This is a genomic window from Amycolatopsis sp. NPDC051102 (assembly GCF_040682815.1).
Lineage (GTDB): Bacteria > Actinomycetota > Actinomycetes > Mycobacteriales > Pseudonocardiaceae > Amycolatopsis.
The window spans coordinates 456,418-512,811 of record NZ_JBFBBT010000003.1 but is presented as its reverse complement, the minus strand read 5'-3'; the positions used below and the strand labels follow the sequence as shown (position 1 = coordinate 512,811).

The following is a 56,394-nucleotide window of genomic DNA, read 5'->3' as shown; positions in this document are numbered from 1 at the left end:
AGATCGCGAAGCCCTTGCCGTTGGGCACGAACGCCGAGATGAAGTCGACGACGTGGCCCTGCAGCCCGCCGGGCGCGCGGAAGATCCGGTCGGTGAGGTTGCCGGTGGCGCCGGCGAGCACCAGGCCGAGGCCGATCGCCCAGCCGATCGAGCGCAGCCGGCGCGACAGCCAGACGATCGCGATGACCACGGCCAGCGCGACCAGGGCGAGCACCCACGTCATGCCGGTGGCCATCGAGAACGCGGCACCGGGGTTGCGGATCACCTGCAGGTAGATCAGCCCGCCGAGGACCTTGACCGGCTCCTTGCCCTCCAGGTTGGCCACGACCAGGTTCTTCGTCACCAGGTCGATCGCCCAGAAGACGACGGCGACCGCGAACACCCAGCCGACCCGCCGCTTCGGCAGCGGCTTCGCCGGGGTTTCCGGCGTCTCCTGCACGGTCTCGGGCGTCGCCTCGGCGGCGGCTTCGGTGTCGGGTTCGGAGTGGCTGGGCTCGGTGCTCACCGGTCCATTGTCCACGGCGCTGGTCAGGCCGTGTCGGCGGCGGTGACCGGCCCGCGCGGGAGCACGGCGAACGCGCCGCGCACCGGGGGCAGGAAAACGGGCACGACCAGCACGAACACCCCGGCCACGGCGGCCAGGGACCAGCTGCGCTCGTAACCGGCCGGCAGCAGGAAGCCCAGCGCCGCGAGCAGCGCACCGCGCCCGTCGCCGCCGAGCCGGAGCTGCAGGAAGCCGGCCAGGTCGAGCAGCGGGACGGCGGCGAGCGCCCCGAGCAGGAACCGGCCGGGACGCGGCGGCCGCAGCTGCCGCCGGTACCGGCCCGCCACGGCGAGCACCACGAAGGCGAGACCGGCGAGCTTCGCCGAGGACACCGCGTCGACCGAGACCGCGGTCGCGTACGCCGTGCCGTTCAGCACGTTGGTGCTGAACGGCGTTCAGGCGCTGGTAGCCCGCGGGGCCGTGGGCCGGGACCGCCGTGAACTCCCCATCGCATCAGGGTAGCGAGCGCGGGTTCGCCCGCAGCAGGGCGACGAAGGCGGCGGCGAGCAGGATGGCCGCCGACACCAGCACGCCCGCCGTGTCCGCCGAGAGCACTACGGCGACCAGGGCGAACGCGGCCGTCGTGAGCAGGACGAACCGGCTGCGCTCGTACGCGGCGAGGATCAGCAGGCCGAGCGTGGCCAGCAGCGGGCCGCGCAGCCCGTCGCCGAGCCGGAACTGCCACCACCCGACCAGGTCGAGCAGCGGCACGGCGAGCAGCGCGCCGGCGGTGCCGAGGACGTACCGCCCGGCGCGGGCGGGCCGCCGGGCGAGCCCGTACCAGACGGCCGTGCCGACGAGCACCACGCCGAGCGCGGCCAGCCACAGAGGTCCCGGCGGCAGGCCGCTGCCCGCCGTGTGGAAGTCGTCGAGGGGCAGCAGGTACGCCCGGCTGTACTCCGTCGCACCGGCCGGGACCGCCGGCCGCAGCAGCAGGTTCGCGGATTCGCTTTCGGCCCGGCTGCGGCCCGAAAACAGCTGCGCCGCGGCCAAGGCGATCTCGGCGAACCCCAGCAGTGCCAGCGGAAACCAGTAACGCGGCCCTCTCCCCATCGGCCCAGGTTAACGCTCAGCAGAACGGCGGCAGCTCCCGCGGGTCGCCCACCGGCGCCCAGCGGCCGTCCACCTTCGCGTACTCCCAGCGGGCGCCCCGCGCGACGATCTGCCGCAGCGCCAGCACCACCCGGTCGACGTGTTCCTCGGTGCTGCCGAGGCCGAGGCTGACGCGGACCGCCTGCTGCCCGTCGCCCCCGGTGACGCCGATCAGCCGCTTGGCCGCGATGTGGGCGCAGAAGGCGCCGTCGCGGACGCCGATGCCGTACTCGGCGGACAGCACCGCCGCGAGCCAGCCCGGGTCGAAGCCGTCGACGACGAAGCTGACCGTGCCGACGCGGTCGACCGGCGCGTCGAACAGCCGCAGCTCGGCGCAACCCGGGATGCCTTCGAGGCCCTTGCGCAGCCGGACGAGCAACGCCTGCTCGTGGTTTTCGATCGCGGCCCAGTTCGCCCCGAGGGTCTCGCACGCGACGCCGAGCGCGTAGACGCCGACAGTGTTGGGAGAGCCGGCTTCGTGCCGCTCCGGGCCGGTGTTCCAGACGACGGCGCCCTCGGTGACGAGCTTGGTCGCGCCGCCGCCGGCGAGGTAGGGCCGGGCGGCGCGCAGCCAGTCGGCGCGGCCGATCAGCGCGCCCGCGCCGAAGGGGGCGTAGAGCTTGTGGCCGGACACGGCGACGTAGTCGACGTCCAGCTCCCTGATCGAGATCCGGCGGTGCGGAGCCAGCTGGGCGGCGTCGAGTGCGACGCGGGCGCCGTGTTTCCGCGCCACCGCGGCGATTTCGGCCACCGGGAGCAGCTCACCGGTCACATTGGACGCGCCGGTGACGACGACCAGCCGCGGGCCCTGCGGGGCGCCCGCGAGCGCTTCGTCGACCGCCGACACCGCGGCGAGGCGGGTGCGCGGGGTCGGCAGCCGGCGGACGTTCGGCCCCTGCCACGGCAGCAGCGCGGCGTGGTGCTCGGTGTCGAACACGATCACCGTGGTGTGCCGCGGCAGGCTGCGGGCGAGCAGGTTGAAGGCGTCGGTGGTGTTGCGGGTGAACACGACGGTGTCGGTCCGCCGCGCGTCGACGAAGCGGCGAAGGACGTCGCGGGTGCGCTCGTAGAGCTTCGTGGAGACCTGCGAGGCGAAGCCGGCGCCGCGGTGGACGCTGGCGTACCAGGGCAGGAATTCGTCGACCTTCGCGCGGACGGCGTCGAGGCAGGGCGCGCTCGCCGCGTGGTCGAGGTTGGCGTAGCCGATGTCGCCGCCGGTCACCAGCGGGACGCGCAGCGCCGCCCCGGCGACGGCCGGGATGTCCTGCGGCGCAACGGTTTCGAGCTGGGTGCGGTCGATGGCGAGAGTCATCGGGTGCCTCCTCGGCGATCCGGGGGACCCCGGCGAGGGGCCCGCGCTTGCCCGTCGCACGGCGCGACCGGCCCGGTCTTCACCCGGGGCACCCCACCGCGGTAGGAGGGTTGCCGGCCAGCAAGCCGGGGCTTCGCGCTGGCACTCATGACCTGGTTCGAAAGGTAACCGAGAGCACGCCCGGCCGCCAACCCCCGTCGCACATTCTGAGACGCCGGTCACAGAGCGTGCTCAGCGCCCGGACTCGCCCTTCCAGCGGGCCAGGCGCCCGGCCCGGTCGACCGCGCGGAGCCGGCGTTCGACGGCGTCGCGGACGACGCTCGTCGTCACCACCAGCAACTGGTCGTTCTCCTGCAGCCGGCTGGTCTTCTGCGGCGTGAAGCCCGCGCCGGCGCGCACGACCAGGCTGATCGTCGCCCCGACCGGCAGCCGCAGCTCGGACAGGTACACGCCGTGCAGCTTCGACCCCGGCTGGATCCGGACCTGCAGCAGCTCGGCCCCGAGCTCGTCCAGCGGCGCGGAGTCGACCTCGATCTCGTGCGGCTCGGACTTCTTGGCCAGCCCGAGCCGGCGCGCGAGCGGCCCGAGCGTCGACCCCTGCACCAACGTCAGCACGATGACCAGCACGAACACCGCGTCGACCAGCCGCTGCGCGCCCGGCAGGCCGTGCGACAGCGGGATCATCGCGAGCACGATCGGCACGGCCCCGCGCAGGCCGGCCCACGACAGGAACGCCTGGTCCCGCCAGGGCAGCCGGAACGGCAGCACGGACAGCACGACGGAGATCGGCCGCGCCAGCAGCAGCACGACGGCGCCCGCCACCAGGCCCGGCACGATCGCGTCGAGCAGCCGGCCCGGCGAGGCGAACAGGCCGAGCAGCACGAACAGCCCGATCTGCGCCAGCCAGCCCAGCCCCTCGGCGAACGACAGCGTGTCCGACCGGTGCGGCAGCCGCGAGTTGCCGAGCACCAGCGCGGCGACGTACGTGGCGAGCAGCCCGGACGCGTGCAGCAGCTGCCCGGACGAGTAGGCGACGACGCACACCGCGACCGTGGCGAGCGGGTAGAGGCCGGTCGCCGGCAGCGCGGCCCGGCGCAACGCGAACCCGCCGAGCCAGCCGAAGGCGAGGCCGATGGCCAGGCCCGCGGTCAGTTCGTAGACCGCCAGCAGCGGCAGCGTCCAGTCCACAGTGGTGCCTTCGGCCAGCACCACGACGGCGATGTAGGCCGGCGCGTCGTTGATCCCCGACTCGAGTTCGAGCGCGCCGGTGAGCCGTTTGCCGATCCCGGCCGTGCGCAGGACGGAAAACACCGCGGCCGCGTCGGTGGACGCGAGCACCGCGCCCCACAGCAGCGCCAGCCGCCAGTCGAGGCCCAGCAGCCAGTGCAACGCGGCGCCGGTGACCGCGACGCTCACCACCACGGCCACTGTGGACAGTGCGATTCCGATGCCCAGCGCGGGTTTCACCGCCGACCACCGGGTGGTCAGGCCGCCCTCGGCGAGGATCATGACGAGCGCCGCGAGGCCGAGCGACTGGGTCAGCTCGGGGTTGTCGAACCGGATGCCGAAGCCGGCTTCGCCGAGCAGCACGCCGATCCCCAGGTACAGCAGGAGCGAAGGCAGGCCCAGCCGGATCGACACGCGCACGGCCAGCACGGACGCGAGCAGCACGACGCCGCCGACGCCGAGCAGCACGGGAAGCTGGTCCATGCCGCCTCCCTCCCGAGTGCTGTGGGGCCCTCAGGATAGTGAAGCGGCTGGGTTAACTCGTTCGTGTACCGCTGCCCTGCGACGGACACCCGGTGTGTTAAGGCCGGGCCAACGCGTCGAGATCGACCCCCAGCGCGGCGAACGGCGCTCCCGCCGCCGCCAGCACCTTGACCGCGCGGTGGCCGTCGCGGCTCACCCAGCCGGCGTCGACGGCCCGCTCGAGCAACGCCGCGGGCAGCGCCCCGGCCAGGTGGTCGCGGCGCTCCGTCCAATCCAGACAGTCACGCAGCAGCGGCCGCCGCCCGGCGGCGACCGGCACGCCGAGGGTGCCGAGCACCTCCCGGCCGCGCGGGGTCAGCGTCAGGCCGTCGGCGGTGCCGACCAGGCCGGTGGCCAGCATGCCGTCGCGGAGGGCGACGCCGAGCTCGCCGGCGAGGTGGTCGTAGCAGGTCCGCGCGAACCCGAGCCGTCGCGCCCGCAGTGACGACTTCAGCCCGTTCACCGGCCGATGCTCGGCGTGCTGGGCCAAGTGCTCGATCAGCTCGGCCACGCGCGGGTCGGCGATCCGGACGTAGCTGGCCCGCCCCTGCTTGACGCGGACGACGAACCCGGCTCCGGCCAGCCGCGTGACGTGCTCGCTCGCCGTCGACAACGCGATCCCGGCCGCCTTCGCGAGCTCGCCGACCGTCCAGGCCCGCCCGTCCAGCAGCACGAGGCACATGGTGGCCCGGCTCGGGTCGGCGAGCACCGCGGCCACCTCGGCCAGCGCGATCGTCTCCATGCCCCCACGCTACGACCCCCACCCTTCGCCCGCGGCCGAACCGTCGCCTCACCAGCCACGTCGCGGCACTTTCACGTGAAAGTGCCGGTCAGAGGGCTTTCAGGAACTTGGCGGCCAGCTGGACGGCCGGGCCCGAGTCGTTCGAGTTCTCCAGGACCACCGCGAAGGCGACGTCGCCGCGGTAGCCCACGAACCAGCCGGTGGCCTGCTTGCCGTCGCCGAACTGGGCCGTGCCGGTCTTGCCGAAGACGGTGCCCGCGGCCGCCGCGGCGTGGCCGGTGCCGCTGGTGACCACCGCGCGCATCAGCTTCCGGACCTCGCCCAGCACCGGCGCCGGCGGTGGCGAATAGCCCTTGACCACGGTGGTCTCCAGGTCGTGCCACAGCCGGGGCGTGATCGCCTTGCCGGTGGCGACCGTGGCGGCCATCAGCGCGCCGCCGAGAGCACTGGCCTGGATGCGGCCCTGGCCGAACCCGTCCTCGACCTGCTCGTCCTTGCTCGCCGCGGGCTCGACCTTCCCCAGCTCGGTCTTCAGCCCCGGGATGTCGTAGTCGGCGTTGAGGCCCAGCTCGTCGGCGGCCTTCTTCAGCCCGTCCGCCGGCAGGGCGAGGGCGAGCTGCCCGAACGTCGTGTTGCAGGACCGCGCGAACGCCGTCTGCAGGGTGGTCGCGCCCAGCTCGAAGCCCTCGTTCTTGACCGTCCGGGTGCCGATCGTCGCGACGCCCGGGCAGTCGACCGGCGAAGCCGCGGAGAGGCCGCTCTGCTGGATCGCCGCCACCGCGGTCGCGATCTTGAACGACGAACCCGGCTCGTACAGGCCGTTGAGCGCCTTCGGGGCGTTTCCCGCCGCGGCGTTCTGCGCGACGGCGAGGATGTCACCCGACCCGGTGTCGAGGGCGACGAGCATCGCCGACCCCTGGTAGCCGTCCACCGCGGCCTGGGCCGCGCCCTGCGCCGCCAGGCTCAGGCTCGACACGAGCGGCTTCGCCCCCTCGGCCGCCACCTTCCCGAACAGCGTCTCGACGCTCTTCCCGCCGGCGTCGACGCGCGTGACGGCGAACCCGCCGGCGGCCGCCGCGGTGATCTGGCCGGTGATCGCCGTGCGCAGCAGCGGCGCCGGGTTGCCCTCCACCGGCTTCACGCCGCCGGCACCGCTGATCACCAGCGGCTTGCCGTCGCGGTCGACGACCGCGGTGGTGTCCTGCGCGGCCGTGCTGATCACCAGCCGCTGGCCCGCCTCCAGCTTCGGGTGCAGCAGGGACGGCGCCCAGTGGACCAGCCACCTGCCGCCGCCCTGCGCGAGCTCGAACGGGACGTCGTAGGTCCAGACCTGGCCCGGTTTCAGCGTCCAGGACAGGCTGAACGTGCCGCTCGTCTTCTTCGCCCCGGCCGGCGTCGGCTGCAGGACGGTCAGCTTGCCGGTCACCGACACCGGGTTCAGCGTGTTCCGCGTGCTGCGCAGCGCCACCACCGCGGCCGCGTTGTCGTCGGTCAGCCGGCCGGCCGCGTCGGGGTTGTTCTCGGAAAGGTCCTGCAGGTACTCGGTGATCGCCGAAGTCGGGTCGAGCGCACCGGGGCTCTCCACGGCGGTCGCCCCGGTGGCGGCCTCCGGCGCCGATCCCCCGCTGTTCAGCAGGAACAACGCCGCCGCCACGATCACCACGACCAGCAGCGCGCCGCCGATCAGGATGCCGCGTCTCTTGCCCGGGCTCATTCCGGTTCCCCTCCCCCAAGGAGCCGCCCACGATCGCGGGTGGCCAGTCGAGTCTGCACCCTACTGGCCACCCCCGACAATCATGCCTTCGCGACCGCCGCGGTCACCTTCGTGCCGTCCCCGACCGTGCCGGCGAAGCCGTCGGCGGCCGGGCCGTAAGTCACCGATGTCGCCAGCGTCTCCGAGGCCAGGAACTCCTGGTGCGTCCGAGCCGCTTCGACGACCTCGGGCACTGAATCAATGGTCAGCGCGATCCGGTCGGCGACGTCGAGCCCGGCGTCGCGGCGGGCCTGCTGCACGACCCGGACCAGGTCGCGGACCAGGCCCTCGGCCGCCAGCTCCGGCGTCACCTCGGTGTCGATCAGCACCAGCCCGGACCCACCCGGCAGCTCCGCCGCCGCGCCGCCGCCCTTGGCGACGAGCCGCCGTTCGAACTCGCCCTCGCGCAGCGCGATGCCGGCCGCGACGACGGTGCCGCCCTGGAACGACCAGTCACCCGCCTTGACGGCCTTGATCACCGTCTGGACGTCCTTGCCCAGCCGCGGGCCGGCCGCGCGGGCGTTCACCGCGACCTCGAACCCGCCGTGCGCGGCGACGTCGGTGGTCAGCCGGACCTCCTTGACGTTCACCTCGTCCCGCAGGATGTCGGCGAAGGCGGCCAGCGGCTCGGCGTCTTCGGCCGCCACGACCAGCGACGGCAGCGGCAGCCGCACCCGCAGCTTGTTGGCCTTCCGCAGCGACAGCGCCGACGACGCCACCTGCCGCACCCGGTCCATCGCGGTGACCAGCGCCGCGTCCGCGGGCAGGTCGTTGGCGTTCGGCCAGTCGGTCAGGTGCACCGAGCGGCCGCCGGTCAGGCCGCGCCAGACGACCTCGGTCGTCAGCGGCAGCAGCGGCGCCGCCACCCGCGACGTCACCTCGAGCACGGTGTGCAGCGTGTCGATCGCGTCCTGGTCGCCGGCCCAGAAGCGGTCCCGCGAGCGCCGCACGTACCAGTTCGTCAGGACTTCCAGGAAGTCCCGCACGGTCTGGCACGCGCCGGCGACGTCGTAGCTGTCCATCGCGTACTCGACGTCGGTGACCAGCTCGTGCGTCTTCGCCAGGACGTACCGGTCGAGCACGTTCGGCGAATCCGTGCGCCACTTGCCTTCCACGCCTTCGGCGTTCGCGTACAGCGCGAGGAAGTAGTACGAGTTCCACAGCGGCAGCACGGCCTGGCGGACGGCGTCGCGGATGCCCTTGTCGGTGACGATCAGGTTGCCGCCGCGCAGGATCGGGCTCGCCATCAGGTACCAGCGCATGGCGTCGGAGCCGTCGCGCTCGAACACCTCGTTGACGTCCGGGTAGTTGCGCAGCGACTTGGACATCTTCGCGCCGTCCGAGCCGAGCACGATGCCGTGCGACACGCAGGCGCGGAACGCCGGCCGGTCGAACAACGCCGTCGCGAGCACGTGCAGCAGGTAGAACCAGCCGCGGGTCTGCCCGATGTACTCGACGATGAAGTCGCTCGGGTAGTGGTGCTCGAACCAGTCGGCGTTCTCGAACGGGTAGTGCACCTGGGCGTACGGCATCGACCCGGAGTCGAACCAGACGTCCAGGACGTCCTCGACGCGGCGCATGGTGGACTTACCGGTCGGGTCGTCCGGGTTCGGCCGGGTCAGCTCGTCGATGTAGGGCCGGTGCAGGTTGTCCAGCCGGACGCCGAAGTCGCGCTCCAGCTCGTCGAGCGAGCCGTAGACGTCGGTGCGCGGGTACTCGGGGTTGTCGGACTGCCACACCGGGATCGGCGTGCCCCAGTAGCGGTTGCGCGAGACCGACCAGTCGCGCGCGTTCTCCAGCCACTTGCCGAACTGGCCGTCCTTGACGTTCTCCGGGTACCAGGTGATCTGCTGGTTCAGCTCGACCATCCGGTCCTTGAACTGCGTCACGGCGACGAACCACGACGACACCGCGCGGTAGATCAGCGGGTTGCGGCAGCGCCAGCAGTGCGGGTACGGGTGGTCGTAGGTCTCGTGCCGCAGCAGCAGCGCGCCCTGCTGCGCCGCGGATCCCGTGCCGTTCTTCAGGTCGCGGATGATGTTCGGGTTGGCGTCGAACACCTGCTGCCCGGCGTAGTCCGGCACGGTCGCGTCGAACTTGCCCTGCGCGTCGACCGGCGTCACCGGGGCGATCCCGGCGGCGTCGGTGACGACCTTGTCCTCTTCACCGTAGGCGGGCGCGATGTGCACGACGCCGGTGCCGTCTTCGGTGGTGACGTAGTCGGCGGCCAGCACCTGGTGCGCGTGGTCGGCGCCGAGGAAGTACGGGAACGGTGGCGCGTAACGGGTTCCGAGCAGCTCGGCGCCCGTGTGGTGCGCGACGACCGTCGGCTCTTCGCCGAGTTCACGCGCGTACGCGCCGACGCGCGCTTCGGCGAGCAGGAACCGCTTGCCGGGGAAGTTTTCGCTCTCCACGACGACGTAGGACACCTCGGGGTGCACCGCGGTGGCCATGTTGGACGGCAGCGTCCACGGCGTCGTCGTCCAGATCAGCAGGTACGTGCCGTCGAGGTCGTTTCCGTTGCCCTCCAGGCGGAATCCGACGGTGACGGCCGGGTCCTGCCGCGTCTGGTAGACGTCGTCGTCCATCCGCAGTTCGTGGTTGGACAGCGGCGTCTCGTCGCGCCAGCAGTACGGCAGGACGCGGTAGCCCTCGTAGACGAGTCCCTTGTCCCACAGGCGTTTGAACGCCCAGAGCACCGACTCCATGTAGCTGACGTCGAGGGTCTTGTAGTCGTTGTCGAAGTCGACCCAGCGGGCCTGGCGGGTGACGTACTCACGCCACTCGTTCGTGTAGCGCAGGACGGACTCGCGCGAAGCCTCGTTGAACTTCGCGATGCCCATCTCTTCGATCTCGGACTTCTCCGTGATCCCGAGCTGGCGCATGGCTTCGAGCTCGGCGGGCAGGCCGTGGGTGTCCCAGCCGAACCGGCGCTCGACCTTGCGGCCCTTCATCGTCTGGTAACGCGGCACCAGGTCCTTGACGTACCCGGTGAGCAGGTGGCCGTAGTGCGGCAGGCCGTTGGCGAACGGCGGGCCGTCGTAGAAGACGTACTCGTTGTCGCCGTGCTCGCCGGCGGGCCGCGCGTCGATGGTCGCCTGGAACGTCCGGTCCGTCTCCCAGTAGGCGAGGACCTGCTTCTCCAGCGCGGGGAAGGACGGCTGCGACGGGACGCCGGCACCGTCGTCGAGCTGGGCCTGGGGATACATCCGGGTGCTCCTCGGTTCGTCGCTCTCGTACGGACGACCGGCTCCCGCACCGGTCACCCACACGGGGACGAGACGCCTTCCGGCGTTCCGCGGTACCACCCCGCTTGCCCGGCACGTGCTCCCGGACCGCTCGTTCGACGGCTGTCACGGGCCGCACCCGTCCGGTTCTACTGAGAGCGTGCGCTCGGTTCTTCCGGAGGCTCCCCGGTGATGGCCGGATCGACGCCGTGTTGCTCTCCAGGTTAACCGGCCCGCGCAATCGGGTTGTCACGAGGGGCACGTACGCCGGCGAGCGTCACGCCGATGGCCACCAGCCACAACGACCCGGCGATCAGGCCCACCGCGTGGAGGCCGTCGGCGAAGCCGTCCCCCACCACGGCGCCGAACACCGCCACCCCGAGCGCGCCGCCGGCTTGGCGGGCGGTGTTGTTGATGCCACTGGCGACCCCGGCACGCTCGGGCGGGGCACCGCCGACCGCGGCCGTCACCACCGCCGTCGTCAGCAGGCCCATCCCGGCCCCGAGCCCGAGCAAGGTCGGCAGCAGGGCCGCGTACCCGCTGTTCCCGTTGAGCAGCACCAGGTTCAGCATCCCGAGCGCGCCCAGCGCCAGTCCCGCGACCATCAGCGGCCGGGGCCCGAAGCGTCCGGTCAGCCGGCCCGCCACCGGCGCCAGTGCCGAGAGCGGGAGGAACAGCGGCAGCACCTCGAGCCCGGCTCGCAGCGGTCCCGCGTGCCGCACGTCCTGCAGGTACAGCGTGAGCACGAGGATCGTGCCGATGCCGACGAAGTTCATCGCCGCCGCGACGAAGGTGGCGGCCGCCGTCCGCCGGGCAACGCCCAGGGGCAGCATCGCGTGCGCCGACCGGTGTTCGACGAGCAGGAACGCCCCCAGCAGGACCACCGCGAGCCCTCCGGCGACGACACTCCCGCCGATGATCGCGTAGACGCCGGCCCCCAGCGCAGGCGCGGCCGTCGCGATGCCGGCGACATCGATCCGCCCGGGCCCGCGTTCACCGCGCGGCACGAGCCGCCGCGTCGCGAAGACGGCCGCGAGCACCACCGGGACGTTGAGCCAGAACACCGGCCGCCACCCGGCCGCGGCGACGACCGCGCCACCCAGCACCGGGCCCGCCGAGAGCGCCAGGGCCGACACCCCGGCCCAGATGCCGAGGGCCCGCGCGCGCTCGGCGTGTCCCGGGTAGGCGTTCGTGATCACGGCGAGGGTGCCGGGCAGCAGCAATGCCGCGCCCAGGCCCTGTCCGGCCCGGGCGGCGACCAGCCAGGCCGCCGACCCGGCCAGCCCGCACGCGGCCGACGCCGTCCCGAACACCGCGAAGCCCGCGAGGACGACCCGGCGGTGGCCGAAGACGTCGCCGAGCGCGCCGCCGGTGAGCAAGAACGCTGCCAAGACGACGGTGTAGCCGTCCACCACCCATTGGAGCGACGCGAGACCGGCGTGCAGATCGGTGCCGAGGGCGGGCAAGGCGACGTTGACGGCGGTGACGTCCAGCTGCACGAGGAACATCCCGGCGCACATGGTGAGCAGGAGCATGCCCCCAGTGGACCGCGCGGACACTTCCGTCGCGGTGGAAGCGTGCCGGGGGCATCCTGGGGCCATGCATCCTGGGGCCCTGGAAGGCGACGCCGACATCGCCCGCACGGCCACGCTGTTCGCGGACCCGGCGCGGGTCCGCGTGCTGCTCGCGCTCGCCGACGGCCGGGCGCTGGCCGCGTCCGTGCTGGCCGCCGAGGCGCGGTTGTCAGCGCAGGGCGTCAGTGCGCACCTGGCGAAGCTGCGGGACGCGGGGCTGGTCGTCGCGGAGAAGTCGGGGCGCCACCGGTTTTACCGGCTGGCCGGCCCGGACACGGCCGAGCTGCTGGAGACGCTGGCGCGGTTCTCGCCGTCCCAGCCGGTGACGTCGTTGCGCGAGGGCACGCGGGCGGAGGCGTTGCGGACCGCCCGGACCTGCTACGACCACCTTGCGGGCCGACTCGGGGTGGCGGTCACGGCGGCGTTGCTCGCGCGGGGAGCGTTGGCCGGCGCACCCGACACGCGACGGCGGCCGGGCGACCGGATCTCGGCTCCGCTGCGCGAGCACCCGTACACGCTGGGACCTGCGGCTTCACGGGTGTTCGGCGCACTGGGCGTCGACCTCGACGCGGTGGCGGCCGGACGGCGGCCGCTGCTGAAGTTCTGCCTGGACTGGAGTGAGCAGCGCCACCACTTGGCGGGCGGGCTGGGCGCGGCCGTCGCGACGCGGTTCACCGAAGCAGGCTGGGTCCGGCGCCGCGCACAGGCCCACCGCGCACTGACCCTCACCCCGGACGGCGCAGCGGCCCTCGAAACCCACCTGGGCTTGGCCGACCTCGCCGCCTGACGGCGTGTCGTCCCGCCAATCACGCGTGTCGTCCCTCCAGACACGCGTGTCGTCCGTTCCGGCACGCGTGTCGTCAGTTCCAGCACGGCATCACGCGTGATTGGAGGGGCATCACGCGTGATCAGGGGGTCGACACGGCGTCAGCGGTGGGCGGCGACCAGGGTGGCGTCGGGGGTGCAGGTGGCGCAGGGGGTGAAGCCGAGCTGGCGGGCCTCGCCCACGCCGATCGGGATCAGGTCGCGGGGGCCGAGCCAGGCGCAGGTGCGCAGGTGGTAGCGGGGGTGCTCGTCCACCACCACGACCTCGTCCTCGAGGTCGGCCAGGACGGCGACGTCGGCCTCCGGGGTCTCTTCGACGCCCGGCTCGGAATCGGCCTTCGTTTCGGTCTCGGCTGAAGCGTCGGCCTCTTCGGCGACGGCCGGTTCGGGCGTGTCCGCCGGGTCACCCAGGTCGCCGGCAGCCGGGATCAGGGTGGTCTGTTCCTCTTCGACCGGTTCTTCGGCCGGGACGACCGGTTCGGCGGGCCGAGCCGGCGGGGCCGCGGCCCGGCGACGGCGGCGCAGCCAGTCGGCGACCAGGATCAGCCCGGCGAGCACCGAGAGCCCGATGGAAACCCACGCCCACAGCGAAGAAGCGGTGATCAGCGCCGTGACGAGCAACCCCAGAGCCGCCAGCACGAGGACCAGCACGATGTACAGCACGCTGCATTACAACACGAACCGGACGGGAGCGGACCACGACCCGCCCACCTGCCGTACCGGATCGGCTCCGAACCGTGGCCCACCCCGCCGGCGGGTGCCGGCGGGGTGGGTTCGGAACGAAAACTCAGCCGGCCTCGGCCCGCGGGCCGAACGAGTAGCCCTGGCCGCCGCTCGTCGAACCGGACGACTGCCCGGAGTTCGAGGACGCCGACGCCGGGGCCGCGGAGCCGCGGTCGTCGAGCTCGCGCAGCTGGGACTCGAGGAACCCGCGCAACCGGGTGCGGTACTCCCGCTCGATCGTGCGCAGCTCTTCGATCTTCTTGCCCAGCCCGCTCTTCTCGGAGTTCAGGCTGTTCATCGTCTCGGTGTACTTGCGCTGCGACTCACGCTCCAGCGTCGTCGCCTTGTCGCGCGCCTGGCGCTCCAGCGTCTCCGCCCGGGTCCGCGCGTCGTTCAGCATCGTGTCGACGCGGGTGCGGGCCTCGTTGACCATCGAGTCGGACTTCGCCCGGGCGTCCGAGAGCAGCTGCTCGGACTTGGTGCGGGCCTCGGCCAGCATCCCGTCGGACTCGGTCTTCGCCTCGGCGGTCAGCCGGTCGGCCATCTCCTGGGCCAGGCCCAGGACCTTGGCGGCCTGGACGTTCGGCTCGGTGCTGTCACTCACCATCGAGTGCGCCTGCGTCTGTTCCATGGCCGACTGCGGCGGCGGCACCGGCGCCAAGCGCCGAGACGGCTCTTCGCGCATCGGGGGCGCACCGACGTTCGCCTTGGCGCTCTCCAGCTCGCTGCGGGTCGATTCGAGTTCCGCGTCCAGCTGTTCCATCTGCTGGCGCAGCTCGTTGTTGTCCTCGATCAACCGGGCCAGCTCGGTCTCCACCAGGTCGAGGAACGCGTCCACCTCGTCCTCGTTGTAGCCCCTCTTGCCGATGGGCGGCTTGCTGAACGCGACGTTATGCACGTCAGCGGGGGTCAACGACATCAGATCACCTCACGCACTCCATGGCCTGCAGGGTCCACCCAAGTTTCCCCGATCAACTTGGAGTCGCCAGTTGCATCGCGAAGAACACAACCAACAGCAGCACCATAATCGACAAGTCCAGTCCGACGCCGCCGATCCGGACCATCGGAATGATCCTTCTGAACAAGCGGACCGGCGGGTCCGTCACTGTGTAGATGGTCTCGAGCGTGACCGCAACCCCTCCGGCCGGATGCCACTCACGCGCGAAGGTCCGGACGAGTTCGACCACGATCCGCGCCGTCAGCAGCAGCCAGAAGGCGAACAGCACGTACCAGACGACCAGCCACACAGCTTCCACGTACCTACTCTAACCGGGCGTCCTCCTCGAAGACGCAGTTGAGGGGGCCGACCCCGGATCGGGTCGGCAAAGTCACGTCTGCTTGCGCTCAGCGGTACGGCCGACTTCAGCCCCGCAAAAACAATCCGCCCTCGGCAATCCGCCGGCGGTCTTCCGCCGTGACGTCCACATCGGGCGGTGAGAGAAGGAACACCTTGTTGGTGACCTTGTCCATCGACCCTCTGAGCGCGAACGCCAGCCCGGCGGCGAAGTCGACGAGCCGCTTCGCGTCCGCGTTCTCCATCTCGGTGAGGTTCATGATCACCGGGATGCCCTCGCGGTAGTGCTCCCCGATCGCCCGCGCCTCCGCGTAGCTGGTCGGGTGCAGCGTCGTGATGCGGCTCAACGGGTCACGCACCGGCTGGCGGACGACCGGTTCGGTGACCGGTCGCAGGCGTGCCACCGGCTCCGGCTGCCGGTCCATGGCGAGCGCACCGTGGACGGCCGGCTCGGAGCTGGCCACGGAGCGTGACCGGCTGCGGCTGACAGGCTCGTCGTACGTGTCGTCGACGTCGCGGTACCGTGATCGCGACGACCGCGGTGCCGGCTCCTCATAGGAGTCGTAGTCGTCGTCCGCGTAGCCGCGGCGGTAGTCGTCTTCGACGTCGTAGCCGTCTTCGTCAGCGGGCACCATCCCGAAGTAGGCCTTCAGCTTCTGCAGCGCGCTCATGCCTCTCCCTAGCCCTAGCCGCTCCCGCACTGACTGTTCTCCACGCCGTCAGTGCCCCGCGCGGGCGGCCACGAAACGTGACGACCGCGCGAGCTCCCTACGGCGAGGCTAAACCGCGTCCACCGAGCAGCGCGGTTCCGACACGCACACAGGTCGAGCCGTGCGTGATCGCCTGCTCGAGATCATGGCTCATCCCGGCCGAGACTTCTGCGGCATTCGGGTGATCTTTTCGGAGGCTCTCCCCCGCGCGAGCGAGCCGCTCGAACGCCGCCGCCGGGTCCACATCCAGCGGCGCGACGGCCATCAGGCCGCGAAGCCGCAGCTCATCCGCCTGCGCGATGTGGTCGGCGAGCGCGGGCAGCTCGGCGAGCGGGCAGCCGCCGCGCCCGGGGTCGTCGTCGAGGCTCGCCTGGATCAGCACGTCGAGGGGTTCCTCACGTTTACCGCTGTAACGCACCGTGTGCACCGCCTTGGCGAGGGCGTCGGCGAGCCGCGCGGAGTCGACGGACTGCACTTCGTCCGCCCACCCGACCACGGACCGCGCCTTGTTCCGCTGCAGCCGGCCGACCATGTGCCACCGCAGGCCCGGGACCTCGGCGGCTTTCGGCCCGGCCTCCTGGTCGCGGTTCTCCCCGACGTCGGTGACGCCGAGCTCGGCCAGCAGCGCGACGTCGGAGGCGGGGAAGGTCTTCGTGATCGCGATCAGCTTGACCTCGTCCCGCGCGCGCCCGGCGGCCCGGCACGCGGCGGCGATCCGCTCTTCGACCTCGCGCAGGTTTTCGGCCAGCTCGGCCTTGCGGCCGGTCATGCCTCGATCCAGGTGATGCCGGCGATCCGCCCGGTGGTCCCGTCGCGCCGGTAGCTGAACAGCGTCTTGTCCTCGTTCGTGCACCGCGGGTCGACGCCGATCTTGCCGACGCCCAGGTCGGCGAGCTGCCGCCAGAGGCCGGCGCGCAGGTCGAGGCCGGGCGTGCCCTTGCGGGTCTTGCACGCGCTGCCGGGGACGTGTTTCTCCACGTCGGCGGCCATTTCGGCGGGAACTTCGTAGCAGTCGCCGCAGATGGCCGGGCCGAGCAGCGCCTCGATCCGGTGCGGCTCGGCGCCCACTTCCCGCATGGCTTTGACCGCGGCCGGGACGATGCCGACCCGCGTGCCCACGCGGCCCGCGTGCACCGCCGAAACCACCCCGGCCTCGGCGTCGGCCAGCAGGATCGGCACGCAGTCGGCGACCAGCACCACGAGCGCGACGCCCGGGGTCGCGGTCACCAGGGCGTCGGTCGCCTCGGCGGCCGTGGTCTCCGAGCCGTCGACGATGGTCGCGGTCCGGCCGTGGACCTGCTCCATCCAGGCCAGCTTGTCCTCGGCCAGGCCCAGCTCGCTCGCCAGCCGCTTGCGGTTGGCGTAGACGTTGCCTTCGTCGTCGCCGACGTGGTCACCCAGGTTGAAGGTGTCGTAGGGCGGCCGTGACGCGCCGCCCGCCCTGGTCGTGACCACTCGCCGAACCCGCACGAATCCTCCTGGACGTGAATGAAGGCCATCACCCCCGACTCTAGTTCGCGGGTGACGGCCTTCAGAGGTGGTGGCTAGCGCCGCATGAACGGCGGGACGTCGACCTCGTCGTCCGACGGGTCGTCGTGCACCGGCATCGCGCGGCCGGGCAGGCTGCCCTGGGTCGCGTTGGAGCCGAGCGGCGAGTAGCCGCGGGAGCCGCCGCCGGGCTGCGGGAGCCCGCCGGCCGGCTGGTTGCCGGTGGCCGAGGGCAGCGGCGAGTGCGACCGCGGCGGCGCCACCGGGTAGCCGGAGCTGCCCGCCGACGGCACCGGGGTGGCGCCGGACGGCGGCGACGACGGGTTCGAGACCTGCCCGGCCGCGGCCGAAGCCGTCGTGGAGGACCCGCGCGAGCCGGAACCGAACGTCGACGGGTCCAGCTTCTTGTGCGTCGGCGCGCCGGCGTCGAACCCGGCGGCGATCACCGTGACGCGGACCTCGTCGCCGAGGGAGTCGTCGATGATCGTGCCGAAGATGATGTTGGCGTCCGGGTGCGCGGACTCCTGGACCAGCGACGCGGCCTCGTTGATCTCGAACAGGCCCAGGTCGGAGCCGCCGGCGATGGACAGCAGCGCGCCGTGGGCGCCGTCCATCGACGCCTCCAGCAGCGGCGAGTTGATCGCCTTCTCCGCCGCCTGGATGGCCCGGCCCTCTCCCCTGGCCGACCCGATGCCCATCAGCGCGGAGCCCGCGCCGGACATCACGCTCTTGACGTCGGCGAAGTCGAGGTTGATCAGCCCCGGCGTGGTGATCAGGTCGGTGATGCCCTGGACACCGGACAGCAGCACCTCGTCCGCGGAGCGGAACGCGTCCATCAGCGACACGCCGATGTCGCCGAGCTGCAGCAGCCGGTCGTTCGGGATCACGATGAGCGTGTCGCACTCGTTGCGCAGCGACTGGATGCCGTCCTCGGCCTGCTTGCCGCGGCGCTTGCCCTCGAAGGTGAAGGGGCGGGTCACGACGCCGATGGTCAGCGCGCCCAGCTTGCGGGCGATCTGCGCCACGACCGGCGCGCCGCCGGTGCCGGTGCCGCCGCCCTCGCCCGCGGTCACGAACACCATGTCGGCGCCCTTGATGACCTCTTCGATCTCTTCGCGGTGGTCTTCGGCGGCCTTCTGGCCGACCTCGGGGGCGGCACCCGCGCCGAGGCCACGGGTCAGCTCGCGGCCGATGTCCAGCTTGACGTCGGCGTCGGACATGAGCAGTGCTTGTGCGTCGGTGTTCACCGCGATGAACTCGACGCCCTTGAGGCCGACCTCGATCATGCGGTTCACGGCGTTCACGCCGCCACCGCCGATGCCGACCACCTTGATCACCGCAAGGTAGTTGTGCGGGGGCGTCATCGAAGTCCGCCTTCCTGATCGTTAATACCCGTACAGCCCGCCGGCCGGTGATCAACTCTCAACCTCAACCCCAGATTGAGAGTTATGTCAACTGCCGACGTTAGGCAGGACGGTAGGCACCAGGCACGCTCTAATCCAGTAGGCACGCCGTGTGTCGCAAAGGTGTTTTGCCACAACACGTTCGAGCGCGCAAGAGCGGGGAGCCGGAAGCACCGCCCCGGCCCGATCTGCTATGGCGGAAGCTCAGGCCGGCGCCGGCATGCTCATGAGCACGTCGGTGGGCGTTCCGGTGGGCGAACCGCCCGCCTGCTCGACGCTCACCGCGAGCTTGTCCACCGGCCCCACGCCGTCGGCCACGACCAGGCCGCCGTCGTCGGACGCGGCGATCACCCCGGCCGAGCGCGGCGCGTTCGAGCCGGTGATCAGCCAGGCCTCGTAGACCTTGCCGCCCGGCTGGGCCGGCAGCCCGGTGTCCATCACCATGACGCGGTTCAGGGACTTCGAGACGATGACGGTGACGCCGCCACCGATGGGCGCCTCGCCGTGCACGGTCTTCGCGTCGGGCGCCGACAGCAGCGCCGCCACCGGTTCGTAGCGCTGCCTGGCCTGGTCGAGCCGGCTCTGCGCGGACTGCAGCTCCTGCTGCTGGGTCAGCGCGATGCCGCCGAACACGCCGCCGGCGGCGAGCCCGACGACGGCGGCCGCGGCCGCCACGACGACCGCCCAGCGCGGCGCCCGCGCCGAGCGGCGGGACCGTTCGTGCGAGCCGAGCCGCGTGCGCGGGGGCAGCTGGCGGGTGGCGTGCATGACCGCCAGGACGCGGTCCTTGAACTCCGGCGGCGGCTCCTCGGCCATCGCCGCGCCGAGCCGGGCCGCGGTCGCGCGCAGCTCGGCGACCTCCTGGGCGCAGGACTCGCACTGCTCGAGGTGGCGGGCGAACTCCGCGCGCTCGACGTCGGAAACCGCGTCGAGGGCGAAGGCGCCGGCCAGGGTGTGCATCTCCGGCGTGCTCACGCGGTCACCCCCAGGCAGTCCCGCAGACGGATCAGCCCGTCCCGCAGCCGCGTCTTGACGGTGCCCTGCGGCGTCGACAGCACTTCGGCCACCTCGCGATACGTATAGCCCTGGTAGTAGGCGAGCAGCACCGATTCGCGCTGCAGGTCGGTCAGGAAGGACAGGCACCGGCGCACCTGGGAGCGTTCGAGGCGCGCGGTGACGGACTCGGCGACCTCGTCGAACGGCCGGCCGCGGGCGGCTTCGAAGGTCGCCTTCTGCTCGCGTTCGGTGCTGGCCCGCGCCGACCGGACGCGGTCGACCGCGCGGCGGTGGGCCAGCGTCATCGCCCAGTTCAGCGCCGAGCCGCGCTCGGGCGCGTACCGCGTCGCGGTGCGCCAGAGCTCGACGAGGACCTCCTGGGCGACCTCTTCGGACTGGGCCGCGTCGCGCACGATCCGCCGGACGAGCCCGTAGATCGGCCCGGCGAGCTGGTCGTAGAGCAGCTCGAAGGCCCGCTCGTCGCCCTTCGCGACGCGCCCCATCAGCTCCTCCGCCGTCGGACCGGCCGGCGGTTCGGCGGGCACCGGCGCCATGTGGCGCGGGCGGGCCGGCTCATCCATGCAGCTGTCCTCCGGCGTTCTGCGGGGTGCGCGGCACGACCGCGGCCTTCCGCAGCCACAGCGTGACGCCGTGGCGGCGGATCAGCGCGGACACCCGCTGCGGGAGCAGCGGCCGGGCCAGCACGAGCCGGGCCAGCCACCGCGGGTTCACCGGGCGGCGAACTCCCCGCAGCGTAGCGACCAGCGGCGTCGAGTTCCCGCGGCGCAACGCCACGGTCAGGTCGAGCAGCGCTTCCGGGCGCGGCAGGCGCATCCGGTACTCCCCGGACATCTCCTGGAACGGCGAGACGTAGAACTCCTTGGCCGCGCGGGCGCGCCCGGCGTCGTCGGGGTGCAGCAGGTAGGCGTGCCGCCCGCCGTAGGTGTTGTGCACCTCGGCGACGACGCACTCCAGCCGGCCGTCCGGGTCGTGGCACCAGTAGACGCTGATCGGGTTGAACACGTACCCGAGCACGCGCGCGGCGGCCAGCATCACGACCCGGCCGCCGCGCAGGTCGACACCGCGTTCGGCGAGCCACGCGTCCAGCTTCTCCCGGATGCCGCGCGGATCCGCGGCCACGAAGTGGTCGCGGCGGTCGAACCCGGCGAACGGCCGCAGCCACCACGGCAGCCGCGGGAGGTCGTCCAGGTCGACCCGCCACAGGTACACGCGGTGGGCGAAGGCGTGCGGCGGGTCGATCCGCCGCACGTGCGCGACCGTGGCGTCGTAAAGGGCGTTCGTCACCAGACGACCCCCAGGCTTTCGGCGGCGCGAGCGCCCGAAGAACAGCCGTCTTCGTGGAAGCCCCAGCCGTGGTAGGCCCCCGCGTACGCGAGCACGCCGTCGTTGAGTTCGGGTAGCCGCCGTTGCGCGGCAACGGATTCCGGCGTGTACACGGGGTGCTCGTACCGCATCCGCGCGACGAGGTGCTCGGGCCCGGGACCGTCGCCGGGGTTGAGCGTGACGACGTACCCGGTCGGCTCGTCGAGCCGCATCAGGCGGTTCATGTCGTAGCTGACCTGGACCGCACCGGTCGGCGCCCCGCAGGTGGGCGCGCGGTAGTTCCACCCGGCCCGGGCGTCGGCCGACGAGGGCAGCACGCTGGTGTCGGTGTGCAGCCAGGCTTCGTTGGGCGAGTACCGGAACGCGCCGAGCACCTGGCGTTCGGCGGCGGTCGGGTTGGCCAGCAGGGCCAGCGCCTGGTCGGCGTGCGTGGCGACGACGACCCTGTCGACGCGGTGCGGCGTGTCGGCGTCGTCGCGGATCTCGACCCCGGCCGCGGTCCGCAGCACCGATCGCACCGGCGTCGACAGGTGGACGGCGGTGAGCTGCTTCGCGGCCAGCTCGACGTACTCGCGGGAGCCGCCGACGACGGTCCGCCAGGCCGGCGAATTCTTCACCGAAAGCATGCCGTGGTTGCGGAGGAACTCGAACAGGTACCGCGCCGGGTACCGGAGGGTGTCGGTGCGGTCGGCCGACCACACCGTCGAGACCAGCGGCAGCATGAAGTGGTCGACGAAGTAGCGGGTGTAGCCGCCGATGGCGAGGAACGCGCCGAGCGTGACGTCCCCGGCGTCCTTCGCCGCCAGCAGCCGCTTCGCGTGCCGGTGGAACCGTTTCACTTCGGCCAGCATCCGCAGGTACCGGCCGCGGAAGGCGTTGCCGCGCTGGGCGAACAGCCCGGTCAGCCCCTTCGCGCCGGCGTACTGCAGGCCGCAGCCGTCGCAGCGGATGCTCATCGACATCTCGGTGTCGCGCGTGGCCACCCCGAGCTCGCCGAAGAGCTTGAGCAGGGTCGGGTAGGTGCGCTCGTTGTGGACGATGAAGCCGGAGTCCACGCCGATCGTGCCGCCGTGGGTGCTCGGCACGTCGTGCGTGTGCGCGTGCCCGCCCAGGCGGTCGTCGGCCTCGAACAGCAGAACTTCGTACTTGCGTTGCAGCAGGTAAGCCGCGGTCAGCCCGGCCACCCCGCTGCCGATGACGCCGATGCGTTCTCCCGTGATCTCCACACCGGTCCTTCGGGACCGCGGCCCGGCCGGATTGGCGGCCCGGGCGACCAATCCACCGCGGCGGGCTGAGCGAATCCCGGGCATGCCGAACACCACCGCGCACCGTCTCGCCTCGTTCGCCGAAAAGCTCCTCGGCGGGCCGCTCCCCGTCGGCCTCCGCACCTGGGACGGCACCCGCGCCGGCCCGCCGGACGCACCCACGGTCGTGCTCCGCAACCGCCGCGCGCTGCGCCGCCTGCTCTACGCGCCCGGCGAGCTGGGGCTCGCCCGCGCCTACGTCACCGGGGACCTCGACGTCGAGGGCGACCTCGCCGACGGCTTCCGCCGGATCTGGGCCCTCACCCGCACGGGGGAGCTCAACCGGGTCAAGCTGCGGCCGCGGGACTGGGCGGAAGCCGTCTCGCTGGCCGCCGGCCTGGGTGTCGCGGGGTTGCCGCCGAAGCCGCCCGCCGAGGAGGCCCGGCTGTCCGGGAAGCTGCACAGCCTGCTGCGGGACAAGTCCGCCATCGCCCACCACTACGACCTGGGAAACGCGTTCTACCAGCTGCTGCTGGACGATTCGATGGCCTACTCGAGCGCGTACTTCACGTCGGAGTCGCAGAGCCTCGAACAGGCCCAGCACGACAAGCTGGAAATGATCTGCCGCAAGCTGGGCCTGCGGCCGGGCATGCGGCTGCTCGACGTCGGCTGCGGCTGGGGCTCGCTGCTGGTCCACGCGGCCAAGCACCACGGCGTCGAGGCCGTCGGCATCACGCTGTCGGCCGAGCAGCTGCAGCACATCCGCGGCCGGCTCGCCCAGCACGACCTCGCGGACCGCGTCGAGGTGCGCCGCCAGGACTACCGCGAGCTGCCGGACGCGCCGTTCGACGCGGTGGCGTCGATCGAGATGGGCGAGCACGTCGGCGAGGTCAACTACCCGGCGTACGCGGCGACGCTGCACAAGATGGTCAAGCCCGGTGGCCGGGTGCTGATCCAGCAGATGTCCCGCGGCAACGTCGCCCCCGGCGGTGGCGCGTTCATCGAGCGGTACATCGCCCCCGACATGACCATGCGCCCGGTGGGCCGGACCGTCGACCACCTGGAGACCGCCGGCCTCGAGGTCCGGGACGTGCACGCGATGCGCGAGCACTACGTCTGGACGGTGCGGGCCTGGGCCGACACCCTGGAGGAGAACTGGGCCGACGTCGTCGCGCTGATCGGCGAGACCGGCGCGCGGGTCTGGCGGCTGTACCTGGTGGGCGGGGCGCTGGCGTTCGAGGAGAACCGGATGGGTGTGGACCAGATCCTGGCCGTGCGGCCCGACGAGCACGGCCGGTCGGGGATGCCGGCGACGCGGGAGTGGTGCTGATGCCGCAGCTGCTGGTCACGGCCGTCGTCACGCTGGCGGCGGTCGCCGTGACGTTCGGGATCGCGCTGGCGCGCAAGCGGTACGACACGATCGACACGTTCTGGGGGCTCGGGTTCGCGATCGTCGCGCTCGTGGCCTTCCCGTTCGGGGACGGTCCGCTGCCGCTGCGGCTCGTGGTGACGCTGCTGACCGTCATCTGGGGCGTGCGCCTCTCGGTGCACCTGCACCTGCGCAACCACAAGCTGCCCGAGGACCCGCGGTACGCGCGGATGGGCCACGGGCGGCTGAAGATGTTCGTCCGGGTGTACCTGTTCCAGGCGGTGGTGCTGTACTTCGTCTCCCTCCCGGTGCAGTTCGCGGTGGACGGCACGGGGATCGGTGTCCTGGGCCGGCTGGGCATCGCCGTGTGGGTGGTCGGCTTCGCCTTCGAGACGATCGGCGACGACCAGCTGCGCCGCTTCAAGGCCGACCCGGCCAACCGCGGCCGCGTGCTGGACACGGGCTTGTGGCACTACACACGGCACCCGAACTACTTCGGCGACGCGTGCGTGTGGTGGGGCCTCTACCTGCTGGCCTGCTCGACGTGGCCGGGCGCGTTGACGATCCTCTCCCCCGTGGCGATGACGTTCACCCTCGCCCGCGGAACGGGCAAACCCATGCTGGAGAAGGGAATGGCGCGCACGCGCCCGGCGTACGCGCACTACGTCGAGCGCACCAGCGGGTTCTTCCCGTTGCCGCCCAGGAAGGTCACTCCCCGGTGAGCCCGTCGGTGAGCTCGCGCAGCACGTCGAGGTGACCGACGTGCCGCGCGGTCTCCTCGATCATGTGCGTGAGGACCCAGCGGACGTTGAAGGTCTCGTCCTTGTGCGTCACTTCGTCGTCGAGGCTGTGCTCGGCGACGATCCGGCGGCTGCGGGCGCATTGCTGCTCGTAGCCGGCGAGGAGGGTTTCGAGCGTGGTGTCCGGCGAGACCCGGAACTCGGCGTCCGGGTCCTGCTGGAGCTTCTCTTCCCAGGTGTCCTCCTCGCCGCCGACGACCACGGCGAACCAGAACCACTCGTCGAGCGTGAGGTGGGCGACGAGGCCGGCGACGGTCATCAGCTCGCTCGGCAGGTGCACCTGCCGGGCCTGGTCTTCGGTGAGGCCGCCGGACTTCCACGCGACGGTGGCGCGGTGGTAGTCGAGCAGGCCGGTCAGGATGTCGCGCTCGCCGCCGGTGAGCGGCGCCTGCGGGCGCTCGGGTCTGGTCATGCGACGCACTGTGCCAGAGGGGTCCGACAGTTCCGATACCTTGCGCACGATGTAATCGTGGGCTAGGTTTACGGACGTGCCTAACGAGTTCCAGCTGGACGAGCAAACCTGCTTCGCGCTGTACGCGGCGTCGCGCGCCGTGACGGACGCGTACCGGCCCCTGCTCGGCGAACTGGGGCTCACCTACCCGCAGTACCTGGTGCTGCTGGTGCTGTGGGAGTCCGATGCCCGGCCGGTCAAGGAGATCGGCGAGGCACTGCACCTGGACTACGGCACGCTTTCCCCGCTGCTCAAGCGGCTCGAGGCCAACGGGTTCGTCACGCGGGCGCGGTTGCCCGAGGACGAACGCACGGTGGTGGTCAGCCTGACCGAGGAGGGCCGTGCCCTGCGCACCCGCGCGGCGGGCATCCCCTCGGCGATCGGCTGCGCACTGGGCCTCGACGACGCTTCTCGGCACGAACTGATCGCAACCCTGCGGCGGCTGACGGCGTCGGCCACCGCCTACACACATGGAGGCCCTGATGCCCAGCCGTGACGCGACCACCCACTGGGTCGGCGGACTGAACAGCGGGAAGGGCGAGGTCACCCTGGACTCGTCCAACGCGGGCACGTTCGCCGTGTCGTTCCCGACCCGCGCGGGCAACCCGGACGGCCAGACGAGCCCGGAGGAACTCATCGCGGCGGCGCACTCGTCGTGCCTGGCGATGAACCTGTCGGGCGTGCTGGAGGCCCAGAAGCTCACGGCGGACTCGATCGACGTGAGCGCGGAGGTCACCCTCGGCCCGGCAGCGGGCGGCGGCTTCGAGATCAGCGGCATCGCGATCACCCTGCGGGCCTCGATCCCGGGCGTGACCGCGGAGCAGTTCGCGGAGTACGCGGAGACGGCGGAGAAGACGTGCCCGGTGTCGAAAGCCCTGGCGGGCACGACGATCACGATGGACGCGGCGCTCGTCTGACGTTCCGCACAGCCCCTCGCCCGCTGCGGCGGCGAGGGGCTGTTCATCGGGCGAACCTGGCGAGGTGGGCGGTCACCCAGGTCCGGCCGAACTCGGCCAGGACGGGCCCAGACCAGCGACCGGCTATCTTGATGTCGGCCCAGAGGGTCATCTTCGGGCCGTCGAGCGTGCCGTGACTGACGTGCACGACTGAGGCTCCTTCGGCCCAGCAAAAGACGAAGTGCATACATGAAGAGGCAGACACGGGTTCCCGTGGGACCCGTGGTTTCCCGTGGACCTTCGGTGGAGTAAGGGGCTCGGTAGAAGGTTTGCTTTCTGGTGCCGGACCGGAATTCTTCGGGGACGAGGCCGGGGCGGAGGAGCGGGTCAGTCTTCGACAATGGTGATCGTGCCGGTGCCATCGCAGCTTCCGCAGCCCTTTCCCCTGCAGTCACCACAGGTGCGAGTGATGTTTTCCACGCGAGAATCGTGGCATCTCGCCGATGACGAACGCCACGGCTACTCTTGTGTCCACATAAAGGCACTATTCAGTTTCGCGCTTGAACGCCTCGGCAATCGAACGAAGGAGGCCCGTTGCCTCCTCACCCCTCAGCGCATGCGACCGGAAGAAGTCGAACAACTCGAGGTGATAATCGATGTCCCTCGGGTCACGCAGGGCGACAGTACCGGAGAACAGCTCGACCGTGACCAGCCGCTCGTCGTAGATGACGAAGAGGTTCAAGGGAGATGCCCGGATTTCGCTCGCCTGCGGCACGATCGAGATCTCGATGTTCTCCCGCTCGCTCAGGGCAGCGAGGTTCGCCGACTGGCCGACCATCACGGACAGCGATGCTCGCCGCCAGCGGACCGCCTGCTCGGTCAACACGAACTCGAACTGCCGGCCGGTTTCTTCCAGCACCCGCTGCCAGGCCAACCGAGTTTCGAGCATCTTCCCGACATCACGCTCCGGCCGGCCCTTGACGGTCGAAGTGAGCACCTGCCGCGCGTAGTCCGGCGTCTGCAGCAGGCCACTGGGGATCGCCGGGAGAAACTGCCGGACCACCCGCGAAGACTCGTGCAGCGCTTTGATTTCGAGCTGACCCCGCCAAAGGTCCGTACGTGCCAGCGACCGCCAGGAGGTGTAACCGACGTTCGCGACCCGGGCAAGCGCCACGAGCTTTTCGGCGGCATCGTCCGGCACGGCCAGCGCCGCGACGATCTGTTCCACGTCGATCACCGACGGGAGAACCTTTCCCGTCTCGATACGGCTGATCTTCGCCTGGCTCATGGCACACCGGGCGGCGAGCCTCTCACCCGAGAGGCCGGCGGCCTGCCGCAACTCACGCAGCAACTCCGCCAAGGTCGCACGCTGCTCACCCTGCCGGTCCGGCTCCAGCATCCCATTCGCCAAACGGCACCCCGTGACTCAAAGCTACATCTCGCCAACGACAGTACCGCGCCAGGTCAGGCTCCTCCACCAATTCGGCACCGGCAAAGGTACCGTCGAGGTGGTAATCCAGATGCACCACCGTCGCGTCGTCGAACAGCCAGAAGTCCTGATCAGGCAAGCCCCAGTCGTCCTCGGTGATATCGACCATCCGGTAGTCCTCACCGGCAGCGATATTTCCAGGAATGCTCCACGCTCGCTGGTAGCGAAGGTAGTCCGTCAACGGCCGACGGATCACCTTGGCACGCTGAACGATTCGACCGGACGCGACGATCGGCTCGATTCGGCCGTGCCACGCGGCATTGTGGCCCGCAGGACGTTCACCACCGGACAGGAACAGGTCGATATTGGACCGCTCGGCCGGCATCGCATAGGTCTGCTGGTCTCGAGGCGAAACGCCGACACCGTGAACTCGTCGAAGTATCTCGTCCACTCAGCGCCCAAGCGCACGCAATGCCTCCTCGACGAGCTCCACTGACAGTTCGACAGCCTGCTCAGGAGGAGAAAAGACCAGGCCGGCAGCACTGAGCACCGCGTCACCCTGCAGCACGAGGGTGTTGCGATCCGACAGGTAGACAGTCGGGCACGTCTCGTCGTCGCACGTCCCGGCAAGCTTCCTGAGTTTCATGACCACGACGGTAGCGGCCACTCTGTGTGCCTACAAGGTCACATAGCGTCCAGTCACGTGTTCGCATAACCCCACCTCAGGAAGCGGAGACCTTGGCTCGATATGTCGACTTCTTCGCCTGGTTCCCGCACACCTCCATCGAGCACCACCGCCGCGTCCCCGGGCGGGACGTGTCCAGGAACAACGCCCCGCACCGGCTTCCCGCGCACCGGCGGACGCGCGCGAACTCCGGTGACGTCGCCAGCTCCAGCGCGTCCCGCGCCACCGAAGCCAGCATCGCCGACGCCGGATCCGCGGCCTGCCAACGCAGTTCGCCGGACGCGCTCAACGACGGCGCCGGTACCGGCAACGCCGCGAACCGGTTCAACCGCTGCCGCGACGACGGCCGCAGCGATCCGGTCAGCAACTCGTGGACCGCTTCACGCACCCCCCGCGCGTCACGAGACGAAGACGGAGACGGCAGCACCGGCGCGGCGAACGGCCCGAACTGGTCGATCCACGCTCCCCAGGCCGGCTCGTCCGGCAGTTCCTCCGTCTCCGCCGGCGTTCCCCGGTACCGGAGCGTGCGGATGAAGTCGAGGCACAGGCGGCCCGCTCCCGCGCGGAATCTGTCCGTCATGTGTGTCACAGTACGCCGGAACCGGTTTGACTGGTACCGTCGGGAACCGATCAAACCGGTTCCACCCGCCTGGGGGTACGCATGACCGAGACCGAGCAGAAAGCGCCGCCCGGGTGGCTCGTGCTGCTGCTGGCCGTCTCCTGTGGACTGACCGTCGCCAACCTCTACTACGCCCAGCCGCTGCTCGCCGAGCTGCAGCGGACCTTCGGCGTCGGGGAGGCCGCCGCCGGGGGTGTCGTCACCGCCACCCAGATCGGGTACGCCGCCGGGATGCTGCTGCTCGTTCCGCTCGGTGACCGGCTCGAGAACCGCGGTCTCGTCGCGACGCTGCTCGCCGTCGCCTGCGCCGGTCTCGTCGTCACCGGCATCGCGCCCGGGTTCGCCGTGCTGCTCGTCGCTTCGCTGGCCGTCGGGGCCGCGTCGGTCGTCGTGCAGATCCTCATCCCGTTCGCCGCCGACATCTCGCCCGACGCCATCCGGGGGCGGATCGTCGGGCGGGTCGTCAGCGGGCTGCTCTTCGGCATCCTGCTCTCGCGCGTGGTCGCCAGCCTGCTCGCCGAAGTCACCGGCTGGCGGGTCGTCTTCCTCATCTCCGCCGTCGCGATGGCCGCGCTCGCCCTCGTGCTGCGCTTCATCCTGCCGCCCCGCGCCCCGAAGACCGACGTCCCCTACGGCGAGCTGATCCGCTCCACCTTCGCCATGGCGCGCAAGCACCCGCCGCTGCGCCACCGCGCCCTCTACCAGTCGGCGATGTTCGGTGCCTTCAGCGCGTTCTGGACGACCATCGCCTTCGTCCTGACCTCGCCGCCGTTCAACTACTCCCAGCTCGGCGTCGGGCTCTTCGCACTGGCGGGCGCCGCCGGTGCCGCCGTCGCGCCGCTGGCCGGGCGGTGGGCGGACCACGGGCACGGCCGGCCGCTCACCGCGGGCGCCTTCGTGCTCTGCGCCGCGGCCTTCGCGCTCGCCGGGCTCGGTGCGCACAACGTCGTCCTGCTGGCGATCGCCGCGATCGCCGTCGACATGGCCGTCCAGACCACCCTGGTCGTCGGGCAGCACACGATCTACCAGCTCGACCCGTCGGCCCGCGCCCGGATCAACAGCGTCTACCTGGGCACGTTCTTCATCGGCGGCGCGATCGGCTCGCAGGCGGGCTCGGTCGCCTACCACCTCGGCGGCTGGACGGCGGTCGTCGTGTTCGCCGGCGTGCTCCCGCTGCTCGGCCTGGCCGGGATGGTCCGCACGAAGGTCTAACGCGCGAGCAGGCCGAGCACCAGCGCCAGCGGGGGCCACGCCTCGCGCCCGCGGCGGGTGCAGGCGAAGGCGCGCTGCCGCACGTCCGGCCCGGCGAGCGGGAGCAGCGCGACCCCCGGCTTCGTGACCCGGCCCGCCGGCAGCAGGCCGACCGCGGGAGCCGGGCCGGTCGTGATGAGGTCCTCCACCAGTTCCAGGCTGTCCGCGCGGTGCGTCACGGCCGGCGTGAACCCCGCCATCGCCGCCAGCCGCCGGACGACGTCTTCGTCGGCGATGTTGCGGGAGTTGACGATCCAGCCGTGGTCGCGGAACGCCTCGAAGACGGCTACCGTCCCGTCGCCGCGCACCCGGCCCGCGTCGGCGGCCGGCACGGCGAGCCCCCACCACGCTGTCCACAGTGGACTCGCGGCGATCGTGGGGTCCACGGCCGCCGGGGCGAGGTCGTAGTCGTAGGTGAGGGCGAGGTCGATGTCGTCGGCCAGCAGCGCGGCGAACGCCTCGTGCGGTTCGTACTCGCTGATCCGCAGCTGGACCTGCGGGTGCTGCTCGGCGAGGGCGGCCGCGGCCGGGAGCACCGAGCGCCGCACGGCGGTGGCGAACCCGGCGACGCGCACGGTCCCGGCCGGCTCGGCGTGGGGGTCGAGATCGGCGTGCGCGGCCTCCACGGCGGCGAGGATCGTCACGGCGTGCTCGGCCAGCCGCCGTCCCGCGGGGGTGAGCCGCACGCGCCGGCCGTCCGGTTCGAGCAGCGGCACGCCGGTTTCCCGCGCCAGCACCGCGATTTGCTGCGACACCGTGGACGTCGTCGTCCCGAGCACGTCCGCCACGGCACGCATCGAGCCGTGACGGGACAGCTCGAGCAGGAACCGGAGCCGGCGGGTGTCCACACTGTCATTGTCCATGAATTGCGAACGGTATGTCCACGATTACCACGTGGACATGAACGTTCGGCGTCGGCTTTGCTGGAGCCGTGCCGTCCTCGTCTCGCGCCGGAGCGTCCCTCGCCGTCGCCGCCATGCTCTGTGTCCAGCTCGGTCTCGCCGTGTCGGTCGGCCTGTTCGACCGTGTGGGTCCCGAAGGGGCGGCGTGGCTGCGCCTGGCCTGGGCCGGGGTGCTGCTGCTCGTCGTGGTCCGGCCGCGTCCGTCGTCGTTCCGGCGGAGCACCTTCGTGGCCTGCTGCGGGCTGGGCGTGGTCACGGCGGGGATGACCATGCTGTTCATGGAGGCCGTCGCCCGGCTGCCGCTGGGCACGGCCAGCGCGCTGGAGTTCCTCGGCCCGCTGACTGTCGCCGTCACGCGCGGCCGCGGCGGCAAGCGGCTGTGGCCCGTCCTCGCCGCAGTCGGCGTGGTGCTGCTGACCCAGCCGTGGCGGGGCGGCGCGGACCTGCCGGGCGTCGGCTTCGCGCTCGCGTCCGCGGTCTGCTGGGCCTGCTACATCCTGCTGACGCAACGGGTCGGCGACGAAGTGGCGGGCGTGCGCGGGCTCGCGGTGTCGATGCCGGTGGCCGGGATCGTGGCGACGCTGGCCTACGGACCGGCGGTGATCGGGCAGCTGACCTGGCCACTGCTGTTCACCGGCCTCGGGCTCGCGATCCTGCTGCCGGTCGTGCCGTTCGCGCTCGAAATGCTGGCGCTGCGGCGGCTGACCGCCCCCGCGTTCGGAACGCTGATGAGCCTGGAACCGGCCATCGCCCTGACGATCGGGTTCGTCGTGCTCCACCAGGTCCCGGACGCCGGAGCGGCGGTGGGCGTGGTGTTCGTCGTGGCGGCCGGGATCGGCGCGGAGCGGACCGGGACGCGGGAGCCGGTCAGGCAGCCGGCCTAGGCGAACACCTCCCGCCGCGCGGCCACCCATTCCGCGTAGGTCGTCCCCGGGCGCCCCAGAAGGTCCTCGACGACGCCGGTCGGGACCTGCGGGTGCCGCAGGGTCTCCGCGAAGCCCTCGAGCAGCCAGCCGACGGCGGATTCCGGGACGCCGTAACCGATCCACTGCGCGCGCTGCTGCGCTGGGGTCAGCTCGCGGAACCGGATTTCCCGGCCCAGCACCGAAACCAGCGTCTCGACCTGCCCGCGCAGGCTGATCGCCTCCGGTCCACTGAGGACATACGTCGTGCCGGCGTGTCCGTCCGACACCAGGATGCGGGCGGCCACCGCCGCGATGTCGCCGAGGTCGATCGGCGTCTGCGTCGCGTCGCCGTAGGCCATCGCGACCTCGCCCGCCCGGACCATGGGCGCCCAGTCGAGCGTGTTGTTCATGAACACGCCGGGCCGCAGGAAGGTCCAGGCGAACCCGGCCTCGCGGACGGCGGTCTCGACGGCGGCGTACTCGTGGCCACTGGACCCCTCGTGGTCGTCGCCGACGCTGCTGCCCGACAGGGCGACGACCCGCTCGACGCCGGCGTCCGACGCCAGCTCGCAGAACCGCCGGACGGTCCGCGCCATCGGCGCCAGGTACACCGCCGAGACACCCTCGAGCGCGACCGGCAGCGTCGACGGCTTGGCCAGCGAGCCGACGACCACCTCGGCCCCGGCCGGCAGGTTCGCGCGTCCGGGGTCGACGGTCAGCGCCCGCACCGGCACTCCGGCGGCCAGGAGTTCGTCGACCACCAGCCGGCCGACGCTGCCGGTCGCGCCCGTCACCAGGATCGTCATGAGCACCCTCCTCGTTCTCGTATGCCGTACGAGATCGTACGGCATACGAGAACTCCGGCGCACGTAGTTCCGAGGAAGGTCGGGTCAGGTCAGGAGGTGATGGTGGGCAGTTCCGGGGCCGCGACGTCGTAGACCTTGCCGTCCTGGGTCAGCAGGGCCGCCAGGACCTTGGCCTTGCGGTCCGTCTGCTCCGCGGTTCCCCAGCGCACGATCTTCCCGCTGGCCAGCGTGAACTCCACGCTCGCCGGCGTCTTGGCCGTCGCCGTCGTGACCTGCTTGAGCAGCTGCTCCGGGATCACGCCGAGCACCGCCGTCACCGCGCGGGTCACCGGGTCGTCCGCCGACACCTTCGGCAGCTTCAGCTCCGGCAGGCCGGGCGGCCGCGCCGGGACCGTCTTGAACACCACTCCGCCGCCGTCGACGAGGTGGACGCCGTCGCCGCCCGGGCCGCTGTCGAAGAACGCGATCGCCGTCCGCTCGGTCACCGTGATCTCGACCGTGTTCGGCCAGGAGCGCGACACCTCGACCGTGGCGATGCCCGGCATCCCCGCCACCCGGTCGCGGATCTCGTCGGTGCTCAGCCGCAGCAGCGGCTTGCCGGCCGGGACCGCCGCCACCGTGCGGATCTGGTCGGCGGACACCGTGCGCGAGCCGCTGACCGCGACGTCCTGCACCCCGAGCATCGAGCTGAAGAACAGCAGGTACACCGTGGCCACCACGGTGAGCACGGTCAGCAGCGCGACCCACCGGCGGCGGATCTCCACCTGCCGGTTGGGCCGGTTGCGCGGGCTCGGCTTGGGCCGCGCGGCCCGGGTGCGGCGGCGCTCCTCCTCGGAACGCCGCCCCCGGCGTTGCCGGGCCAGGGCAGCGCGGTCCGGCACGTCCTCTTCCGAGGAGGAGGGCGGACGGCGGCGTTCCCTGGTCGGACTCATGGCCTCAGCGCTTGTCCAGCTCGGCGAGGATTTCCGGGCCCAGCTGCGTCACGTCGCCGGCGCCCATGGTCACCACCAGGTCGCCCGGCTTCGCCAGCCCGGCGACCAGCGGCGCGGCGACGTCGAACGCCGGCTCGTAGTGCACCGGCGCCGTCACCCGGTCCGCGATCAGCGCGCCGGTGACACCCGGCTCGGGCTCTTCGCGCGCGCCGTAGACGTCCAGCACGACGACCTCGTCGGCCTGTGACAGCGCCTCGGCGAACTCCGCCGAGAACGTCTTGGTCCGCGAGTACAGGTGCGGCTGGAACACGACGATCACGCGCCCGGTCCCGGCCGCCGTCCGCACCGCGCGCAGCTGCGCGGCCACCTCGGTCGGGTGGTGGGCGTAGTCGTCGTAGACGCGGACGTCGCCGGCCCGGCCCTTGAACTCGAACCGCCGGCGCACCCCGCCGAACGCCGCGAGCCCCGCGACCAGGCCCGCAACCGGCGCCCCGAGCTCGATCCCGGCCAGCAGGGCCGCGACCGCGTTCAGCGCCATGTGGTCGCCCGGCACGGCGACCCGGACGTCGACCGGCTCGCCCCGCAGTGAGATCCGCACGATCCCGCCGTCGGGCAGCGGCTCGTAGGAGGCGATCCGGACATCGTCGACGCCGCTGACCTCACGGCCGTACCGCTGCACCCGGATCCCGCGCTTCTCGGCTTCGTCGCCCAGCGCGTCGGCGCCCTCGTCGTCGGCGCAGACGATCAGCAGCCCACCCGGCTCGATCCGGCCGATGAAGTCGCTGAACACCTTGGTGTAGGCCTCGGCCGTGCCGTGGTGGTCCAGGTGGTCCGGCTCGACGTTCGTCACGACCGCGACCGACGGCGAGTAGGTCAGGAACGAGCCGTCGCTCTCGTCGGCTTCGGCGACGAAGACGCCGCCTTCGCCGTGGTGGGCGTTGGCGCCGGACTCGTTGAGGTCGCCGCCGATGGCGAACGACGGGTCGAGCCGGCAGTGCTGCAGCGCCACGGTGAGCATCGACGTCGTCGACGTCTTGCCGTGCGTGCCCGCGATGCAGGCGACGCGGTGGCCCGCCATCAGCCCGGCCAGCGCCTGGGCCCGGTGCAGGACCGGGACGCCCGCCGCGCGCGCGGCGGCCAGCTCGGGGTTGGTCTCCTTGATCGCCGTCGAGACGACGACCGCGGACGGCGGCTGCGGAAGCGCGGAAATGTTCGCGGCGGCCTGGCCGACGAACAGCTCGGCGCCCTGGGCCCGCAGCGACAGCAGCGCGCGCGACTCCTTGGCGTCCGAACCCGACACGAAAGCGCCGCGGGCCAGCAGGATCCGCGCGATGCCGGACATGCCGGCCCCGCCGATCCCGATCAGGTGGGCCCGGTGCAGTTCTGCGGGCAACTCAGGCACCAGCGGCCTCCAGGACGATGCGGGCGAGGGTCTCGTCGGCTTCGCGGTGGCCCATGCCGGCCGCCGCCGCGCTCATCTTCGCGACGCGGTCGGCGTCGGTGACCAGCGGGACGACCAGCTCGGCGACCTTGGCGGGACTCAGGTCGGCGTCGTCGACCATCAGCGCGGCCCCGGCGTCGACCGCGGGGCGGCCGTTGGACGCCTGCTCGCCGTTGCCGATCGGCAGCGGGACGAACACCGCGGGCAGCCCGACGGACGTCACCTCGGCGACGGTCATCGCGCCCGAGCGGCAGATCGCGACGTCCGCCGCCGCGTACGCCAGGTCCATCCGCTCCAGGTACGGCACCGGCACGTACGCCGGCTTGCCCGGGAACTCCTGCACGACCAGCGTGTTCTTCGGGCCGTGCGCGTGCAGGACGCCGACGCCGGCGTCGGCGAGGTCCTTCGCCGCGCCCGACACCGCGTTGTTGATCGACTGGGCGCCCTGCGAACCGCCGAAGACGAGCAGCGTCGGCGCGTCCGGGTCCAGGCCGAAGTGCGCGCGAGCCTCGGCACGCAGCGCGGCGCGGTCCAGCGACGTGATCGACCGCCGCAGCGGGATCCCGACCACCTCGGCGTTCGGCAACGTCGTCCCGGGGACGGCGACGGCGACGCGCTTGGCGAACCGCGCGCCGACCTTGTTCGCCAGGCCGGCCGACTTGTTGGCCTCGTGCACGACGATCGGGACGCGCCCGCGCGCGGCCAGGTAGGCCGGCAGGGCGACGTACCCGCCGAAGCCGACGACGACGTCCGCGCCGACGCGCTCCAGCACCTCGCGGGTCTTGCGCACCGAATCGCGGACCTTCAGCGGCAGCTTGACCAGCTCCGGCGTCGGCTTGCGCGGCAGGGGCACCGGCGGGATCAGCTCGAGGGGGTAGCCGCGGGCCGGGACGAGCTTGTTCTCCAGGCCGCGCTCGGTGCCGAGGGCGACGACCGTCGCGTCCGGCCGCAGCCGCATGACGGCGTCGGCCAGGGCGAGGGCGGGTTCGATGTGTCCTGCGGTGCCACCTCCGGCGACCACGACCACGGGCCCCTTGCTGTGCTGATCGGTACCGACCCGACCGGCAGCCACGGCGGAAAGGGGGCCGGTGAGCGGATCAGCTCCGGACCGTGTCCGCCTACTTTCGGCCGGATCGGTACCAGCGGCTTCTCGCTCGGTTCCCTTGACGGGCTTACTCACCTATGACCTCTCCGGTTCGCGGTACTCCGGGTACCACGGCTCGCTGTTGTCCGCGCGGCCGCGCCGCGAGACGTGGCCGTGCTCGTCCGTGCCGCGCTGCGCCGCCCCGGTTCGCGGACCGACCTCCGTCGTTCCTGTGCCGGGGCGGGCCGGGCCGCACGGGGCGCCGGCCTGGCCGCCTTCGCCGCGGCGCGTCCCGCCCCCTTGCGCGTGGCGGGCGGGCGGTACGGGTCGGGCGCGGGCAGCCGCAGCAGGCGTCCGAATTTACCCGGCCCCTGTGTGCGCAGCGCGGCCACCGCCTCCGGTTCGTGCCGGGCGGCGTTCGCGAGCACGCCCATGATGAGCATGGTGATCACCAGCGAGGTGCCGCCGTAGGAGATGAGCGGCAGCGTGACGCCGGTGACCGGCAGCAGGCCGACGACGTAGCCGATGTTGATGCCGGCCTGCGCCACCAGGAACACCGTCAGCGTGCCGGAGACGATCCGGATCCACGGGTCGATGTTGCGGGTGGCGATCCGCAGGCCCACGACGGCGACCCCGCCGAAGAGGACGAGCACGACGACGCAGCCGATCAGCCCGAGCTCCTCGCCGATCAGGGCGAAGATGAAGTCGTTCTGCACGTTCGGCAGGTAGCCCCAGTTGGACGTGCCCTGGCCGAGGCCCTTGCCGAGGAACCCGCCGTCGGCCAGGGCGAGCTTGGCCTGGTTGGCCTGGAAGCCCTCGGCGCTGACGTCGGCGTCCGGCGAGAGGAAGGACATGACCCGGGCGAGCCGGTAGGGCGCGATGAGGGCCAGCACGAGCACACCGGCCAGGCCGCCGGCGAGGATGACGCCGAACAGCCGTTTCGGGGCGCCGGCGAACCACAGCAGCGCGAGCAGCACGACGGCGAGGGTGACCGTGCCGCCGAGGTCGGGCTGCAGCATGACCAGGGCGAACATGAGCAGCGCGATCGGCACGACGGGCACCAGCAGGTGCCGCCACTGGTGGATCACGTTGTACTTGATCACCAGGATGTGGGCGCCCCAGAAGGCCAGCGCGACCTTCGCGGCCTCGACCGGCTGGAAGGTGAATTCGCCGAGCTTGAACCAGCCCTGCGAGCCGTTGACCGTCGAGCCGAGCGGGGTGAGCACGAGCACCAGCAGGCCGAGGCAGATCACCGTCGCGGTGGCCGACATCCGCCGGATCCGCTCCAGCTTGACCCGCAGGCCCAGCCAGAAGACGACCGAGCCGAGGGCGACGAACACGAGGTGCTTGACGAACAGCGAGTACACCCCGCTGCCGGTCTTCGGGTTGTAGGACGCGACCGACGACGCCGACAGCACCATGACGATGCCGATGACGGTGAGCACGCCGGTGAGGGCGAGCACGAGGTGGAACGACGCGAGCGGCCGCGAGAGCCACGCGGTCAGCGCGGTCCGGACGGCGACGAAGCCGCTCTCCTTGCGCTCGCGGCGCGGCCGCTTCGGCGGTGCTTCGGGCTTGCGTTCAGCTGTCGTCACTCGGCTCCCCCGCCGCGTCGTCGCGGAGGACATGCACCGCCGCGGCGAACGCGTCGCCGCGGGCGCCGTAGTTCGGGAACATGTCCAACGACGCCGCGGCGGGTGCCAGCAGCACCACGTCACCGGGCCGGGCCATCGCGCTGGCCGCACTCACCGCCGCAGTCATGGGTTCATCGTCACCCGGACGGAGGCTGTTCACCGGGACATCCGGCGCGTGTCGCGCAACCGCGGCGGCGATCACGGGTGAATCGACGCCGAGGAGCACGACTCCGCGCAGGCGGCCGGCGATGCTGCTCACGAGTTCGTCGACCGAGGCGCCCTTGAGCTGGCCCCCGGCGATCCACACGATGCTTTCGTGCGCGCGCAGGGACCCGGCGGCCGCGTGCGGGTTGGTCGCCTTCGAGTCGTTGATGTACCGCACCCCGGCCACCTCGGCGACCTCCGCGGCGCGGTGCGGGACCGGCTGGTACTCGCGCAGCCCCTTCCCCACCGCCTCCGGCGTGACGCCGTGGGCGCGGGCCAGTGCGGCCGCGGCGAGGGCGTTGGCGACGTTGTGCGGGCCCGCCGGGCGGACGTCCGGCAGCGTGGCCAGCGCCTCGGCGCTGTTCTCCGGGTCGGCGACGAAGGCCCGGTCGACCAGCAGATCCTCGACCACGCCCAGTTCGCCGGCCCGCGGGGTGTCGAGCTGGAAGCCGACGCGGCGGGCGCCCTCGGGCGCGTGCCCGGCGGCGATCCGGGTGGACCAGTCGTCGTCGGCGTTGTGCACGGCCACCTTGGCGCGGGCGTACACGCGCCCCTTCGCGGCCGCGTACTCGTCCATCGAGCCGTGCCAGTCGATGTGGTCCTCGGCCAGGTTCAGCACCACGGCCGCGTCCGGGGCCAGCGTCGAGGACCAGTGCAGCTGGAAGCTCGACAGCTCCACGGCCAGCACGTCGTAGCCCGCACGGACCGCGTCGAGCGCCGCATACCCGATGTTCCCGCAGGCCACGGCGTTGGAGCCGGCCGCCCGGAGGATCGATTCGAGCATGCCCGCGGTGGTCGTCTTGCCGTTGGTCCCGGTGACGACCAGCCACGACGGCGGGTGCTCCCGCAGCTGCCCGACGCGCCAGGCCAGCTCGACGTCGCCGATCACCTCGACGCCCGCCTCGGCGGCGGCCACGAGCAGCGGCGACGTCGGCCGCCAGCCCGGGCTGGTGACGACGAGTGCCGTTCCCTCAGGTGGCTCGGTCAGGCCCGGCACCAGCTCGGCACCCAGGCCCTCGAGCTCGGCCAGGCGCTCGGCGTTGCCGTCGGTGACGGTGACCTGAGCGCCCAGCTCGACCAGCACCGGCACCACCGACTTGCCGGTGACCCCGGCCCCGGCGACGAGAACATGAGACCCGGCGATGTCTCGCATGTCAGCCGCCGAGGCCCAGCTGCTCGCTGTAGAACAGGCCCAGCCCGAACATGCAGCAGATCGCCGAGAGCAGCCAGAACCGGATGATCACCGTGGTTTCGGCCCAGCCGGCGAGCTCGAAGTGGTGGTGGAACGGCGCCATCCGGAACAGCCTTCGCCGGGTGGTCCGGAACACCGCGATCTGCGCGACCACCGAGATCATCTCGACCATGAACAGGCCGCCGATGACGATGGCGAGCAGCTCGGTGCGGGTCGTCATGGACAGCCCGGCGACCAGGCCGCCGAGGGCCAGCGAGCCGGTGTCGCCCATGAAGATCTTCGCCGGGGCCGCGTTCCACCAGAGGAACCCGACGCAGGCGCCGGTCGCCGCGGCGGCGACCACGGCCAGGTCCAGCGGGTCGCGGACGTCGTAGCAGGCGGGCGCCGGGCCGTTGGCGCAGGACAGCCGCTCCTGCCAGAACGAGATCACCACGTAGGTGGCCAGCACCATCGCCGCCGCGCCGCCGGCCAGGCCGTCGAGACCGTCGGTGAAGTTCACCGCGTTCGACCAGCCGGAGATGACGATGTAGCAGAAGATCACGAAGATCACCGACGGGAAGGTGATCAGCGCGAGGTCGCGGACGTAGGAGAGGCTCTCCGACGCCGGGGTGATGCCGTGCTCGTTCGGGAAGTTCAGCACCAGCACGGCGAACGCGATGGTGACCACGAGCTGACCGACCAGTTTCGCGGTCTTGTTCAGCCCCAGGTTGCGCTGCTTGCGGATCTTGATGAAGTCGTCGAGGAACCCGACGATCCCCAAGCCCACCGCGAGCATCAGGACGAGCAGCCCCGACGCCGTCGGCGCGCCGCTGCGGGAGTTGAACATCCAGTTGATCAGGTGCGCGGCGAAGTACCCGACGACCATCGCGATGATGATCCCGACACCGCCCATGGTCGGGGTACCGCGCTTGGACTTGTGTCCCTGGGGGCCTTCCTCGCGGATCTCCTGGCCGAAGCCCTGCCGGGAGAACACCCGGATCAGGTAGGGCGTGAGCAGGATGGAGATCAGCAGGCCCGCCCCGGCCGCGATCAGGATGCTGATCACGCGTCACCACCGTTCGAGCGATTCTCGGAGTTGTCGGTTTCCCGGGGTTCGAGCAGGGCCTCGGCGACCCGCCAGAGGCCGGCGGCCTTGGAGGCCTTGACCAGCACCACGTCCCCGGGGCGGAGCTGATCATGCAGCAGGGCGATCGCGGCCTCGACGTCGGGTACCAGAGCCGACTCCTCGCCCCAGGAGCCTTCCTGGAACGCGCCCTGGTGCATGGCCGCCGCCTCGGGCCCGATCACGACGAGCTTGGCGATGTTGAGCCGGACGACGAGCCGGCCGATCTCGTCGTGGGCGTTGACCGAGTCCGCGCCGAGCTCGCCCATCACGCCGAGGACGGCCCAGGACCGGCGGCCGCTGTCCCGCGTCATCGCCGCGAGGGCCTTGAGGCCCGCCCGCATCGACTCGGGGTTGGCGTTGAAGGAGTCGTTGAGGATCGTGACGCCGTCGGGCCGCGTGACGACCTCCATCCGGCGCGCCGAGCGCCGCTGCACGGCCGAGAGCCGCTCGGCGACCTCGGCCGGGGAGGAGCCCAGCTCCAGGGCGATCGCGGCGGCCGCGAGCGCGTTGCTCACGTGGTGCTCGCCGTGCAGCGGCAGCCGCACGTCCGCTTCCCCGGCCGGGGTGACCAGCCGGAAGGCCGGGCGCGCCTGGTCGTCGAGGGTGATGCCGGTCGCCCTGACCTGCGCCGACGGGCTCTGGCCGAAGAACACGACCCGGGCCTTCGTCCGGCTCGCCATGGCGCTGACCAGCGGGTCGTCGGCGTTGAGGACCGCGACGCCGTGCTCGGGCAGGGCCTCGACCAGCTCGCCCTTGGTCTTCGCGATGCCTTCGCGGGAGCCGAACTCGCCGACGTGCGCGCTGCCGACGTTGAGCACCGCGCCGATCCGCGGCGGGGCGATCTCGGCGAGGTGGGCGATGTGGCCGGGCCCGCGCGCTGACAGCTCCAGCACCAGGTGCTTCGTCTCCGCGTCGGCGCGCAACGCCGTCCAGGGGTGGCCGAGCTCGTTGTTGAACGACCCCGGGGGCGCCACCGTCGGGCCGAGCGGCTCCAGCAGCTGCGCGATCAGGTCCTTCGTCGACGTCTTGCCGGACGAGCCGGTGACACCCACGACCGTCAGGTTGCCTTCGGCCAGGCGCTGCACCACGAACCGGGCGAGCTTGGCCAGCGCGGCCAGCACCGCGGCGCCGGAGCCGTCCTTGTCGCCGGTCAGCGCGACCGACCGCTCGTGGGCCTCGCCCGCGGCGAGCGGCGGGACGACGATCGCGGGCGCGTCGACCTCGCGGGCGGCCAGCACGGCCACGGCGCCGGCCTCGACCGCCTGCGCGGCGAAGTCGTGGCCGTCGACCTGCTCCCCCGGCAGCGCGACGAACAGGCCGCCGGGCGTGAGCTTCCGGGTGTCGAACTCCACGGTGCCGGTCACCTGCGCGCCCGGGTCGGCGCGGTGCAGCCGGCCGCCGACGACGTCGGCGATCTCGGCCAGGCTGAGCACGATCACACACTCACCTCGAGTTTGTTGCGGATGGCCGCGGCCAGCTCGTCGCGGTCGGAGAACGGGTGCACGACGCCGCCGGCCTCCTGGCCGGACTCGTGCCCCTTGCCGGCGAGGAAGACGATGTCGCCCGGCCCGGCGAGCGAAACGGCGTGCGCGATGGCCTCGCGGCGGTCGCCGATCTCGATGATCTCGCCGCCCCCGGCGGGGCCGACCGCACGGGCGCCGACGAGCATGGCGGCGCGGATCGCCGCCGGGTCCTCGGAGCGCGGGTTGTCGTCGGTGACGATCAGGACGTCACTGCGGCGGGCCGCGGCCTCGCCCATCATCGGGCGCTTCGCGGTGTCCCGGTCGCCGCCGCAGCCGAGCACGGTGATGATCCGCCCCTCGGTGCGGGCGCGCAGCGCGTCCAGGCCCTGGGCGACCGCGGCCGGCTTGTGGGCGTAGTCGACGACGGCGGTGAACTCCTGGCCGACGTAGACGCGCTCCATCCGGCCCGGCACCTGCACCTCGGCCAGCCCGGTGACGATGTGCTCCAGGCCGACCCCGGCGGTGCTCAGGATGGCCGCGGCCAGCACGGCGTTGGCGACGTTGAACTCGCCGGGCAGCGGGATGCGGGCGGCCGCGCTGACGCCGCCCGGGCCGTGCAGGGTGAACGTCTGCTCACCGTGCGGCGTGGCCTGCAGGTCGGTGGCCTTCCACACGGCCTCGGTGCCCGGGTCGGTGGTCACGGTGATCGTCTGCGGCGTGAGCAGGGCCTGGCCCCACGCGCTGTCGACCACGACGACCTCGTGCGTCGAGCGGCCGTCGAACAGCAGCGACTTCGCGGCGAAGTACTCCTGCATGTCCTTGTGGAAGTCCAGGTGGTCCTGGGAGAGGTTGGTGAACGCGCCGACCGCGAACCGGGTGCCGTTGACCCGGCCCAGCGCGAGCGCGTGGCTGGAGACCTCCATCGGCACGTGCGTGACGCCGCGCTCGAGCATCACCGCGAGCAGCGCCTGCAGGTCCGGCGCCTCGGGCGTGGTGAAGCCGCTGACCAGGCGTTCGCCGGCGATCCGGGTCTCGACCGTGCCGATCAGGCCGGTGGTCAGGCCGGCGGCCTTCAGCCCGGCGTCGACCAGGTAGGACGTCGTGGTCTTGCCGGAGGTGCCGGTGACGCCGAGGACCGCCAGCCGCAGCGACGGCTCGCCGTAGATCCAGGCGGCGATCTCGCCCAGGGCGGCGCGCGGGTCCGGGTGCACGAGGATCGGCACGCCGGCGTCGCGCAGGGCCGGCCGCTCGGCGCCCGCGGCGTCGGTGAGCACCGCGACGGCCCCGGCGGCGACGGCCTGGTCGCTGAAGTCGGCACCGTGGGCGCGGGCCCCGGGGAGGGCGGCGAAGAGGTCACCGGGCAGCACGTGCTGCGCGCGCAGCGTGGTGCCGGTGACGGTGAGCTCGGCCGCGTCGGGCGAGCCGGCGATCAGGCGGGCGTCCGCCCTGGCGAGCAGCGTCGCCAGCGGGACCGGGTCGATGCGCGCCGGGCGGGGCGGCGCGGGGACCGCTTTCACCGGGCTTTCCGGCACCTGGGAACTGGACGAGGACACGGACACGGCCAAGAGGCTACCGGCGGGCAGTCGGGGCACCCGCACGCGGTACGGCGATTTCGCGCCGGCCGGGCACATGTGCTAGGCACCGCCTTGGTCCCCGTTGCCCCGCAACGGTTTCAGCGTCGCGGCAGGCCGATGTGGACGCTCATGCGTCAAGGCCCCCTCGCTCGCGTGAGGGGGCCTTGACGGACAGTGCCTGGTTTACGGCGTGATGATGAGCGGGACTTCCGGGGAGGGCCCGTCCGACAACGGAATCTGGTACCGCTGCGTCAGGTACGACGCGATGGTGTGGAACAGCGGCGCGGCGGAGTGCCCCACCGGCAGCGTCGTGTCCGGGGCGTCCAGCCGGATGCCCACCACGAACCGCGGGTGGTCGGCGGGCAGGATGCCGGCGAAGGTGATGTTGTACAGGTGGTCGCTGTAGGCACTCGTCCGCGGGTCGACCTGCTGGCCGGTGCCGGTTTTCCCGGAAATCTGGTAGCCCTCGACCGCCGCCGTGGGCGCGGTGCCCTTCTGCAGGCCCTTCCCGTTCTGGGCGACCGCGCGCATCATGTCGCGCACCGTCTTCGCGGTCCGGGGGTCGACCACCTGAACCGACTTCGGCGCCGGCTCGGGCACCATCGTGCCGTCCGGGTTGACCTTGGCCTTGACGATCCGGGGTTCGACGCGCAGGCCGTCGTTGGCGATCGTCTGGTACATCCCGGCCATCTGCAGGACGGTCATCGACAGGCCCTGCCCGATCGGCAGGTTGCCGAACGTGGTCGCCGACCACTGGCTGCGGGCGGGTACCACGCCCGCGCTCTCACCGGGGAGGCCGACGCCGGTGCGCTGGCCGAGACCGAACAGCTTGAGCAGGTTCGCGTAGCGTTCCTCACCGATCTTCTGCGCCAGCAGCAGGGTGCCGATGTTGGACGACTTGGCGAAGATGCCCGTGGTGGTGAACGTCTGGGTGCCGTGCGTCCAGGCGTCGTGCACCGTCTTGTCGGCCACCTGCAGCGCGCCGGGCACCTCGACCGTCGACTCCGGCGTCGCGACGCCGTACTCGATCGCCCCGGTGGCGGTCACCAGCTTGTTGACCGACCCGGGTTCGTACGGCGTGGTGACGGCCGGGTTGCTCAGGCCTTCGGGGGTCCAGGAGCTCTGGTCGTTGGGGTCGAACGTGGTGTCGTTGGCCAGCGCGTAGACCTCGCCGGTCTTGGCGTCCAGCACGACGGCCTGGCCGCCCTTGGCGTGGGAGTTCCGGACGTAGTCCGCCAGCTGGCGCTGCACCTCGTACTGCAGGTCGGAGTCGATCGTGAGCTCGAGGTCCGAACCCGGGACGGCCGCCTGGATGTCGCGCTCGGTACCGGGGATGACGACGTTGTCGCTGCCGTTCTTCGTGTTGACCAGCATCCGGCCCGGCGTGCCCGCCAGGTCGTTGTCGCGCAGCAGCTCGAGCCCCACCAGGCCGTGCAGGTTGTGCTTGGACACGTCCGGGTCGTCGGAGCGCCAGTTGGCCGCGCCGACGATGTTGGACGCCAGGCCGCCGCCCGGGTACTCGCGCAGGGCCCGCTTTTCCACGCCGATCCACGGGAAGTTCTTGACGATGCCGGCGGCGACCGACGGCTCGACGTTGTGTTCCAGGTAGGTGAACGACGCCTGCTTGTGGAACAGGTCGAGCAGCTGCTGCTCGGTGAGCTGGTTCGGCACCTTGGTCGCGATGTACTTCGCGGCCGCCGCGGTTTCGCTGTCGAACGTCTTCGTGGTGCCGGGGTTCTTCGCGGCGTATTCGTCCATGGTCTTGTGCAGCGCCTTGAGGTTCACCGAAAGCGTGCGCACCTCGACGCTGAACGCCAGCTTGGCGCCATTGCGGTCCACAATGGACCCGCGCTGGGCGGGGATGTCGATGGTCTGGGTGCGCTGCCGCTCGGCCGCGGCCGACAGCGCGGCGGCGTCGAACCACTGCACCTGCACCAGTTTCACGCCGGCGACCAGCAGCACGGCGACCAGCAGCAGGCGCACGGCGGAGAACCGGCTGCGGTGCCCGCCGTTGGCCCGGCGCGCGGCCGCGCTGCGCGTCCCGGCGGCGTACGTCCGCCGCGCGCTGCCCGCGGCTCGCGCGCGGACCTGGCTCCGGCCCGAAGCCATCACTGGCCGGCTCCCGGCTGCGCGGGCTGTTCTTCGGCGGGCACGGCGGGCTGGTCACCTTCGATCGGCGCACCCTGCTGGGACTGCGTGCCCGCGGCGGGCACGGCGGGCGCGGCGGGCGGCGCGGCCGGCACGACCGGCGTGTCCGCCTGGGCCTTCTTGGGGTCGCCGACGAGCGAGGTCTTGCCGTCCGGGCCGACGACGATCCGCGCCGGGTCGCCACCCGGCACCATGCCCAGCTGCTGAGCCGCGGGAGCCAGCGAAGCGGGCGACTCGGCCTTCGCGACGTCGCGCTGCAGCTGTTCCTTCTGCTCGGCCAGGTTGGCGTTGGTGGTGCGCAGCTGCTCGAGCCGGTAGGAGTCGGCGATCGCCTGCGTGGTCAGCCACAGCGTGGTCGCCACGCCGGCGGCCAGCAGCGCCATCATCATCAGCACGAACGACGCCCGCGACTTCGGCAGCAGCAACCGCAGCCTGAACTGGGGCTTCGGCGCGGCGGGCGCGACGGCCGCGGCCTTCGGCGCCGGGCGCGGCTCGCGCTCCTTCAGCAGGTCGGCGCGCTGGGCCCGGCGTGCGTAGGCGCGTTCGGCCGCGGACGTGCGGCCCCGCGACGCGCGGCGGCCCGGTTCGGGCGCCTTCGGGTCCGGCTCGACGGTGGCCGAGGTGCGGGCGGCGTCGCTGCGGCCCCGCGTCGCCGGCGCGGCCCGGCGGCGGGACTTCGCGGGAGCGGTCATCGCGGCTCTCCGATCCTCTCTGCGGCCCGCAGGCGCACCGAAGCGGCCCGCGGGTTTCGTTCGATCTCCTCTTCGCCGGCCTTCTCGGCGCCGCGCGTCAGGAGCTTCAGCTCCGGTCCGTGCCCCGGCAGCTCCACCGGGAGCCCCTCCGGGGTGCGGGACTTCGCGAGTTCGGCCAGCGCCTGCTTGACCAGCCGGTCTTCCAGGGACTGGTAGGACTCGACGACGATCCGGCCGCCCACCTTCAGCGCGCCCAGCGCCGCGGGCATGGCGCGGCGCAGCACCTCCAGCTCGCCGTTGACCTCGATCCGCAGCGCCTGGAAGGTGCGCTTGGCCGGGTGGCCGCCGGTCCGCCGGGTGGCCGCCGGGACGGCGTCGTAGAGCAGCTCGACCAGGCGCCCGCTGTTGGTGAAGGGCTCCTTCTCGCGCGCGGCCACGACCGCCTTGACGATCCGCTGCGCGAAGCGTTCCTCGCCGTAGTCCCGCAGGATGCGGACGAGCTCGCCGGGCGCGTAGGTGTTGAGGACGTCGGCCGCGGTGAACCCGGTGGTCGGGTCCATCCGCATGTCCAGCGGCGAATCCTTGGAATACGCGAACCCGCGTTCGGCGCGGTCCAGCTGCATCGACGAGACGCCGAGGTCGAACAGGATGCCGTCGGCCTTGTCGAGGCCCACGCTGCGGAGGGCTTCCGGGAGCCCGTCGTAGACGGTGTGCACGAGGTCGACGCGGTCGCCGTGGCGGGCCAGGCGCTCGCCGGACTTCTTGAGCGCGGCGGGGTCGCGGTCCAGCGCGACGAGGCGCAGCCGCGGGAACGCTTCGAGGAGGGCGTCGGAATGCCCGCCGAGGCCGACCGTCGCGTCCACCAGGACGCCGTCGCGGTCGGCGAACACGGGAGTGAACAGCTCGACTATCCGGTCGAGCAGCACCGGGACGTGCTCGGGTGCCGTCATCGTTCCCTCCCCCTTTCTCGCCTGGGCGGCCGGGGGAAATATGGCGGATGCCGTCAGGTCCCTGTCCGCCCGCTGCTGACCTGGTACCGGGGAAGGTGCACCAGGGCCATTGAGCGGACAGAGGCCTCACGGCATCCGGGTGGGCTTCCCCTCTTCGCGCGGGCGGCGAACCTCTCGTCCCCCGACGACGAAGGTGCACCGCGACCGCACGCCTAGAAGACGCCCGGCAGTACTTCCTCTCGAGCCTTCGCGTAGCTGTCTTCGTGTTCCTCCAGGTACGCCTGCCACGCTTGGGCGTCCCAGATCTCCAGCCTGGTGATCGCCCCGATCACCACGCACTCCTTGCTGAGCCCCGCGTAGCGGCGGAGCTCGGGCGCGATGGTGATGCGCCCCTGGCCGTCCGGACGTTGCTCGTCCGTGCCGGCGAACAGGTAGCGCTGGTAGGCCCGAACCGCCTCGTTCGTGAACGGGGCCTCGGCGACCTTGCGCGCCATCTGCTCGAATTCGGCGCGAGGGAAGACGAAGAGGCAGTGATCCTGCCCCTTGGTGACCATCAGCCCACCCGCCAAGGCGTCACGGAACTTCGCGGGCAGCGCGAGCCGCCCTTTGTCGTCCAGCTTCGGGGTGTGGGTGCCGAGGAACACGGCCTCCACCTCCCTACCGTCCACGGTGGCGAACCACCCCGGACGGCCACGGGGCTTCCCTTCCGCCCCACTGGGCACCACCGTACCCCACTTTTCACCACAGTCAACGCGACAAACGCGCGGACCACTCCGTCGAGTGTTCCGTTTGCGCAGGTCAGCCGGGTGGGTGCCGGTGGGGGGCGTGGTGGGGCACGGTGGCCAAGATCCCCCGCACCGGGGGCCGGAGCAACCTCAGCTGTTCCCCATGCGTCCGCATAACGGCCGCGAAAGAACCCTCCCCCTGCCGAAGTGGGGCCCGGTGGGGACCGCGGTGGGCCAAGGTGGGGACGCCAGTGGGGCCCAGTGGGGACACACACGTGCTCAGCCGGGCATCACCCGCCAGGCGGTGGTCAACCGTCCCACCCACGAGATGACCCTCCAATCACGCGTGATGACCCTCCAATCACGCGTGATGCCCCTCCAATCACACGTGATGCCCCGGGACGCTCAGTCGTCCGGGTTCAGGAGGGCGGCGACGCGGGCCGCGAGGCGGGTGCTGTCGACCGGGCTGACCGTCACCCACTCCTGGTCGCCGCGGCTCGGGGTCTTCGCCGCGCAGTAGGCGCCGACGTCGGTGTCGAACCACGTCAACCCGCCGACCCGCTCCACCCGCCCCGACGCCGAGCGGCGGCTGACGCTGAACTGCCCCGCCGCGTACACCGGCCGGGCCTGGATGGCCAGTACCTCCTCGAGCTGCGCCGACGCCGCGCCCGAAACGGCGTCCGAGACGCCCGACAGCGTCGACTCCGGGAGGCTGATGCCGTAGCCCGGGCCGGCCGACAGCTCCGGCAGGACGTCGACGATCGCGGTGCAGAGCTCGGCTTCGCGGATCGAGTCCAGGCCGATCGTCTGCTCCGGCTGCGTCGCCAGCACGCCGCGGCGGCCGCGGACCGCCGTCACCGCGCGGAACGGCGTCGGCGCCGTCATGTCGGCCAGCGCTTCGCACGCGACGAACACGTCCGCCGCCGCCAGCAGCTCCAGGCGCGCGGCCAGGGCCGGCTCCAGCCGGGACCCGTCGTGGAGGCCGCGGCCGGCCAGGTTGTCGTAGACCGCCTTCCGCACCTCGGCGCGTTCCGCGTCGGTGCCGCCGACGCTGCGGACGGTCAGCGGTTCCGGCGGGCGGTCGTGGCCGAGGTCGGTCCAGAGGATGTCGAACGCCGACGCCGACAGCCGGATCAAGCCCGCCCCAGCGACGGCGGGGCGGGGAACGCCTCGGCCGGCACGTGGTCGCGCAGGGCGGTGTCCCGCGTCCGGAGGACGTCGATCGCCTTCTGCCGCGCGGCTTCCGCTTCGGCGCGGCGGGCCGCCATCTCGCCGGCGAGCCCGGCGAGGACGAGCACGTTCCCGGAGGACGCGGCGTCGCGGATCATCGACGCCGGGTCGTAGGTCACCGGCGGCGGCATGTCGGCGCGGGCCCGAGCGGCCACTTCCGCCTGCGCGCCGACGGACCGGCCGACCGACGCCGAAACGGCGGCCGAGTGCGAAAGCCACCGCGCGGCCCGGCCGAGCGCGGCGCGTGCCGCGTCCCCCGCTTCGCCCTGCCAGTGCTCCTCCGACGAGGCGACCAGCGCGGCGACGTCGGCGGTGGACTCCTGCAGCCGTTCCGCGAGCCCGTCCCAGCGTGCGCCGATCTCGCCCGCGGCGACCGGATCGTTGCCGCGCTCGACCTCCGCGGCCATCGCCTCGTGGCTGTAGGCCTCGTACCGCGCGGTGGGAACGGGGGGTTCGGGCACGGCGCACCTCCTGGTCAGGGCAGCTTGGGTTCGACCAGCCCGGCCACCGTGCCCGCGCGCCGGCACGCGAGCGGGGTGTCCGAGAAGCCGGTGTTGCTGACGTCGATCTGCACGCTGGCGCTGTCACCGACCCCGAGCAGCACGGCACAGGTGCCGTCGGCGGCCTTCTTGTCCGCGACCTTCAGCGCCTGGTGCGCACCGACCTTCGTCTTCGTGGCCGTCTTCTTCGCGACCTGCAGGTCGGCCAGGCCGTCGGTGTCGCTGAGGGTCACGGTGACGCCGAAGGTGCCGGGCACGGTCCAGTCGCACGCGCGGGCGCCGGCGATGTCCTTGGGTTTGCCGAGGACGCCGATGCCGGCGGCCGACCGGTCCTGCGGGGAGAGCAGCGTGCAGGGGTCGAGCGCGGCGAGCCCGGTCCAGGCGACCGGCGGCCGTTCGGCCGTCGCGGACGCCGGCGTGTGGCCCGCCGTCGCCGGTTCGGCGGAGGGTTGCCGCCCGCAGCCACCGAGCAGGAGGAGAAGGACAGGGGCGAGCCGCCGGATCGTCCGCCGCCGGCGCACCCTCGGTTCCCCGCGCACCGGCTCAGCCACCGGTGCAGTCCACGCCTTCGGCCGCCTGTTCGTCCGAGTGCTGGTACTTCGCCAGCGCCTCGCCGATGCGGTGCTTGAGCGTGTCCAGTTCCTTGCCGAACGCCGTCAGCTGCTGCACCGCCGAGCCCGGGCCGCCGATGCCGTACTCGGCCATGAACTTGCCGAGCTCGCCCGCGTACCCGCCGCCGAGCGGCACGGTCCGGCCGAGCACCTTGGCTTCGCGGACCATCTCGCCCACGACGTCCTGCAGCGCGCCGAGTTTCGCGTAGGCGTCCGTGGCCAGCTCGGGCGCGACCGCGAAGCCGCGCACGTCGAAGGGCGGCTGCGTTCGCACCTCGCTCATAAGCGGTTACGCCTCTCCGTAGCCGGGCGACCTCGAACCGCAGCATACGACAGAGCAGGGTGTCAGCGGGAGCACCCAGAATCGGGTGAAAGGGCACCCGATCGGGGTATCGTCGCTGCTTGCGCAGCGTCATCGCGGGGTTCCACCCCCCGGCTCGCCCGGGTTTGACACACTGGGTGGCAGGCTGGTCGCTGCGCGCGGACACCAGCGAGGGGGCCGTTCGGGCCCGGCGGTGCGCACAGTGCGCGCGGCCATGCGCCACCAGGAGGTCGAGTGACGTCGAGAATCCAGTCTGCCGCGCCCGGATCGGGCGAGCAGGCATCCGGGCGGCCGCCTTATCCGGCGGAGCCCTCGGGCAACGGCCGGGCCCACGGCCACCCCGGCAGAGTGCCCCTGGACGAGCTGCACGACACCGCCCGGCGGATCGCCGCCAACGTGGAGCGGGTGCTGGTCGGCAAACCCGACGTCATCCGGATCGCCCTGGTCACCTTGCTCGCCGAAGGCCACCTGCTGGTCGAAGACGTGCCCGGCGTCGGGAAGACGTCGCTGGCCAAGGCCCTCGCCCGGTCGATCGACTGCACCGTCAGCCGCATCCAGTTCACGCCCGACCTGCTGCCGAGCGACGTCACCGGCGTCTCCATCTACAACCGCCAGTCCGGCGAGTTCGACTTCCGCCCCGGCCCGGTGTTCGCGAACATCGTGGTGGGCGACGAGATCAACCGCGCCTCGCCGAAGACGCAGTCGGCGCTGCTGGAGTGCATGGAAGAGCACCAGGTCACCGTCGACACCACGACCTACCGCCTCGACCAGCCGTTCATGGTCATCGCCACGCAGAACCCGATCGAAATGGAAGGCACCTACGCCCTCCCCGAGGCCCAGCGCGACCGGTTCACCGCGCGCGTCTCCATCGGCTACCCCGACCAGCAGGCCGAGCTGGCCATGGTCGACGAGCACGCCGGCCACAACCCCCTCGAGGACCTGCAGCCGGTGTCCGACGGCGAGACCGTGCACCGGCTGATCGAGACGGTCCGCAGCGTGCACATCGCGCCGGAGGTCCGCCGGTACGCCGTCGACGTCGTCGCGGCCACCCGGGGTGTGCCGGAGATCCGGCTCGGCGCGTCACCGCGGGCCACGCTGCACCTCGTCCGCGCGGCACGTGCCCAGGCCGCGCTGTCGGGCCGGGACTACGTCGTGCCGGACGACCTGCACACGGTCGCGGTCCCGGTCCTGGCGCACCGCCTGGTGCTGACCACCGAGGCCCACGCGGCGCGGCGGTCGGCCACCGACGTCGTGCGCGCGGTGCTGCACCGGGTGCCGGTGCCGCAGGGTTCCCGGCCGTAATCCCGCCGAAAGGGAAGAGAACGGCATGCTGCGTGCCCTGTCCGGCCTGACCACCCGCGGCCGCTGCCTCCTGGCCGCGGGGATCGCCGCCGCGGTGTGCTCGTTCGTGCTCAACGAGCGCGACCTGCTGCGGGTGGCGGTGTTCGTGGTGGCGCTGCCGCTGCTCGTCGCCGTGTTCATTTCGGCGACCCGGCTGCGCATCGGCGCCACCCGCACGCTGCGCCCCGAGCGGGTGGCGGTCGGCGGGAACGGCGAGGTGCAGCTGGAGCTGTGGCGCAGCGGGCGGCTGCCGGCCGGGGAGATCCTCCTCGAAGACGGCGTGCCGTACGCGCTGGGCACGCGCCCGCGCTTCGTCGTCGAGCGGCTCCCGCACGACCGCCGGGTCGCGCTGCGCTATCCCCTGCAGCCGGTGCTGCGCGGGATCCAGCAGGTGGGGCCGCTGCGCGCGACGATCACCGACCCGTTCGGGCTGTGCGAGTTCGAGCGCGAGCTGATCGGGCACTCTCGGCTGGTCGTGGTGCCCCGCGTGGTGGCGCTGTGGGGCCTGCCGAGCGGCGCGGGCATCGGCGTCGGCGACGACGGCACGGTCCGGCTGCACGCCGGCCAGGGCGAGGCCGACGTGATCGTCCGCCAGTACCGCCAGGGCGACGACCTGCGGAAGGTGCACTGGCGTTCGACGGCCCGCCGCGACGAGATCATGGTCCGCGTCGAAGAGCGCCCGTGGCGCGGCGGCACGACGGTCCTGCTCGACCACCGGGCGGCCGCCCACCACGGCGCGGGCCCGGCGGCGAGCATGGAGTGGGCGGTGTCGTTCGCGGCGTCGGCCGCCCTGCACCTGCGCCGGTCCGGACACCGGGTCCGCCTGGTGAGCGAGCACGGCGCCACCCTGGCCGACACCCCGGGCGACGGCGGCGACCACTACGACCACGTGGTCCTCGACGCACTGGCGGGCCTGCAGCCGGCCCACCAGCGCGACATCACGCTGGCCGGCGACCCGGCCGAGGGTCAGGAGCTGATCGCGATCCTCGGCACGGTGAGCACGGAGGCGGTGCACGAGCTGACCCAGTTCCGCCCGCGCGGCATCCGGAGCCTGGCGGTCCTGCTGGACACGCCGACGTGGTCGGCGGGAGTGAGCGCACCGGAGCAGCGAGCGGCGGCGACGGAGGACTCGGCGGCGCTGCTGCGCGCGGCGGGCTGGGGCGTGGTGGTCGCCGGCCCGGGCTCGCCGATGCCCCAGGTGTGGGCCGAGCTGTGCCGGAGCGGCGCCCGCCGCGGGACGCTGATCGGGGGCCCGCGATGACCTTCGCCGCGTCCGTTTCCTGTGCTGCCCTCTCCAGCCACGACGTCCTGATCGGGGGCTCGCGATGAGCACCGCCGCACCCCCGCGTCCGACCGACCGGCCCGCGCCGCGGCCGGAACGTCCGCTTTCCGCCTGGCGCAGCAGTGTCCTGGCCCCGGTCGCCGCCGGTGTCGCCACCCTCTGTGCCGCCACCTCGGTCACCAGCGTCGTCGCCGGGCTCGCCTGGTTCGGCTATCTCTTCGTCGCCGTCCTGCTCATCGGGGCCACCGGCCTCGCATTGCGCTCGCTGCAGGTGCCGACCGTCCTCGTCGGGCTCGGGCAGCTGCTGGTTCTGCTCTTCCTGATCACCGGGGCGTTCACCACCCACGGCATCCTGCAGGTGATCCCCGGCCCCGAAGCGTTCTCCGAGATCGGGACCACGCTGTCGGCCGCCGCCGAGCAGATCCGCGTCGGGCTGCCGCCCGTCGAAGGCAGCCAGCCGATCCTGTGCCTGGTCACCATCCTGATCGGCCTCGTCGCCGTCCTGGTCGACACGCTGACCGTCGCCGCCGCGGCGCCCGCCGCGACCGGGCTCGTGCTGCTCTGCGTCTACGCCGTGCCGGCCGCGCTGAGCGAGGAAATGCTGCCGTGGTGGACGTTCCTGCTCGGCGGGGCGGCGTTCGCCGGTCTGCTGGCCGTCGACGGCAACCACCGGCACCGCCGCTGGCGGACCCGCGAGGCGCCCGGGCGCAGCGGCAAGCCGGGCGTGCTGTCCGCGCCGGTCGCCGTCGTCTGCGCGGCGATCGTGCTCGGGCTGCTGGGCGGAGCGATCACCTGGGTGGGCACCGTCGGGCGGATGCCGTTCGGCGGCAACGGGAACGGCCCCGGCGCGGGCTCCGGCGGGTTCGGCATCCAGCCGTTCACCGAGCTGCGCGGCATGCTCGACCAGGGCGCCAACCGCGAGCTGTTCAAAGTCCGCGGCCTCGGCACGGACCGGCGGCTGATGCGCGCGATGACGCTGGACACCTACTACCCCAACAAGGGCTGGGGCCTGCACGACGAAGGCCGTTCGCAGCAGGGCACCCCGGTCGGGCCGCGGCTGCCCGCCGCCCCGGGCGACGACGGCACCGGCGCCGCGCGCAAGATCGACGTCGAGCCGGCGAGCTGGCGCGACAACTGGCTGCCGGTGTACGGCGCGCCGCGGGTGATCGACGGCGCGGCCAACGGCTACCTCTACGACCAGATCAGCGGCACGGTGTTCACGACGCGCAGCGAGACTCCGCCGTCGTACACCGAATACGCGTCGCTGAAGGAACCGACGGCGGCCGAGCTGCGCGTCACCTCGCGGGTCGACGACCTGCCGCCGCGCTACACCGAGATCGCCGCCGTCGACGACCGCGTCCGCGCGAAGACCGAGCAGCTGATCGCCGGCGCGTCCAACGACTTCGACCGGGCGTCGGCGATCTGGCGGTACTTCACGGCGCAGAACGGGTTCGTCTACGACACGAAGACCGGGCCGGCGAACGACGCCGACGCCCTCGCGGACTTCATCCTCAACGGCAAGCGCGGTTTCTGCGAGCAGTTCGCGTCGGCGATGGCCGTGATGCTGCGGGTGGCGGGCATCCCGTCGCGGGTGGCGATCGGCTTCACGCCGGGCGTGCCGGTCAACGACTACCTGTCGATCAGCACCCAGGACGCGCACGCGTGGGTCGAGGCGTACTTCGGCGACAAGGGCTGGGTGACGTTCGACCCGACGCCGCTGTCCGACGGCCGCGGCATCACCCCGTCGTACCTGCAGGCCGGCCCGCAGGACGGCAACCAGCCGGACGACACCCAGGTGGCGCCGAGCACGGTCCAGTCGAGCGCGGCGCCGACCGGCGTCCCCCACGACACCGAGCCGAACCTGCCGGCCCAGACAGCGAAGGACGCTTCGGGCAGCGACGGCTGGTTGTTCGACTTCGCGTTGGTGCTGGCTTTGCTGGGCGCGGGCGCGCTGTTGGTCGCGGCAGTGCTCCGTCGCTTGCTCGACCGCGGACGTACTGCGGCGCCTGCCCCTGTCCCGGACGGCGGCCCGGCGCCCGGCGACCGGAGCGAGGGAACCCTGTTGGTCCGGGCCCCGGCACCGGTGACGGCGCCGTCCCGGACACAGGCGCTGCTCGGCTGGCTCCCGCTGGTGGGGGCCGGGTTGTGGATCATCGCGCTCGGCCTGCTGGCGGCGACGGTGGCCTGGTGGCTGGGCGTGCTGGTGGTGCTGCTGTTACTGCTGGTGGCGGGCCCGGCGATGATCCGCGAGGCGGTCCGGCGACGGCGTCTGCAGCGCATAGTCCAGCACCAGCCGGGCTCGGCCGACGCGGCATGGGCGGAGCTGCGCGCGGAATGCGCCGACCGCGGCCTGCCGATCCCGAGCAGCGACACGGTACGCGTGGCGGGCCAGAAACTGGCGGCGAAGCACCACCTCGACGACGAAGGCCGCGAAGGCCTCAGGACGGTCATCGGGGCGCTGGAGCGATCTTGGTACGGCGAGGACGACACGCCGTCGCCGGAGCTCCCGCCGGCCTTCGAGCGACTGCGGCGAAGCCTGCGCCGGAACGCGCCGCTCTCGTGGAAGGGACGGCTGTTCCCGCGCTCGGTCTTCCGCAACCGCGATTGACGGGGTCTTTCGGGCATCACGTGTGTCCGGAGGGAAATCTCGCGTGATCAGCGGGGCATCGGCCGTGATCGGAGAGACATCACGATGATGCCCCGCCAGTCACGCGTGATGCCTCCCCAATCACGCGAGATGCCTCCCCAATCACGCGTGATGCCCGTCCAGTCACGCGAGATGCCCCGCTGATCACGCGAGTCGCGGCTCGAAGCACGCGAGTCCCGGCTTCGGTCACGCGAGTTGCGGCTCGAAGACCGCGAGTTTCGGCTTTGATCACGTGAGATCCGGTGCTGGTCAGACTGGTTGCGCGAGTTGATCATGCCTGGTCGGGTGGGCGCGTGAGGGCTCACCCTTGTGGGGGTCACCCACTGTCACCCCTGTGGTCGCGGGGCAGCGGGGTTGGTGAGCACACAAGAAGATCCGCGTCCCTCCGAACGGCGAGACGCGGATCTCTGGTCTTGCGGCGCTACTGTTCCTCGAAGCGCTGGCGGAAGCGCTCCTCCATCCTCTGGGTGAAGGAACTCCGGCGGCCCTGTTGCTTACCACCGCGTGCGCCCGCTCCACCGCCCCTGCCGTCTCCGTCGGCGCCGTGCCGAATAGATGTGACGGCCATCATGACTCCGAAGAACATCACGAGGAACCCGAGCACGCTGATCAGCGGGATGTCGGCCACCCGGAACTGCGGCACCACCACGCCCAGCACCAGCAGGGCCACGCCCACTACGAACAGGGCGATGCCCTGAATACGCCGTCGGCGAGCGGGGCGACGCAACCGGGTGCCACGCACCGTGGATGCGAACTTGGGGTCCTCGGCATAGAGCTCGCGCTCGATTTGATCGAGCAGCCGCTGCTCATGCTCGGAGAGTGGCATCTTTCCTCCTCCGGCACAGCTGTCGCGGGCGCCGGGCCGCGCAACGTCCTGGACCCAACAGCCAACCCCAGGCGGGGTGGCACTGTCCAGGATACGAGGCCCGCGCCCGCACGACTACCCGATCCCGCATCCAGAAGGGATCGAATTGGGCTAAATCCGGCCCGCGGGGTGTTGCGGACCGTCACCGTCGCCGATCGTGACCGTTTTACCGCCTGTTCGACATTGTGGGGGAACGCCGACCGTACCGCAGATCACAGCTGGTGACCGGCCGCCGAACCCGACGCGAGAGTGGCAGCCACGGCCACGATCATGGCCGCTCGAAATGACTCATGCTGGGGCGCGGCCGAGGCAAGCGGCT

The 56,394-nt window shown here is 72.1% G+C and carries 55 protein-coding genes and 1 riboswitch (1 of these 56 only partly in view); of the genes, 10 read left to right on the top strand and 45 right to left on the bottom strand.

Annotated features, from left to right (window positions below; genetic code table 11):
* From lspA to AB0M93_RS12885, 9 genes are all read right to left on the bottom strand, one after another.
* A protein-coding gene (gene lspA, locus AB0M93_RS12925) for a signal peptidase II (RefSeq protein ID WP_364272876.1) crosses the window boundary here: on the bottom strand, positions 1-439 show its 5' portion. It extends 134 nt beyond the left edge of the window; 439 of the gene's 573 nt are visible here — the first part of the coding sequence; the start codon lies at positions 437-439; its stop codon lies off the left edge, out of view.
* A gap of 89 nt (positions 440-528) precedes the next feature.
* Complete coding sequence (locus AB0M93_RS12920) at positions 529-921, bottom strand: hypothetical protein (protein WP_364272047.1); 393 nt, start codon at positions 919-921, stop codon at positions 529-531.
* A 76-nt stretch (positions 922-997) separates the two neighbouring features.
* Positions 998-1,597 carry a hypothetical protein gene (locus tag AB0M93_RS12915; protein ID WP_364272044.1) on the bottom strand — a complete coding sequence of 200 codons (600 nt, stop codon included), beginning with the start codon at positions 1,595-1,597 and terminating at the stop codon, positions 998-1,000.
* A gap of 16 nt (positions 1,598-1,613) precedes the next feature.
* Positions 1,614-2,948, bottom strand: coding sequence for an aminotransferase class V-fold PLP-dependent enzyme (locus AB0M93_RS12910; protein ID WP_364272042.1), 1,335 nt, complete (start codon positions 2,946-2,948; stop codon positions 1,614-1,616).
* Between the two features lie 38 nt (positions 2,949-2,986).
* Positions 2,987-3,101: riboswitch (SAM riboswitch) on the bottom strand.
* 78 nt (positions 3,102-3,179) lie between these two features.
* A complete protein-coding gene (locus AB0M93_RS12905) occupies positions 3,180-4,658 on the bottom strand; it encodes a potassium/proton antiporter (protein WP_364272039.1) in 1,479 nt (492 codons plus the stop codon).
* Positions 4,659-4,755: 97 nt separating this feature from the next.
* Positions 4,756-5,439: a metalloregulator ArsR/SmtB family transcription factor gene (locus tag AB0M93_RS12900; RefSeq protein ID WP_364272036.1), complete on the bottom strand. Its 684-nt coding sequence runs from the start codon at positions 5,437-5,439 to the stop codon at positions 4,756-4,758.
* A gap of 88 nt (positions 5,440-5,527) precedes the next feature.
* Positions 5,528-7,153: a penicillin-binding transpeptidase domain-containing protein gene (locus tag AB0M93_RS12895; protein ID WP_364272033.1), complete on the bottom strand. Its 1,626-nt coding sequence runs from the start codon at positions 7,151-7,153 to the stop codon at positions 5,528-5,530.
* A gap of 80 nt (positions 7,154-7,233) precedes the next feature.
* Complete coding sequence (gene ileS, locus AB0M93_RS12890) at positions 7,234-10,401, bottom strand: isoleucine--tRNA ligase (RefSeq protein WP_364272030.1); 3,168 nt, start codon at positions 10,399-10,401, stop codon at positions 7,234-7,236.
* Positions 10,402-10,643: 242 nt separating this feature from the next.
* Positions 10,644-11,954 carry an MFS transporter gene (locus AB0M93_RS12885; protein ID WP_364272028.1) on the bottom strand — a complete coding sequence of 437 codons (1,311 nt, stop codon included), beginning with the start codon at positions 11,952-11,954 and terminating at the stop codon, positions 10,644-10,646.
* A gap of 79 nt (positions 11,955-12,033) precedes the next feature.
* Between AB0M93_RS12885 and AB0M93_RS12880 the strand changes: the two genes are divergently transcribed.
* Entirely contained in the window at positions 12,034-12,780 is a 747-nt protein-coding gene (locus AB0M93_RS12880) for a metalloregulator ArsR/SmtB family transcription factor (protein ID WP_364272873.1), read from the top strand.
* Between the two features lie 140 nt (positions 12,781-12,920).
* Here the strand turns inward: AB0M93_RS12880 and AB0M93_RS12875 are convergent, their stop codons facing one another.
* From AB0M93_RS12875 to AB0M93_RS12825, 11 genes are all read right to left on the bottom strand, one after another.
* The gene (locus tag AB0M93_RS12875; protein ID WP_364272025.1) at positions 12,921-13,481 is read right to left on the bottom strand and encodes a hypothetical protein; all 561 of its coding nucleotides are present in this window, start codon (positions 13,479-13,481) and stop codon (positions 12,921-12,923) included.
* Positions 13,482-13,605: 124 nt separating this feature from the next.
* Entirely contained in the window at positions 13,606-14,460 is an 855-nt protein-coding gene (locus AB0M93_RS12870; RefSeq protein ID WP_364272022.1) for a DivIVA domain-containing protein, read from the bottom strand.
* 52 nt (positions 14,461-14,512) lie between these two features.
* Positions 14,513-14,788: a YggT family protein gene (locus AB0M93_RS12865; protein ID WP_013224824.1), complete on the bottom strand. Its 276-nt coding sequence runs from the start codon at positions 14,786-14,788 to the stop codon at positions 14,513-14,515.
* Positions 14,789-14,903: 115 nt separating this feature from the next.
* Entirely contained in the window at positions 14,904-15,506 is a 603-nt protein-coding gene (sepF, locus tag AB0M93_RS12860) for a cell division protein SepF (RefSeq protein ID WP_364272019.1), read from the bottom strand.
* 97 nt (positions 15,507-15,603) lie between these two features.
* Positions 15,604-16,314: a YggS family pyridoxal phosphate-dependent enzyme gene (locus AB0M93_RS12855; protein ID WP_364272016.1), complete on the bottom strand. Its 711-nt coding sequence runs from the start codon at positions 16,312-16,314 to the stop codon at positions 15,604-15,606.
* Complete coding sequence (pgeF, locus tag AB0M93_RS12850) at positions 16,311-17,015, bottom strand: peptidoglycan editing factor PgeF (RefSeq protein ID WP_364272014.1); 705 nt, start codon at positions 17,013-17,015, stop codon at positions 16,311-16,313. The genes AB0M93_RS12855 and pgeF overlap by 4 nt, the downstream gene beginning before the upstream one ends.
* A 74-nt stretch (positions 17,016-17,089) precedes the next feature.
* Positions 17,090-18,397: a cell division protein FtsZ gene (gene ftsZ / locus AB0M93_RS12845; RefSeq protein ID WP_364272011.1), complete on the bottom strand. Its 1,308-nt coding sequence runs from the start codon at positions 18,395-18,397 to the stop codon at positions 17,090-17,092.
* 243 nt (positions 18,398-18,640) lie between these two features.
* Positions 18,641-19,396: an anti-sigma factor gene (locus AB0M93_RS12840; protein WP_364272870.1), complete on the bottom strand. Its 756-nt coding sequence runs from the start codon at positions 19,394-19,396 to the stop codon at positions 18,641-18,643.
* Between the two features lie 11 nt (positions 19,397-19,407).
* Complete coding sequence (gene sigK, locus AB0M93_RS12835; protein WP_364272008.1) at positions 19,408-20,013, bottom strand: ECF RNA polymerase sigma factor SigK; 606 nt, start codon at positions 20,011-20,013, stop codon at positions 19,408-19,410.
* Positions 20,006-20,740: a DUF1365 domain-containing protein gene (locus tag AB0M93_RS12830; RefSeq protein ID WP_364272867.1), complete on the bottom strand. Its 735-nt coding sequence runs from the start codon at positions 20,738-20,740 to the stop codon at positions 20,006-20,008. The genes sigK and AB0M93_RS12830 overlap by 8 nt, the downstream gene beginning before the upstream one ends.
* Positions 20,734-22,002 (bottom strand): FAD-dependent oxidoreductase, encoded by a 1,269-nt coding sequence (locus AB0M93_RS12825; RefSeq protein WP_364272005.1) that lies wholly within the window; start codon positions 22,000-22,002, stop codon positions 20,734-20,736. Before AB0M93_RS12825 ends, AB0M93_RS12830 begins: the two co-directional genes overlap by 7 nt.
* Before the next feature lie 82 nt (positions 22,003-22,084).
* Here AB0M93_RS12825 and AB0M93_RS12820 point away from each other — a divergent pair, with 82 nt between their 5' ends.
* Positions 22,085-23,350: a cyclopropane-fatty-acyl-phospholipid synthase family protein gene (locus AB0M93_RS12820; protein ID WP_364272002.1), complete on the top strand. Its 1,266-nt coding sequence runs from the start codon at positions 22,085-22,087 to the stop codon at positions 23,348-23,350.
* Positions 23,350-24,111: a DUF1295 domain-containing protein gene (locus tag AB0M93_RS12815; RefSeq protein WP_364272000.1), complete on the top strand. Its 762-nt coding sequence runs from the start codon at positions 23,350-23,352 to the stop codon at positions 24,109-24,111. The genes AB0M93_RS12820 and AB0M93_RS12815 overlap by 1 nt, the downstream gene beginning before the upstream one ends.
* Here AB0M93_RS12815 and AB0M93_RS12810 read toward each other — a convergent pair.
* A complete protein-coding gene (locus AB0M93_RS12810; protein WP_364271997.1) occupies positions 24,098-24,601 on the bottom strand; it encodes a DinB family protein in 504 nt (167 codons plus the stop codon). The genes AB0M93_RS12815 and AB0M93_RS12810 overlap by 14 nt on opposite strands.
* A gap of 76 nt (positions 24,602-24,677) precedes the next feature.
* On the opposite strand from AB0M93_RS12810, the gene AB0M93_RS12805 reads away from it, so the two are divergent.
* Positions 24,678-25,136 carry a MarR family transcriptional regulator gene (locus AB0M93_RS12805; RefSeq protein WP_364271994.1) on the top strand — a complete coding sequence of 153 codons (459 nt, stop codon included), beginning with the start codon at positions 24,678-24,680 and terminating at the stop codon, positions 25,134-25,136.
* A complete protein-coding gene (locus AB0M93_RS12800; protein WP_364271992.1) occupies positions 25,123-25,557 on the top strand; it encodes an OsmC family peroxiredoxin in 435 nt (144 codons plus the stop codon). The genes AB0M93_RS12805 and AB0M93_RS12800 overlap by 14 nt, the downstream gene beginning before the upstream one ends.
* Positions 25,558-25,600: 43 nt before the next feature.
* Here AB0M93_RS12800 and AB0M93_RS12795 read toward each other — a convergent pair whose 3' ends face one another.
* From AB0M93_RS12795 to AB0M93_RS12775, 5 genes are all read right to left on the bottom strand, one after another.
* Positions 25,601-25,744, bottom strand: a complete 144-nt coding sequence (locus AB0M93_RS12795) for a hypothetical protein (protein WP_364271990.1) — start codon at positions 25,742-25,744, stop codon at positions 25,601-25,603.
* A gap of 336 nt (positions 25,745-26,080) precedes the next feature.
* Complete coding sequence (locus tag AB0M93_RS12790) at positions 26,081-26,896, bottom strand: helix-turn-helix transcriptional regulator (protein WP_364271987.1); 816 nt, start codon at positions 26,894-26,896, stop codon at positions 26,081-26,083.
* A gap of 13 nt (positions 26,897-26,909) precedes the next feature.
* A complete protein-coding gene (locus AB0M93_RS12785) occupies positions 26,910-27,416 on the bottom strand; it encodes a DUF6879 family protein (protein ID WP_364271985.1) in 507 nt (168 codons plus the stop codon).
* Positions 27,417-27,611, bottom strand: a complete 195-nt coding sequence (locus AB0M93_RS12780; RefSeq protein ID WP_364271982.1) for a hypothetical protein — start codon at positions 27,609-27,611, stop codon at positions 27,417-27,419.
* 76 nt (positions 27,612-27,687) lie between these two features.
* Positions 27,688-28,230 (bottom strand): ABATE domain-containing protein, encoded by a 543-nt coding sequence (locus AB0M93_RS12775; RefSeq protein ID WP_364271979.1) that lies wholly within the window; start codon positions 28,228-28,230, stop codon positions 27,688-27,690.
* 81 nt (positions 28,231-28,311) lie between these two features.
* Between AB0M93_RS12775 and AB0M93_RS12770 the strand changes: the two genes are divergently transcribed.
* The gene (locus AB0M93_RS12770) at positions 28,312-29,481 is read left to right on the top strand and encodes an MFS transporter (RefSeq protein ID WP_364271976.1); all 1,170 of its coding nucleotides are present in this window, start codon (positions 28,312-28,314) and stop codon (positions 29,479-29,481) included.
* On the opposite strand, the gene AB0M93_RS12765 is transcribed toward AB0M93_RS12770, so the two are convergent.
* Positions 29,478-30,383 carry a LysR family transcriptional regulator gene (locus tag AB0M93_RS12765; RefSeq protein WP_364271973.1) on the bottom strand — a complete coding sequence of 302 codons (906 nt, stop codon included), beginning with the start codon at positions 30,381-30,383 and terminating at the stop codon, positions 29,478-29,480. The two genes, AB0M93_RS12770 and AB0M93_RS12765, sit on opposite strands and share 4 nt — an antisense overlap.
* Before the next feature lie 68 nt (positions 30,384-30,451).
* Here AB0M93_RS12765 and AB0M93_RS12760 point away from each other — a divergent pair, with 68 nt between their 5' ends.
* On the top strand, positions 30,452-31,306 hold the full coding sequence (locus AB0M93_RS12760; protein ID WP_364271970.1) for an EamA family transporter: 855 nt from the start codon (positions 30,452-30,454) through the stop codon (positions 31,304-31,306).
* Here the strand turns inward: AB0M93_RS12760 and AB0M93_RS12755 are convergent.
* From AB0M93_RS12755 to AB0M93_RS12675, 17 genes are all read right to left on the bottom strand, one after another.
* A complete protein-coding gene (locus AB0M93_RS12755; RefSeq protein WP_364271967.1) occupies positions 31,303-32,133 on the bottom strand; it encodes an NAD(P)H-binding protein in 831 nt (276 codons plus the stop codon). The two genes, AB0M93_RS12760 and AB0M93_RS12755, sit on opposite strands and share 4 nt — an antisense overlap.
* 89 nt (positions 32,134-32,222) lie before the next feature.
* Complete coding sequence (locus AB0M93_RS12750) at positions 32,223-33,065, bottom strand: FtsQ-type POTRA domain-containing protein (protein WP_364271964.1); 843 nt, start codon at positions 33,063-33,065, stop codon at positions 32,223-32,225.
* Positions 33,066-33,069: 4 nt separating this feature from the next.
* The gene (gene murC / locus AB0M93_RS12745; RefSeq protein WP_364271961.1) at positions 33,070-34,467 is read right to left on the bottom strand and encodes a UDP-N-acetylmuramate--L-alanine ligase; all 1,398 of its coding nucleotides are present in this window, start codon (positions 34,465-34,467) and stop codon (positions 33,070-33,072) included.
* On the bottom strand, positions 34,460-35,578 hold the full coding sequence (gene murG / locus AB0M93_RS12740) for an undecaprenyldiphospho-muramoylpentapeptide beta-N-acetylglucosaminyltransferase (protein WP_364271958.1): 1,119 nt from the start codon (positions 35,576-35,578) through the stop codon (positions 34,460-34,462). The genes murC and murG overlap by 8 nt, the downstream gene beginning before the upstream one ends.
* A gap of 104 nt (positions 35,579-35,682) precedes the next feature.
* Positions 35,683-37,185: a putative lipid II flippase FtsW gene (ftsW, locus tag AB0M93_RS12735; protein WP_364271955.1), complete on the bottom strand. Its 1,503-nt coding sequence runs from the start codon at positions 37,183-37,185 to the stop codon at positions 35,683-35,685.
* Positions 37,172-38,581 (bottom strand): UDP-N-acetylmuramoyl-L-alanine--D-glutamate ligase, encoded by a 1,410-nt coding sequence (murD, locus tag AB0M93_RS12730; protein ID WP_364271952.1) that lies wholly within the window; start codon positions 38,579-38,581, stop codon positions 37,172-37,174. Before murD ends, ftsW begins: the two co-directional genes overlap by 14 nt.
* 1 nt (position 38,582) lies before the next feature.
* Complete coding sequence (gene mraY / locus AB0M93_RS12725; RefSeq protein WP_364271949.1) at positions 38,583-39,665, bottom strand: phospho-N-acetylmuramoyl-pentapeptide-transferase; 1,083 nt, start codon at positions 39,663-39,665, stop codon at positions 38,583-38,585.
* Positions 39,662-41,164 carry a UDP-N-acetylmuramoyl-tripeptide--D-alanyl-D-alanine ligase gene (murF, locus tag AB0M93_RS12720; RefSeq protein WP_364271946.1) on the bottom strand — a complete coding sequence of 501 codons (1,503 nt, stop codon included), beginning with the start codon at positions 41,162-41,164 and terminating at the stop codon, positions 39,662-39,664. Before murF ends, mraY begins: the two co-directional genes overlap by 4 nt.
* On the bottom strand, positions 41,161-42,705 hold the full coding sequence (locus AB0M93_RS12715; RefSeq protein WP_364272864.1) for a UDP-N-acetylmuramoyl-L-alanyl-D-glutamate--2,6-diaminopimelate ligase: 1,545 nt from the start codon (positions 42,703-42,705) through the stop codon (positions 41,161-41,163). Before AB0M93_RS12715 ends, murF begins: the two co-directional genes overlap by 4 nt.
* A 240-nt stretch (positions 42,706-42,945) precedes the next feature.
* Entirely contained in the window at positions 42,946-44,871 is a 1,926-nt protein-coding gene (locus AB0M93_RS12710; RefSeq protein WP_364271943.1) for a penicillin-binding protein 2, read from the bottom strand.
* Positions 44,871-45,602 carry a hypothetical protein gene (locus tag AB0M93_RS12705; protein WP_364271940.1) on the bottom strand — a complete coding sequence of 244 codons (732 nt, stop codon included), beginning with the start codon at positions 45,600-45,602 and terminating at the stop codon, positions 44,871-44,873. The genes AB0M93_RS12710 and AB0M93_RS12705 overlap by 1 nt, the downstream gene beginning before the upstream one ends.
* Positions 45,599-46,552, bottom strand: coding sequence for a 16S rRNA (cytosine(1402)-N(4))-methyltransferase RsmH (rsmH, locus tag AB0M93_RS12700; RefSeq protein WP_364271937.1), 954 nt, complete (start codon positions 46,550-46,552; stop codon positions 45,599-45,601). The genes AB0M93_RS12705 and rsmH overlap by 4 nt, the downstream gene beginning before the upstream one ends.
* Before the next feature lie 212 nt (positions 46,553-46,764).
* On the bottom strand, positions 46,765-47,196 hold the full coding sequence (gene mraZ, locus AB0M93_RS12695; protein ID WP_004561064.1) for a division/cell wall cluster transcriptional repressor MraZ: 432 nt from the start codon (positions 47,194-47,196) through the stop codon (positions 46,765-46,767).
* Positions 47,197-47,682: 486 nt separating this feature from the next.
* Positions 47,683-48,414: an ESX secretion-associated protein EspG gene (locus AB0M93_RS12690; RefSeq protein ID WP_364271934.1), complete on the bottom strand. Its 732-nt coding sequence runs from the start codon at positions 48,412-48,414 to the stop codon at positions 47,683-47,685.
* A complete protein-coding gene (locus AB0M93_RS12685; protein WP_364271931.1) occupies positions 48,411-48,968 on the bottom strand; it encodes a PPE domain-containing protein in 558 nt (185 codons plus the stop codon). The genes AB0M93_RS12690 and AB0M93_RS12685 overlap by 4 nt, the downstream gene beginning before the upstream one ends.
* Positions 48,969-48,982: 14 nt before the next feature.
* Complete coding sequence (locus AB0M93_RS12680) at positions 48,983-49,558, bottom strand: DUF3558 domain-containing protein (protein WP_364271928.1); 576 nt, start codon at positions 49,556-49,558, stop codon at positions 48,983-48,985.
* Positions 49,551-49,901, bottom strand: a complete 351-nt coding sequence (locus tag AB0M93_RS12675; protein ID WP_364271925.1) for a hypothetical protein — start codon at positions 49,899-49,901, stop codon at positions 49,551-49,553. Before AB0M93_RS12675 ends, AB0M93_RS12680 begins: the two co-directional genes overlap by 8 nt.
* 273 nt (positions 49,902-50,174) lie before the next feature.
* Here AB0M93_RS12675 and AB0M93_RS12670 point away from each other — a divergent pair, with 273 nt between their 5' ends.
* From AB0M93_RS12670 to AB0M93_RS12660, 3 genes are all read left to right on the top strand, one after another.
* Positions 50,175-51,242 carry a MoxR family ATPase gene (locus AB0M93_RS12670; RefSeq protein WP_364271922.1) on the top strand — a complete coding sequence of 356 codons (1,068 nt, stop codon included), beginning with the start codon at positions 50,175-50,177 and terminating at the stop codon, positions 51,240-51,242.
* 25 nt (positions 51,243-51,267) lie between these two features.
* Positions 51,268-52,542: a DUF58 domain-containing protein gene (locus AB0M93_RS12665; RefSeq protein WP_364271919.1), complete on the top strand. Its 1,275-nt coding sequence runs from the start codon at positions 51,268-51,270 to the stop codon at positions 52,540-52,542.
* A gap of 64 nt (positions 52,543-52,606) precedes the next feature.
* The gene (locus AB0M93_RS12660; protein WP_364271916.1) at positions 52,607-55,171 is read left to right on the top strand and encodes a DUF3488 and transglutaminase-like domain-containing protein; all 2,565 of its coding nucleotides are present in this window, start codon (positions 52,607-52,609) and stop codon (positions 55,169-55,171) included.
* 460 nt (positions 55,172-55,631) lie between these two features.
* Here AB0M93_RS12660 and AB0M93_RS12655 read toward each other — a convergent pair whose 3' ends face one another.
* On the bottom strand, positions 55,632-56,036 hold the full coding sequence (locus AB0M93_RS12655) for a DUF3040 domain-containing protein (RefSeq protein WP_364271913.1): 405 nt from the start codon (positions 56,034-56,036) through the stop codon (positions 55,632-55,634).
* Positions 56,037-56,394: the final 358 nt, after the last annotated feature.

Excerpts from the sequence above, each read along its gene's own strand:
- AB0M93_RS12915 (WP_364272044.1), bottom strand. The coding sequence starts at position 1,597 with ATGGGGAGAGGGCCGCGTTACTGGTTTCCGCTGGCACTGCTGGGGTTC.
- AB0M93_RS12910 (WP_364272042.1), bottom strand. The coding sequence starts at position 2,948 with ATGACTCTCGCCATCGACCGCACCCAGCTCGAAACCGTTGCGCCGCAG.
- AB0M93_RS12905 (WP_364272039.1), bottom strand. The coding sequence starts at position 4,658 with ATGGACCAGCTTCCCGTGCTGCTCGGCGTCGGCGGCGTCGTGCTGCTC.
- AB0M93_RS12900 (WP_364272036.1), bottom strand. The coding sequence starts at position 5,439 with ATGGAGACGATCGCGCTGGCCGAGGTGGCCGCGGTGCTCGCCGACCCG.
- AB0M93_RS12895 (WP_364272033.1), bottom strand. The coding sequence starts at position 7,153 with ATGAGCCCGGGCAAGAGACGCGGCATCCTGATCGGCGGCGCGCTGCTG.
- ileS (WP_364272030.1), bottom strand. The coding sequence starts at position 10,401 with ATGTATCCCCAGGCCCAGCTCGACGACGGTGCCGGCGTCCCGTCGCAG.
- AB0M93_RS12885 (WP_364272028.1), bottom strand. The coding sequence starts at position 11,954 with ATGCTCCTGCTCACCATGTGCGCCGGGATGTTCCTCGTGCAGCTGGAC.
- AB0M93_RS12870 (WP_364272022.1), bottom strand. The coding sequence starts at position 14,460 with ATGTCGTTGACCCCCGCTGACGTGCATAACGTCGCGTTCAGCAAGCCG.
- sepF (WP_364272019.1), bottom strand. The coding sequence starts at position 15,506 with ATGAGCGCGCTGCAGAAGCTGAAGGCCTACTTCGGGATGGTGCCCGCT.
- AB0M93_RS12855 (WP_364272016.1), bottom strand. The coding sequence starts at position 16,314 with ATGACCGGCCGCAAGGCCGAGCTGGCCGAAAACCTGCGCGAGGTCGAA.
- ftsZ (WP_364272011.1), bottom strand. The coding sequence starts at position 18,397 with ATGACGCCCCCGCACAACTACCTTGCGGTGATCAAGGTGGTCGGCATC.
- AB0M93_RS12840 (WP_364272870.1), bottom strand. The coding sequence starts at position 19,396 with ATGCACACCCTGGCCGGCGCCTTCGCCCTCGACGCGGTTTCCGACGTC.
- sigK (WP_364272008.1), bottom strand. The coding sequence starts at position 20,013 with ATGGATGAGCCGGCCCGCCCGCGCCACATGGCGCCGGTGCCCGCCGAA.
- AB0M93_RS12820 (WP_364272002.1), top strand. The coding sequence starts at position 22,085 with ATGCCGAACACCACCGCGCACCGTCTCGCCTCGTTCGCCGAAAAGCTC.
- AB0M93_RS12815 (WP_364272000.1), top strand. The coding sequence starts at position 23,350 with ATGCCGCAGCTGCTGGTCACGGCCGTCGTCACGCTGGCGGCGGTCGCC.
- AB0M93_RS12810 (WP_364271997.1), bottom strand. The coding sequence starts at position 24,601 with ATGACCAGACCCGAGCGCCCGCAGGCGCCGCTCACCGGCGGCGAGCGC.
- AB0M93_RS12800 (WP_364271992.1), top strand. The coding sequence starts at position 25,123 with ATGCCCAGCCGTGACGCGACCACCCACTGGGTCGGCGGACTGAACAGC.
- AB0M93_RS12780 (WP_364271982.1), bottom strand. The coding sequence starts at position 27,611 with ATGAAACTCAGGAAGCTTGCCGGGACGTGCGACGACGAGACGTGCCCG.
- AB0M93_RS12775 (WP_364271979.1), bottom strand. The coding sequence starts at position 28,230 with ATGACGGACAGATTCCGCGCGGGAGCGGGCCGCCTGTGCCTCGACTTC.
- AB0M93_RS12770 (WP_364271976.1), top strand. The coding sequence starts at position 28,312 with ATGACCGAGACCGAGCAGAAAGCGCCGCCCGGGTGGCTCGTGCTGCTG.
- AB0M93_RS12765 (WP_364271973.1), bottom strand. The coding sequence starts at position 30,383 with ATGGACAATGACAGTGTGGACACCCGCCGGCTCCGGTTCCTGCTCGAG.
- AB0M93_RS12755 (WP_364271967.1), bottom strand. The coding sequence starts at position 32,133 with ATGACGATCCTGGTGACGGGCGCGACCGGCAGCGTCGGCCGGCTGGTG.
- AB0M93_RS12750 (WP_364271964.1), bottom strand. The coding sequence starts at position 33,065 with ATGAGTCCGACCAGGGAACGCCGCCGTCCGCCCTCCTCCTCGGAAGAG.
- murD (WP_364271952.1), bottom strand. The coding sequence starts at position 38,581 with ATGCGAGACATCGCCGGGTCTCATGTTCTCGTCGCCGGGGCCGGGGTC.
- AB0M93_RS12710 (WP_364271943.1), bottom strand. The coding sequence starts at position 44,871 with ATGGCTTCGGGCCGGAGCCAGGTCCGCGCGCGAGCCGCGGGCAGCGCG.
- AB0M93_RS12705 (WP_364271940.1), bottom strand. The coding sequence starts at position 45,602 with ATGACCGCTCCCGCGAAGTCCCGCCGCCGGGCCGCGCCGGCGACGCGG.
- rsmH (WP_364271937.1), bottom strand. The coding sequence starts at position 46,552 with ATGACGGCACCCGAGCACGTCCCGGTGCTGCTCGACCGGATAGTCGAG.
- AB0M93_RS12675 (WP_364271925.1), bottom strand. The coding sequence starts at position 49,901 with ATGAGCGAGGTGCGAACGCAGCCGCCCTTCGACGTGCGCGGCTTCGCG.
- AB0M93_RS12665 (WP_364271919.1), top strand. The coding sequence starts at position 51,268 with ATGCTGCGTGCCCTGTCCGGCCTGACCACCCGCGGCCGCTGCCTCCTG.
- AB0M93_RS12660 (WP_364271916.1), top strand. The coding sequence starts at position 52,607 with ATGAGCACCGCCGCACCCCCGCGTCCGACCGACCGGCCCGCGCCGCGG.
- AB0M93_RS12655 (WP_364271913.1), bottom strand. The coding sequence starts at position 56,036 with ATGCCACTCTCCGAGCATGAGCAGCGGCTGCTCGATCAAATCGAGCGC.